The organism is Oligosphaera ethanolica (genome assembly GCF_030814695.1).
Lineage (GTDB): Bacteria > Verrucomicrobiota > Lentisphaeria > Oligosphaerales > Oligosphaeraceae > Oligosphaera > Oligosphaera ethanolica.
On the sequence record NZ_JAUSVL010000001.1, the window covers coordinates 5,590,650 to 5,648,320 of the forward strand.

General features: G+C 57.7%; 36 protein-coding genes, 1 tRNA gene and 1 pseudogene (2 of these 38 cut by a window edge). 14 read left to right on the plus strand and 24 right to left on the minus strand.

Annotated features, from left to right (window positions below):
* From J3R75_RS19325 to J3R75_RS19345, 5 genes are all read right to left on the minus strand, one after another.
* On the minus strand, positions 1-2,569 hold the 5' portion of the coding sequence (locus J3R75_RS19325; protein ID WP_307265253.1) for a hypothetical protein. 5 nt of this gene lie to the left of the window's left edge; the window shows 2,569 of its 2,574 coding nt (coding positions 1-2,569); it begins with the start codon at positions 2,567-2,569; its stop codon lies off the left edge, out of view.
* A gap of 95 nt (positions 2,570-2,664) precedes the next feature.
* The gene (locus tag J3R75_RS19330; RefSeq protein WP_307265256.1) at positions 2,665-3,930 is read right to left on the minus strand and encodes a Gfo/Idh/MocA family oxidoreductase; all 1,266 of its coding nucleotides are present in this window, start codon (positions 3,928-3,930) and stop codon (positions 2,665-2,667) included.
* Positions 3,931-3,983: 53 nt separating this feature from the next.
* Positions 3,984-4,484, minus strand: coding sequence for a MarR family winged helix-turn-helix transcriptional regulator (locus tag J3R75_RS19335; protein WP_307265259.1), 501 nt, complete (start codon positions 4,482-4,484; stop codon positions 3,984-3,986).
* A gap of 595 nt (positions 4,485-5,079) precedes the next feature.
* Entirely contained in the window at positions 5,080-8,727 is a 3,648-nt protein-coding gene (locus tag J3R75_RS19340; protein WP_307265264.1) for a glycosyl hydrolase, read from the minus strand.
* A gap of 75 nt (positions 8,728-8,802) precedes the next feature.
* The gene (locus J3R75_RS19345) at positions 8,803-9,828 is read right to left on the minus strand and encodes an AraC family transcriptional regulator (protein ID WP_307265267.1); all 1,026 of its coding nucleotides are present in this window, start codon (positions 9,826-9,828) and stop codon (positions 8,803-8,805) included.
* Between the two features lie 536 nt (positions 9,829-10,364).
* Between J3R75_RS19345 and tnpA (J3R75_RS19350) the strand changes: the two genes are divergently transcribed.
* Complete coding sequence (gene tnpA, locus J3R75_RS19350) at positions 10,365-10,817, plus strand: IS200/IS605 family transposase (RefSeq protein WP_307265270.1); 453 nt, start codon at positions 10,365-10,367, stop codon at positions 10,815-10,817.
* Between the two features lie 43 nt (positions 10,818-10,860).
* Here the strand turns inward: tnpA (J3R75_RS19350) and J3R75_RS19355 are convergent, their stop codons facing one another.
* Positions 10,861-13,476, minus strand: coding sequence for a cellulase family glycosylhydrolase (locus tag J3R75_RS19355; protein WP_307265271.1), 2,616 nt, complete (start codon positions 13,474-13,476; stop codon positions 10,861-10,863).
* Positions 13,477-14,069: 593 nt separating this feature from the next.
* Here J3R75_RS19355 and J3R75_RS19360 point away from each other — a divergent pair.
* The 4 genes from J3R75_RS19360 to J3R75_RS19375 all read left to right on the plus strand — a co-directional run bounded on the left by J3R75_RS19360 (position 14,070) and on the right by J3R75_RS19375 (position 21,250).
* Complete coding sequence (locus tag J3R75_RS19360; protein WP_307265273.1) at positions 14,070-18,899, plus strand: beta galactosidase jelly roll domain-containing protein; 4,830 nt, start codon at positions 14,070-14,072, stop codon at positions 18,897-18,899.
* 1,133 nt (positions 18,900-20,032) lie between these two features.
* Positions 20,033-20,109: transfer RNA gene (locus tag J3R75_RS19365), tRNA-Val, on the plus strand.
* Positions 20,110-20,700: 591 nt separating this feature from the next.
* Entirely contained in the window at positions 20,701-20,985 is a 285-nt protein-coding gene (locus J3R75_RS19370; protein ID WP_307265276.1) for a hypothetical protein, read from the plus strand.
* A gap of 4 nt (positions 20,986-20,989) precedes the next feature.
* Positions 20,990-21,250 (plus strand): hypothetical protein, encoded by a 261-nt coding sequence (locus J3R75_RS19375; RefSeq protein WP_307265279.1) that lies wholly within the window; start codon positions 20,990-20,992, stop codon positions 21,248-21,250.
* Between the two features lie 242 nt (positions 21,251-21,492).
* Here the strand turns inward: J3R75_RS19375 and J3R75_RS19380 are convergent, their stop codons facing one another.
* Both J3R75_RS19380 and J3R75_RS19385 read right to left on the minus strand, forming a co-directional pair.
* A complete protein-coding gene (locus J3R75_RS19380) occupies positions 21,493-22,563 on the minus strand; it encodes an HTH domain-containing protein (protein ID WP_307265282.1) in 1,071 nt (356 codons plus the stop codon).
* 512 nt (positions 22,564-23,075) lie between these two features.
* Positions 23,076-23,897, minus strand: a complete 822-nt coding sequence (locus tag J3R75_RS19385) for an ankyrin repeat domain-containing protein (RefSeq protein WP_307265284.1) — start codon at positions 23,895-23,897, stop codon at positions 23,076-23,078.
* A gap of 532 nt (positions 23,898-24,429) precedes the next feature.
* Between J3R75_RS19385 and J3R75_RS19390 the strand changes: the two genes are divergently transcribed.
* The gene (locus tag J3R75_RS19390) at positions 24,430-25,953 is read left to right on the plus strand and encodes a transposase (RefSeq protein WP_307265288.1); all 1,524 of its coding nucleotides are present in this window, start codon (positions 24,430-24,432) and stop codon (positions 25,951-25,953) included.
* Here J3R75_RS19390 and tnpA (J3R75_RS19395) read toward each other — a convergent pair.
* Together tnpA (J3R75_RS19395) and J3R75_RS19400 are read right to left on the minus strand one after the other, a co-directional pair.
* The gene (gene tnpA / locus J3R75_RS19395) at positions 25,877-26,215 is read right to left on the minus strand and encodes an IS66 family insertion sequence element accessory protein TnpA (protein WP_307265291.1); all 339 of its coding nucleotides are present in this window, start codon (positions 26,213-26,215) and stop codon (positions 25,877-25,879) included. The genes J3R75_RS19390 and tnpA (J3R75_RS19395) overlap by 77 nt on opposite strands.
* A 55-nt stretch (positions 26,216-26,270) precedes the next feature.
* Positions 26,271-26,843, minus strand: a pseudogene (locus J3R75_RS19400) (transposase); the annotation flags it as partial.
* 349 nt (positions 26,844-27,192) lie between these two features.
* On the opposite strand from J3R75_RS19400, the gene J3R75_RS19405 reads away from it, so the two are divergent.
* Both J3R75_RS19405 and J3R75_RS19410 read left to right on the plus strand, forming a co-directional pair.
* Positions 27,193-27,606, plus strand: coding sequence for an IS66 family transposase (locus J3R75_RS19405; RefSeq protein WP_370882379.1), 414 nt, complete (start codon positions 27,193-27,195; stop codon positions 27,604-27,606).
* Between the two features lie 209 nt (positions 27,607-27,815).
* On the plus strand, positions 27,816-28,229 hold the full coding sequence (locus J3R75_RS19410) for an IS66 family transposase (protein WP_370882379.1): 414 nt from the start codon (positions 27,816-27,818) through the stop codon (positions 28,227-28,229).
* 258 nt (positions 28,230-28,487) lie between these two features.
* Here J3R75_RS19410 and J3R75_RS19415 read toward each other — a convergent pair whose 3' ends face one another.
* Genes J3R75_RS19415 through J3R75_RS19425 form a run of 3 tightly spaced genes read right to left on the minus strand, consistent with a single transcriptional unit; the run spans position 28,488 to position 29,963 of the window.
* Positions 28,488-29,372 carry an aminoglycoside phosphotransferase family protein gene (locus tag J3R75_RS19415; protein ID WP_307265299.1) on the minus strand — a complete coding sequence of 295 codons (885 nt, stop codon included), beginning with the start codon at positions 29,370-29,372 and terminating at the stop codon, positions 28,488-28,490.
* A 5-nt stretch (positions 29,373-29,377) separates the two neighbouring features.
* Complete coding sequence (locus J3R75_RS19420) at positions 29,378-29,674, minus strand: HigA family addiction module antitoxin (RefSeq protein WP_307265302.1); 297 nt, start codon at positions 29,672-29,674, stop codon at positions 29,378-29,380.
* A gap of 10 nt (positions 29,675-29,684) precedes the next feature.
* Positions 29,685-29,963 (minus strand): type II toxin-antitoxin system RelE/ParE family toxin, encoded by a 279-nt coding sequence (locus tag J3R75_RS19425; RefSeq protein ID WP_307265305.1) that lies wholly within the window; start codon positions 29,961-29,963, stop codon positions 29,685-29,687.
* A 96-nt stretch (positions 29,964-30,059) separates the two neighbouring features.
* On the opposite strand from J3R75_RS19425, the gene J3R75_RS19430 reads away from it, so the two are divergent.
* Positions 30,060-31,478 (plus strand): phage tail tape measure protein, encoded by a 1,419-nt coding sequence (locus tag J3R75_RS19430; RefSeq protein WP_307265307.1) that lies wholly within the window; start codon positions 30,060-30,062, stop codon positions 31,476-31,478.
* A gap of 11 nt (positions 31,479-31,489) precedes the next feature.
* Positions 31,490-32,323 carry a hypothetical protein gene (locus J3R75_RS19435; RefSeq protein WP_307265309.1) on the plus strand — a complete coding sequence of 278 codons (834 nt, stop codon included), beginning with the start codon at positions 31,490-31,492 and terminating at the stop codon, positions 32,321-32,323.
* Between the two features lie 205 nt (positions 32,324-32,528).
* Here the strand turns inward: J3R75_RS19435 and istB are convergent, their stop codons facing one another.
* The 11 genes from istB to J3R75_RS19490 form a co-directional block, all read right to left on the minus strand.
* Entirely contained in the window at positions 32,529-33,347 is an 819-nt protein-coding gene (gene istB, locus J3R75_RS19440; RefSeq protein ID WP_307265312.1) for an IS21-like element helper ATPase IstB, read from the minus strand.
* Complete coding sequence (gene istA, locus J3R75_RS19445; protein WP_307265314.1) at positions 33,344-35,071, minus strand: IS21 family transposase; 1,728 nt, start codon at positions 35,069-35,071, stop codon at positions 33,344-33,346. The genes istB and istA overlap by 4 nt, the downstream gene beginning before the upstream one ends.
* A 293-nt stretch (positions 35,072-35,364) precedes the next feature.
* Positions 35,365-36,663 carry a hypothetical protein gene (locus J3R75_RS19450; protein WP_307265317.1) on the minus strand — a complete coding sequence of 433 codons (1,299 nt, stop codon included), beginning with the start codon at positions 36,661-36,663 and terminating at the stop codon, positions 35,365-35,367.
* A 75-nt stretch (positions 36,664-36,738) separates the two neighbouring features.
* Positions 36,739-37,518 (minus strand): DUF4145 domain-containing protein, encoded by a 780-nt coding sequence (locus J3R75_RS19455; protein ID WP_307265320.1) that lies wholly within the window; start codon positions 37,516-37,518, stop codon positions 36,739-36,741.
* Between the two features lie 477 nt (positions 37,519-37,995).
* On the minus strand, positions 37,996-41,094 hold the full coding sequence (locus J3R75_RS19460; RefSeq protein WP_307265323.1) for a type III restriction-modification system endonuclease: 3,099 nt from the start codon (positions 41,092-41,094) through the stop codon (positions 37,996-37,998).
* A gap of 46 nt (positions 41,095-41,140) precedes the next feature.
* Positions 41,141-41,482 (minus strand): hypothetical protein, encoded by a 342-nt coding sequence (locus J3R75_RS19465; RefSeq protein ID WP_307265326.1) that lies wholly within the window; start codon positions 41,480-41,482, stop codon positions 41,141-41,143.
* The gene (locus tag J3R75_RS19470; RefSeq protein WP_307265329.1) at positions 41,479-42,594 is read right to left on the minus strand and encodes a Fic family protein; all 1,116 of its coding nucleotides are present in this window, start codon (positions 42,592-42,594) and stop codon (positions 41,479-41,481) included. Before J3R75_RS19470 ends, J3R75_RS19465 begins: the two co-directional genes overlap by 4 nt.
* Entirely contained in the window at positions 42,594-44,531 is a 1,938-nt protein-coding gene (locus J3R75_RS19475; protein WP_307265333.1) for a site-specific DNA-methyltransferase, read from the minus strand. The genes J3R75_RS19470 and J3R75_RS19475 overlap by 1 nt, the downstream gene beginning before the upstream one ends.
* Positions 44,482-45,162, minus strand: a complete 681-nt coding sequence (locus tag J3R75_RS19480) for a DUF4391 domain-containing protein (RefSeq protein WP_307265335.1) — start codon at positions 45,160-45,162, stop codon at positions 44,482-44,484. The genes J3R75_RS19475 and J3R75_RS19480 overlap by 50 nt, the downstream gene beginning before the upstream one ends.
* Positions 45,159-48,425 (minus strand): helicase-related protein, encoded by a 3,267-nt coding sequence (locus J3R75_RS19485; RefSeq protein WP_307265337.1) that lies wholly within the window; start codon positions 48,423-48,425, stop codon positions 45,159-45,161. The genes J3R75_RS19480 and J3R75_RS19485 overlap by 4 nt, the downstream gene beginning before the upstream one ends.
* Positions 48,426-48,778: 353 nt before the next feature.
* The gene (locus J3R75_RS19490) at positions 48,779-49,144 is read right to left on the minus strand and encodes a gamma-glutamylcyclotransferase family protein (RefSeq protein WP_307265339.1); all 366 of its coding nucleotides are present in this window, start codon (positions 49,142-49,144) and stop codon (positions 48,779-48,781) included.
* 567 nt (positions 49,145-49,711) lie between these two features.
* Here J3R75_RS19490 and J3R75_RS19495 point away from each other — a divergent pair.
* From J3R75_RS19495 to J3R75_RS19510, 4 genes are all read left to right on the plus strand, one after another.
* On the plus strand, positions 49,712-50,455 hold the full coding sequence (locus J3R75_RS19495; protein WP_307265342.1) for a formylglycine-generating enzyme family protein: 744 nt from the start codon (positions 49,712-49,714) through the stop codon (positions 50,453-50,455).
* Between the two features lie 257 nt (positions 50,456-50,712).
* Positions 50,713-52,269: a formylglycine-generating enzyme family protein gene (locus J3R75_RS19500; protein WP_307265345.1), complete on the plus strand. Its 1,557-nt coding sequence runs from the start codon at positions 50,713-50,715 to the stop codon at positions 52,267-52,269.
* Positions 52,270-52,527: 258 nt separating this feature from the next.
* Positions 52,528-55,314 (plus strand): SUMF1/EgtB/PvdO family nonheme iron enzyme, encoded by a 2,787-nt coding sequence (locus J3R75_RS19505; RefSeq protein ID WP_307265348.1) that lies wholly within the window; start codon positions 52,528-52,530, stop codon positions 55,312-55,314.
* Between the two features lie 346 nt (positions 55,315-55,660).
* Positions 55,661-57,671 carry the 5' portion of a tetratricopeptide repeat protein gene (locus tag J3R75_RS19510; RefSeq protein ID WP_307265350.1) on the plus strand. Its footprint extends 1,985 nt past the window's final position, so 2,011 of the gene's 3,996 nt are visible here — the first part of the coding sequence; its start codon is at positions 55,661-55,663; its stop codon lies off the right edge, out of view.

Genomic DNA, 57,671 nt, shown 5'->3' on the forward strand with positions numbered 1-57,671 from the left:
GCAGAGCCAGCACGAGCTCGGCAATGGGCCCGCCATCGCCGGCGCGCACAGCGGCACCGACGCACCAGTCGCCACCGCCCTGCCCCACCTTGATCAAGAGGACATTGTCACCGGCCTGCAAAGTCACTGGCAGTTGATCCTCGTCAACCACATAGGCCCTGGGGACATTCTTTTCGCCAATGACTTTACCATTCAGCCAGGCCTTGGCACCGTCATCACTACCCAGCGAAACCACCGCCGCCTGGTCTTCAGGAACCCTGACGATGCAGCGCACATAGCAGGCGGCCTGGGCCGAACCGGCGCCAAAGACCTTACGCAAGTCCAGCCGGCCCTTGTCATCAGTGTCGGTCACCCGCCACTCGACGGCGCCAGCCTTGTCAACCAGCTCCGGATCAAAGGCCATATCATGCAACGCCGTGAAGCTCTTACCGGCTTCGCGATAGGGCCCAGCAACCTGCCAGCGCAGCACCCGGCCGGCATTTTTGCCTAACAAGTCCATGCAGGCCTTGGCGCGTTCCTGCTCCTTGCCCTCACGGAACAGTGGCAGTGCCGCACGCAGAGGCCGGATGCATTCGCCGCTGCGCAGTTTTTCGCTCAGCGTCAGTATGGCCATGGCCGCATCGCGCTTCAGCGCATCGTCGGTGAGGAAGCCCTGCAGTGGCGCGAAGGCCGCGCTGTCCTCAATGCCACCCATCGCGCCAATCACCAGGCGTTTTTCTTCAACCCGCCGCGCCACCGGAAGCAAAGCCGACAACTCGGCAAGCTGCTCACCACGACCGATGCTCTGCCGCGGGATCAGCCGCACACAACCGCGAAACGCCAATATCTGCCAAAGAGCATTGCCAGCTTCGGCCTGGACAATCGTCCGCAAAAACGGCAGTGCCGCAACCGTCGGCCAGTCCGCAGCCACGCGCAGGGCCGCTTCGCTAACGACAGTGTCGTCTTCCTGCCACGCCGAACGCAGCAACGCCATGGCGTCGTCATTGGCGGGCACAGCGGCAACCCGCAACAACGCGGCGCGGGCCTTGCTGCCGCTTTTCTCGTATGCGCGGCGCAACAAAGTCATGCACGCCACCGGATCGGCAAAACGCCGGCAGGCCTGCGCGCAACCTTTTTCAGCCGCGCCCAGCCAGTCGTCGTCACCTGCCGCGCCGGCAGCAACAATCTGCTCAAAGAGGAAACTCAGCTGCTCCGGCGCACAAAGCACACCATAGAGCTGGCAGAGTGCCTGGCGGGTGGCCGTGTCGCCCTGGTCAGCCAGTACGGCAAGACGAGCAATCTGAGTGCGCTCACGACGCTGCTGCAAAATGCTCAGCAGGGCCGGCCGCAGCGCCGGGGGCGCGGCGAGAGCCATGTCCACCAACGCGCCGCCAATGGGCAAAGGCAGCGCCACCACAGCGCGCGTCGCCGCGTCGGCCACGCCGGGCCGCTCATCCGCAAACAGGCTCTGCAAGCGCGCCAACGCCTTGTCGCCTAGCAGTGTCACGACCGTGGCGACGGCTTCCGCGCGCGCCGCCGCGTCCTCCCAGGCCATGGCCTTTTCCACTGTTGGCAACGCCGCGGCATTGCCCCAGAACGCCAGCAACGGCAAGACATGCATGGCGATCTCGGGCCGCGCCGGATCAAGCATGCCCGCGGCGGCCGGCGCGAGTGATGCGTACTGCGGCTGACCTAGAATCCTGGCCGCGCTCAAGCGCACAGCCAAAGTCGCCGCTTCCAAGCCGGTGAGGAGCTGCGCCCGGGCCTCATCGCTGTCAACGCGGTCATAGACGGCCAGGGCCATGCTCTGAATGACCGCCGGCCCGCGCTGGGCCCATTCTTGGCCTAGCCGCAGCGCGTCGGCACTGCGGCCCCAGGCGGCGAGATTGCCGAGGTATTCCGCGTAGGCGCCGTCAAACATGGCGCCATCGTAGCCGCCCAGTTCCCCACGCCGCGCCAGCAGTGCCGCGAAGGCCTGGTCGGCGGCGGGGTCATTCATGCGCGCCAACGCCGTGATGGCCAGCTGCCGGCGGTGGCGGTCCGTACCCAACGCATCAGGCACCAGCGCAGGTGCGGCAGCCGCAGCGCTGAGCTCGCCCAATGCCTGCACCACGCCGTCGCGACACACGCCCGTCAGGGCCGGAAACAAGCGCACAAGCTCAGCGGCAACGCGCTCACGGGCGCCGTCCATGCCCAGCAGCACGCGGAGAGCCGCATCGCTGTAATCAGCCTCGGCAACCAGCGGCAAAAGCACCGGCAATGACGCGTCACTAGCCACCAGAAAAAGCTGTTCGAGAACAAAATTGCGCAGTTCGGGGCCCTTGGCCGCCGTCAGCGTTTCCAGCAAAGCCATCTCGACGGGCTGGGCCGCAGCGCCCTTGCGTGCCTTGACGCACAGGCCATGCAGCGCCACGCGTGCAACCGTGTCGTCCTTCCCCGGCCGCTCCGCTGCGTCAACCAACTGCTGGCAGCAGGCGCGGATCGCCGGCAAACCACCGGCAAACATCTCATCCACCGTCTGGCAAAAAACAGCCGCGCTCCACCACACCGCGCAACCCACGATCACCCGGCAAAAATGTTTTGTAAGCATAGTCATCCCTACGATTGATCGGCCTATTCCGGCCGTATGTCACCCATGTGTTCACCCGCGTTGCGCGCAACGACGCGCGGCTGGGCCAGACATCCTCACAGCAGCCACGGTGCGCGGCGCGGCGGACTGGCCAGCCGCATGGCGTCGGCATCGTCCGGGAAGTTCTGCTTGACGGGGTCCCAGGTGATTTTCCGGCCAAGGCGCACGGCCAGCGAGGCGAGGTGTAGAATGTCCGCCGACCGCGTCGCCTGCCAGACATTGGGCTTGGCGCCGTGGACATTCTCGCGGGTGCGCACCGCGTGTTCCCAGCTTTGCAGCCTAGGCGGGTCGGGAAAATGCCGCAGCTCTTCCAGCAAATTGGCTGGCTCAAGGCGGTTGCCGCCCCAGTATTTGCCGTTGGGGCCTTCCAGCAGCGGCCGGCCCTCGGTGGTCTTTTCGCCCCACTCCCAGCTTTCAATGATCATGGTCGTGCCGTCGGCGTACTTAAGGTAGATCGTCCCCCACAGCCCACAGGCGTCGGGATGCTGCGGCCACGGCGCGACCGCTTCAACCTCGACGGGGCCAGTGTCGTCTTTGCCCAATGCGTACTGAATGGGATCGATATGATGCTGCCCCATGTCGCCAAAACCGCCTTCATCGTAGTCCCAGTAGCCGCGAAAACTGCCGTGCACGCGATGGGCATTGTAGGGCTTGTAGGGCGCCGGCCCCAGCCACATGTCATAATCAAGCACCTCCGGCACCGCCTGCGGCTGCAGATTTGGCCGGCCACTCCACTGGCGAATCTTGAAGCCCGTCGGGCAATAGCGCGGATTGAGACACACCGCTAGCGGCGTGCCAAGCAGCCCGCTGGCCACCAGCTTGCGCATGAAATGACCACTGCCGCGACCCCAGGTGTTTGCCTGATACACCACGCCGGCGCGCTCCACGGCCTCAACCAACGCCCGGCTCTCCGCCAGCGTGTGCGTTGCCGGCTTCTCCGAATAGATATCCTTGCCGGCCTTCGCCGCGGCAATGGCGATTTGCGCGTGCCAATGTGGCGGCGTCGGAATATGCACCGTGTCAATGTCGTCGCGATCAAGTATTTCGCGCCAGTCGCTGTAAGCGCTGACATCGCCGCCGGCCTTATCCACAGCCCGTTGCAGCCGCGCTTTGTCCACATCACAGACCGCCAGCGTCTGGGGATATTTGGTGACGTGGCCCATGCCCATGCCGCCCGTGCCAATGACCGCCCGGGTGATGACATTACTCGGCGCCGTCGGTCCACCAAACACATAGCTGCTCGGAACAATCTGCAACGCCGCGCCTACCGCGGCGGAACCGCCCAGAAAACGCCGTCGGGTAATCCCCGTGTTCTTGCTCATAATCACTAGCCCTTTGCTGGCTGCTACTTCAATCCGCTGAAATGTGCTTATGCTCACTGAGCGCTGCTGGCCACGTTCATGCAGAACCGGCACATGCTCGCATCCTTCGTCAGTCCGGTCTCCAAATGCCGGGTGAAACTCTCGCTGGCCCTGTCCATGCGATCCAATTCGTCCTGGGGACAACTCTTGAGCAATTCCATCAGACGAGCCTGCACATTACGCTCAATTTCAGCCAGAAAATCGTGTATTTCCGGCTTGGTCGTAATCAGCACACTACGACGATTGGCCGCGTTGATCTCGCGCTTGACCAAGCCGCCCCGCACCAGTTTGTCCACCGCCGTCGATGCCGCTGACGCCGACAGCCCCTGCAAACGCATGACGTCATTGAGCGAACAGGGCTCATGGCGAGTGATCGTCAACAACAGGTTGATCTGACGCCCCCGCAACTGCGACAAGGGATTCTCATCCCGCCGCTGAAGGTTGAAATCAACCATGCATTGACGAACCACTTCGTCAACCTGCCGCAACATCAAAAAATAGTGATCTAATGCCATGGCCGTTTCTCCCCTTCACCCAAAACCCAAACTATTCGATAAAATAACCGAAGCATCTTGTAGTATATACCCCAAAACCCCCTAAGCAACTACATGATAATTCATCTCAAAACCAGCGGTAATGCCTCACTCATTGATACTGGCGGTTCCAAGGAACGCCAGGGACCGTGCGGACTAATTGGCGCGGCGCACTGGGGCGAGGACTCACGGACTCATGAGGCATGATCCCATGGATTGGACCGTGGGGACGAATTGGACCGTGGGGATTGACTCCCGACGCCTTGGACTGATTGGGGACTGATTCGACTCCTGGGAGCGCCGCCGTCCCGGCGGCATTTAAGCGCTGAAAGCGCGAAACATACCAGCCCAGGGCAAGCGACGCCGAAGGCGGAGCGCCGCCCTGGGTAGCGCGCCCATTATGGCCGTGTTCCTCGGCCCATTCGGCCCCAGTCGGCGCAACTGACTGGGGCCGAATGGGCAATGGAACTCACTTGCTTGCTATGTCGCACCCATGCCGGGTGCTTTCACCCGTGTGGGAAGGTGACGCCTGCCTGGGGTTGCGACTGTGTCAGCGCCCCCCCCAACACACGCTGATTCACTCCAAGGTGGTGGTCACGGCTGGGCAGAGTACAACGGGTCCCAGCAAACCGGCATCGAGCAGCGGATCGTCCTTATACCAATGTTTGTAAGTCGTGAAGGCGATGCGACCACTGGGGCTGGGCTGGCCATCAAGGAACCACTGCGGCCAGGCATTGAGGGCCCGTCCGCCCATGGAGCCTTCGTTTTTCCACTCGGCGTCATCAGGCAGCTGTTCGTCGCCGATAAGCCGATTGACCCAGCGGTTGCTGACCTGTATCTCCAAACTGTTCTCACCGGCCTTAAGGGCATCGCCGATCTCCACCCTGTAGGGCGGTCGCCAAGCAATGCCCATGTCCCGCCCATTGACCAGCACCCGCGCGATCACCTGCACTGTGCCGAGTTCCAAGGTCACTACGCCGCCGGCATACCCGGCCGGCAAGGTCACCGTTTTGCGATAACTCGCCGTGCCGGAAAAATACTTCACTCCGGGATCGTCATGCCGCGTATAGGACATCAATTCCGGAAAAACGACGCTTGCCGGCGCGCCCAGTCCAGCCGGGAAATGGACCTCCCACGGCCCAGCAAGCTCCATCTTCGCCGGCACGGCGGGCACCACTGTCTTCTTCTCGCGACCGAGGCTGTCAACTTCCGTGTAGCTGCCTGCTTCCCATGCCAGCAGTTGCTTCCGGCCATCACGCGTCACAACTCGGTAGTCCAGGCGGCCCTTCGTGCCGCTGCTTTCCGGCAACTCGAAGTAACCGTGCTCGGGAATGACCTTGCTAAACGGCTTGCCATCCACGCGATAGTCAACGACAAGCTGTTTGACGCGCATGGGCGTGGGATCGCCACCAAGATTGCTGTTGCTTGCCTCCATGGCGATAAAGCCGTCCTTGATCTGAGCGCGCAAACGCTCGGTGACGTCACGGCCGCCGCCACCCTCAACAGCATTGTACTCGGCCTTGTCAATGATCAACTCGGGACGGTCAATCTTCTCCCCGGCAGCAGTCGTCCAGCTGCTGGCCGCAACATACTGCGCCGGACGCTTCTGCCGGAAGACGACGAAAACCGACTCGGCCGCTTCCAATCGCAGCTGCACCCGCGTCAAGCCTCCCTGCTCACTGAAGGCCGACGCTGGCTGCATCGTACCCGTCTCCGCATCCCACAGCTCCGGCAACAGCCCGGACACCCGGAACACGCCGGTAAACTCCACAAAACGATCCTGCTGATTGCTGACAAAATAAAGGTCCGCGCCGTCGTCCGTTCGCCGATGCAGTGACACCATCCGGCCCGACCGCCCCGCAAATTCAAAAGACACATCGGGCGGCAACGCCAGGTCATTGAGCACAAGCTGCGGCGGCACGCCATAGTAGACGCGGCCACGGCCCAACGCCCGGCTAGCGCGCTCCTTACCATCAAGGTCGCCCCAGAGTTCCGCAACCAGCCCCGCGACCTCCGCGTCAACCGCCGGATAGTTGCTCAGCCCCAGCGGGGACAACGGCCGTTCGCCCAAGAGGATGACCGCGCCGTCTTGCGCCAGCACCAACAGCTTCCGCAGCAACGCCGGCGACACCTCACTGGTCTGCGAGGCGATCAGCATCGCATAAGACATGCCATGTGGGAAGACCACGCGGCCGTCGCGCACCGTCACCTGCTCGATCAGCGACCGCGCATCGCAGCAGTCACCACGATAGCCAGCCGGAAGCCCCGGCGACCACGTCGCCGAGGACGGCGTGTTCTCCCGGGCGACATAGAGCGCGTCAGCCACAAAACGCCCCTGCTGCAACATGAACTGCGCACGCTTGACGTAGTCCAGCCAGGCGCTATAGCTGTTCCACAGGGTGTTGTGCCGGTTGAAATGGAAGCCCCACTGGCCCATGGTCATCCCCGGCGTCTTCACCGTCCACGGCTGATGCGCGTAACTGTGGAAAATGTAGCGGTTGACGCCCTGGGAAAAGACGTTGTCACCCTGGGCCTTGTGCAGCGCCGGATGGCTCTGCCAACGGCCGTTGCGCGGCGTCGCCGTGAAACTCTCCGCGCCGGCATACACCCGGCCATTGACGTGGGCGATATTGCCCGCCAGATTGGCGTTGCCAGTGTTGTTGCTCCCGCCCCAGAATTCGCCCATGGGCACATCCGCCGAACGCCCCTGCAAGAGGTTGTCAAAGGGCCCGCCGTAGGGCTCGGACGCAAACTGCATGCCGCTGCCATGCGCCAACTCCGCAAAATAATCGGCGTAACATTCAGCGAAGAGATCGGATATGGTCCGCCGGAAGTCCTGCAGAAAACGCTCGGAGTACTCGGCGCTCTCCACATAGCGGCCGGTGACAATGCACAGCAAGGGCAGCGGGTCATAGCCACGCAGTCTGATGAAGTCGTCCCGAAAACTGTCCGTCCAATTCTGTGGACCAACCTCATAGCTGTCAATTAAGGCGCCAATGAGCGACTTGCCAGCCAAGGGCCCGGCGCTGGCAACGATCTTGCCCATCATGCCATCCCAGGCGACCTTGACGGCAGTCTTGGACATCTTGTCGCATTCCAGACCGCGCCCTTCTGGAGTCGTGGGGTGATTTCGGCGACCAGTGAGGGTATAGCCAAAGCGCAGGATCGTCCACTGCCCTGCTGGGGCCTCCCAGTCAAGCGTGCCGTCAGCGGCCATCTTGTCGCTGATGTCAATGATGCCCTCGCGGGCAATGATCGACGCCGCGTCGGGCGCGGGGCCGGTCTCCATGTTGCTATCGAGGCTGGCAAAGCTCTTGCCAGCGATATTCGGAATGCGGAACCCGGGCGAAAAACTGATGTTGCTCACGCGGCAAATGTCCTCGCTGGTGGACAGGAACTGCACGCGCACAAAACGACTATGCAAAGTCGGGAAGGTCACTTGGCCCTGTGGCGGCCGCAGCGTCCCCGGCCGGACATGCTCACGGAAGGTCTCGCCATCATCGGATACCAACAAGGCCACGCGCAGACTATGCCATTGATTGCCACCAAAATGAATGCTCAGCAGTGACGCCGTCAGCGGCTCCGCAAAGGCAAAGGTGATGTACTGCGGCGCCTCTGTAGTCGGCCGCGGCACCCGCACGGCGTCCTTCCAGTCCAGGACTTTCGCAGCTTCCTCGGGAGGCGCAAAGGACGCCGTCACCGACGGCTTACTCGCCGCAAAACGGAAGTCGTCACCCGCGATGCTTGGATAGGCATGCACCGCGATGTCGCGGTAAAAACCCATCGTCGCGCTCGGCTGCGGCAACTTTTCGCTGACCCGACGACCGCCCGCCACCACCGAGCCCGTCCACACCAGCTTCTTCATGGCGTGCTCCGGCTCAATCCAGGGCCCGCCGCTGGACGACCAACCCGGGCAGTTGTGCAGGCTGATTTCCAAACCCAGCCGCGCCGCCTCTTCCAGCGCGTACTGAACCATCTCAAACCACTCTGGCGACAGGGTCTTCACCGGCCCCGGCGGTAGCCCCCCGGAAATGTCCAAAATGGTCGCGCCGCCGACACCGGCGGCCTTCATGGCCTCCAAATCGGCCTTGATGCCCTCGCGGCTGATGTTGCCGTCCATCCAATGCCACCACGCTTGCGGCCACGCGGGCACCGGGGGCTCCCGAAAGCCCGCTGCCAGATCGGCACCGAACGACACGGCGCTCAGCGCAACTACACACAACATTGCCAGCATGGTCCTTGTTTTCATCGCCTGTCCTTTGGGTTATGAACTCCATCCACCGGGCATCAATCGCCCGAATTACAAAAAATCCGCGTGGTCGTCTTGCCGTTTCCACTGTTTTTGCTGCTGGTCATATAGCGTATTGCCGCAACCGGAATGCAGCATGCTCTCATCCCCCGTCACCCGCGACTCCTTGTCCTCGCGGTATTTCTCCCAGTACTTCTTGCGGAAAATTCCCGGCGGCTCGCCCAACGCCTGCCGAAACGCCCGGCAAAAATAGTGCAGCGAGCGAAAGCCCGTTTTCTCCGCAATCGCCTCAAGCGTCAGCGAGGAATAAAGCAGCAGGTCCTGCGCCTTGCTTAAACGATAAAAATTGACATACTGCATGGGCGGCAGACCCATGATCTGGTTGAACAGGACCGAAAATCGCCCCGGCGACAACGCCGCAAGCCCGGCCAGCTGCTCCAGATGCAACGCGTCCGCGTAGTTCTTCTCAATGAATGCCACGGCCTTCATAACGCCTTCCGGAACGTCGCTGCGCGGCTGAAAAGGCACCGTCGCCTCAATCCGCTCGCAGAATGCCGTGATAATCAGCAGATTCAACGCCAGTTGCACGGCCTGCCGCACGGTTTCCGGTCGCGCCGCCGACGCCGTCAGCTGCGACACCAACGGCTCAATCTCCCCCAACGGCAGCGTCACCCGCCGAAACTGCCCGCGCACCCACGGCGCCAAAAAATCCGCCAGTCCGCCCAGCTGTTCGTGGTCGGCTACCCCGCAAAAAAAAATGTATAGCCGCGAATGCATCCCCGATGGATGGTACCACTGGTGGCTCAATTCCGGTGACAATACGCAAAGCTCACCCGCCTGCAGGCGCTCGCGCTCCTCACCAATCTCAAAGACAAACTCCCCTTCCAACACATACACAAACTGAAAGGTCGCATGCTGATGCACACTATGAGAAGTGGAGAAACCTGAGTAGCGACAGATCACCGCGCGACCCATATAACTCGGCAAGATGTACGAATGCTCTTCGACTATCATAACCAAACCCGACCCAACACCACCGGTGTTCAACCAACCGCCACCAACGATTGCCTTCGCCATTCACGGCGCACGACCACCCGCCCGCTACCAGGCCATAACGTAGCCCCATTGCCCCAAAAAGGCGTTGGTACCACACATAATCAGCAATACCGAACAACACAGTTCCTTGTATGTTCTGCAGCCCAACGCGGCGACCGCATTCGCGCCCCAACGCGGCGACCGCATTCGCGCCCCAACGCGGCGACCGCATTCAAGCCCCAACGCGGCGCGTGCATACCAGCCCAGGGCAAGCGCGCTGAAAGCGCGCGTCGCCCTGGGTAAGAGTATCGTTAAAAATGGCGTTCTGAAAGAACGCCGCATACCGTCATTCTGCCCCCAGAGGTCCATTCCATGCCGCGTTCCTTCAGAACGCTTCGATCCTGAGGCGGATACTTCCCAGGGCGTTGCCCTGGGCTGGTATGCCTTGCCCCGTTGGGGCAAGATCGCGACACATACTTTGCGCCTTTCCCTAACTGGCACACCTAACCCTACCGCAATCCGTTACCTCGTTCAAATACTACCGTTCCCCCAGGCATAACTTCTGAAAGGGCCGCATCATGCCGCAATCGTTATCCAACATCCTGTTGCACCTGATCTTCAGCACCAAAGATCGCCAACCATGGCTTGTAAACGACCTTCGCTGCAAGGCTCACGCATTACTTGCCGGCACCGTTCGTCAACGCGATTGCGAGGCCTATCGGGTAGGTGGCACGGAGGATCACGTACACATGGCCATACTGCTCGCCCGCACCATAGCAGTAGCGGATTTGGTCCAGGATATAAAAATCTCATCAAGCAGATGGTTAAAAAGACAGGACCCGTCGTTGAAAGTCTTTGCCTGGCAGAATGGCTATGGCATTTTTTCTATTGGCGTAAGTCAAAAAGAAGTCCTCCAGCACTACATCGATGGCCAGATGGAACACCACCGCACGCACACGTTTCAAGATGAATACCGGGCTTTTCTCCGAAAACACGGAATCAAATACGACGAAAAATATGTTTGGGACTGACTCCCGAATAACGGCAGGGCGTTACCCACCATAAATAAACCCTTTACGGCGTGGCCGTGGCGGGGCGTTCGAGGAGGAACCACAGGCTTCTTTCCTCATTGCCGATGCTGAAGCGGCCATCAGGAACGACACGGCTGGCCTGCGGCACGCCGTCGCCATCAAGCACGCGCAGGGTCAACGCACCGCCGGGAATGACGACGCTCATGGGCACAATCTCCGACAACTCCGGGCCCTCGCCCCAGGCTTTCGGGCCGCTCAGGCCCGTGCGGTCGTCATTCCACTTCATGCCTTGGTTCTCGGTACGGCCTGACGCCGCCAGGAGCATCTTCCGACTCTCGGCAATCGGCATGCCGTCCAGTGCCACCAGCGTCACGCAGCTGAAGGCCGGCAACGGTCGCGGCCACGGCCGCGCCGCCACGGTGATCGTCACGTCGCCCAGGCTGAACTCGCGACCGGCGACATGCCCCGTGAGCATGCGCGCCGATGGCAGATTGAGGCTTACGTACGCCCCCGCCGGATCGTCATGACGGAAGCGCAGCGCGCCGTCGTCGCTGACAATCGCGCCGTCGTCAGCCACACGCGGCAAGCCGTCGCCGCCACGCAGCACCGGGTCGCTGATGCCACCGTCGAGCATGACCGCCAGCTGCTGCGTAAACACCGCGCTTTCCTTGCCGCCGAGTTGTTCGAGGATCTGCCCGGGCCGCAGGCCCTGCCGGGCATACTCCGGCACCATCGCCGTCGGCAGCGCGATGGTCGTGCGCCGCGTGGCCGGCGCCAGGCGCCCTTGCCGGTACAGCAGCGTCGCAAAAGGCACGTGCACCAGCAGATTGGAGCGGCCGATCAAATGGAAATAACTCTGCAACGCCGTGTTGGCGTAGTCTTTGCCGAAATCGCGGTAGCTGTAGCTGAAGAAGGCGTCCCAGTCCTGCAGCGCCGCGACCACGCTGAACATGGGAAAGAGGTCCGCGCTGTGGTCGTTGGGCGCCGGAATGTTGTACTCCGACACACTAAAGGGCTTGCCCGCGACCCGCCAGCTGGCCAGCAGCGGCACCGACCCGCCATTGGCGTTGGCCAACGCCGCGCTGTTGCGAATGCGGAAGCCCGTCGAACGCCCCTTCTCGTCGCGTAGAAAATGCGGGTGTTCCCAGTAGCTGTGGATGTCGATGTAATCGCTCAGCTCGGACTCGCGCTGCAGGCCGCCCATGCGGCCATAGCTCACCTGGGTATCCGTCACCACCATGCGACAGCCAATCTCCTCTTTGAGGTATTTGACCAGGCGACGCGTGCCGGCCATCTCCGTATCAATCATAAACGCCCAGTAGTCCGTCAGGACCTCGCTGCAACTGCGGTCGCCTGGCAGTCTCACGCCCGCCTCAAGGCTCTCGCCGTCCGGCAGCCCCACGCCACCTCCACGCTGAATGCTGTAGCCGCGAATCTCCACATCGCCGGGCTTGTTGCCCAAACTCACATTGACCCGATATGGCGTGTCACTCACAGCCTCGACAATCGGCCCGAAGAACTCGAAGTCCTGCCACTCTGGCGTCAGCGCAATATTCCTTGACAGGCCCAGCGTCTGCCACGGCTCGCCATTGAGGATAATGCTGTGACTGATGCTGCTCACCGTGGCGCTGCGCGCCTGAAAGCGCACGGTGTACAGCCCCGGCGCCAGCTTGAAATTACGGATCAGCAGCTGCAGATTCCAGCCGCTCTTGCCGCTCTTGGTCGCCAACCAGCGCCAGCCGCCTTCCGGCCCGGGACTCAGAGTCGACTCGGCACCTTCGCCGTTTTCATTGTACCAGCCCATCTTTTCCGACACCAGCACCTCGCCCAACGGCTCCACGCCGCGCGACCAGGCCGCCCGCAGCGCGTCGCTGCTGCCATATTTTTTCATGAGCCACGCGGTCCACAGACGCCGGTATGCGGTCTGGAATGACTCCGGCAACAACGCGATCGATTTGCGCACATCGGCAATCATCGTGTTCTCATTATTGAGTTCCACACACATGATCGCCGGGTCTTCCGCGTAGCGCCGGCCATTGACGCTGTTCACCCGACCGAGCAGCCGCCGCGCGTAGTCTTCCTGATGGGCCAGATACTCGTCATACCAGCGATCAATATTCTTGCCGGCATGGAAAGTACGATCACCATCGGGAACCGGCTGCCCCGGATAACGCCGGTACACGTGCAAATTGATGTTCGCATACACGCCTTCGCGACCCAGCGCGTCAACGAAATGATCCAGCAGCGCCAACCGCTCGGCGGACAAAGTTCCCGCATTGGCGTCCTCCCAGATCACCTCCTTGTTGTACTCCGGGTCCATGAAATGCAAGCGCAGGCAGTTGAAGCCGTACTGCCGCAGCCGCTTCGCCAGTTTGCGCCCATCCTCAACGCTGGGAAAACATGACGTGCCCGTCACGTTCGTGCCGTAAAAACGCAACGGCACGCCGCGGTCATCCACAAAATTCTCGCCCGCCGCCCGCACAAAGCCGTTCTGCCCCGCCGGCGCCGCATTGAGAAAACCCATGTCCACCGCGCTTGCGGCCGGCAACTCCAGCCCCGGCACCGGAAAATGCACCCAGCCCGGCGTGTCGCTGCTCACCTGCGCAAACGCCATCGCCACCATAGCCAAAAAGGCCATCGTCATGTTCCGCATTGTCATCGCCATTCTCCGTGCTCGTTGTCATCACTACGCGACCTGCGCGCTAGCGCCGTCTTCCCCCGCCGTACCGTCAGGCGCTAATATTGCCGGCGCCACCACGCTTTACAACGGCCACCGCCCACCCTACAGGCCAATTTCCGTAATCAATCAGTCATTGATAACCAAAACTGTGGTGCCTCTACGAGGCACTGTCTGTTGGCAGGCTGCGTCCCCAGGCTAAAGCCTGGGGTTAAGCATGGTTAAGCGCCTACGGCGCAAAAACATGGATATTGAATGATGGCGGTTTTCGTCCCGAACCGGACAAAGCAAGTCGTCAGATGGGCCAAGTTCGGCCCGGAGGGCCGCACCATGCATAACCCCGGGTGAGGCGCCCGGAGGGCGCCGCAACCCGGGGTATGATAGCAAGTTAGAATTGCGCCCGGAGGGCGCCACATTGGCAAGACACGTCGCATCCCGCGCGCCAGCGCGAGGCATGTCGCGCATCCAATATCAATGGCTGGGGTATTACCAATCACCGCCCGGCGTGGTACGTTACCAACCTGCTGTGCCATCATTTTAAACCCTCAGCCCACCACCACCAGGAGAGTCACCCCATGCGCAAACTCATTACCGCCCTCGTCCTCTGCGCCGCCGGCGCCTTCGCCCGGCAGCTCGTCGTCAACAGCAACTTCAGCGATGACAATGGCAACCCGTCCCTCAAAGGCTGGCGAGCATCCACCAATGCCCTCGCCGCCCAGGACAGCGACGGCAAAAACAAACTCGTCATCCCAGGCCCTGATCTCAGCGCCAGCCAGACACTCAAACTCAAACCCGAAGACGCGAAAATCCAACTCAAAATGTGGATGAAAGTCACCGACGTGGTCCGCGGCAAGGAAGGCTGGCAGACCGGCCGCCTCGCCATGACGTTCCAGGACGAAAATCGCAAGATGGTCGGCCCCTGGCCCGATGTCTTTGGCATGGTCGGTACAACCGACTGGACCTACTGCGAACGAACCTACCTCATACCCAAAGGCGCCGCCTTCCTCGATTTCAGTGCCTCGAACTTCGGTAAGTCCGGCACCGTCGAATTCAAGGACATTTCCTTCACCGTCGTCGCTGAACGCATCACTGCCCCCGTTGACGCCGCCTGCCCGCCCGAAGCCGGCAACGCCATGGCCATCGCCGACGCCTGGCGCCAGCAAACTCCCACCCGCGAAAAAGTCTGCCTCAATGGCCTCTGGCAGTTCCGCCCCGTCTTGAACGCCGACAGCGAAGACAAAGTCCCCGCCGCCGGTGACAGCTGGGGCTGGTTCCGCATACCCGCCGTTTGGCCGACCACCCGCTGGACCGACGAAAGCACCCAAAACGCCATCCTCTCGCCCTACCTCGAAACCGAACTGGGCAAAGACGAGGCCCTCAGCACCCAGGCGTGGTTCCAACGCCGCTTCACCGTCCCCGCCGACTGGCAAAACCGCGATGTCGCCATCGACTTCACTCTCGTCAATACCTACGCCAAAGTCTTCGTCGACGGCGCCCCCGCCGGCGAAGTCTGGTTCCCCGGCGGCGAAGTCAATCTCAGCAAGTGGCTCATACCCGGCCAGGAACAGTCCATCGCCCTACTCGTCAAAGCCATGCCGCTGGATAACGAACGCCTCGACTTCATGGCCCCCGACCGCGTCATCGAAAGTAAGGCCTCTTTGAAACTAAAAGGCATTACCGGCGATGTCTTCCTCCACGCCCGCCCTGCCGCGCAGCGCCTCGACCACGTCGCCATCGTCCCCTCCGTGCGCAACAACAGCATCAGCTTCCAGGCCGATCTCAGCCAGAACGATGATCGCAACCTCGTCCTCAGTGCCGAGGTCTTCGCCGCCGACAACCAGCTCCTCAAGAGCTTCCGCTCCCAGCCCCTGCGCGCCTCAGACGCCAACACCAACACCATCGCCTTCACCGCGCCCTGGCGCGACGCCCCACGCTGGGATATCGACTCACCCACGCTCCTCACCGCCAAAGTCACTCTCGCCACCACCGACGGCCAGGTCGTCGATCAATTCACCCCAGTCACCTTCGGCTTCCGCGAATTCTGGGTCAATGGCCGCGACTTCATGCTCAATGGCAGCGTCATCCGCCTCCGCGCCCTCCACAACACCAATAGCAACAGCAATGCCAGCGCGGCAGCCAAGGAAGGCGCCCTCAATACTATCGAGCGCATGCGCCGCTACGGCTTCAACTTCCTCATCACCGGCAACTACAACTTCCGCGCCGGCGATATGTCCTACATCGACGGCTTGCTCGACGGCTGCCAGGAAAGCGGCATGCTCATGTCCTTCAGTCTCCCCCACGTCAGCCACTTCAACTGGAAACTACACGAGCCCGACGTCGCCAAACGCTACACCGACATGACCCGCTGGCTCATCCGCCGCGTCCAGAACAACCCAGCCGTCGTCATGTACGCCATGAACCACAATGCCACCGGCTATCACGGCGACCAAAATCCGCTCAAACTCGACGGCGTCTATCAGCCCGAGCCCAAAGACCTCGATTGGTCAAAACTCGTCCCCGATAAGGGCTTCGAACGCTGGAACCGCCGCGTCCAGGCCAAGCACTCCGAAAATATCGCCAAGTCCTTCGACTCCACCCGCCCCGTCTACCACCACGAGTCCGGCAATCTCGGCGATGTCTTCTGCATCAATATCTACCTTAACTGGTCGCCCCTCCAGGAACGCTCCGACTGGATGGAAACCTGGTCCCGCACCGGCACTAAGCCCGTCTTCTTCGTGGAATGGGGCCTGCCCCATGTCTCTACCTGGTCCAGCTACCGCGGACCAGCCTTCATCTGGCGCACTCCCGCCTTCCAAAGCCTCTGGGCCGCCGAATTCGCCGCCGCCGAACTCGGCAATGACGCCTACACCCAGGCCATGGCCGGCTCATCCGCCATCGACCGCGAAGAAAAACTCTGGGCCACCGGCGAGCCATTCCACTGGAGCAGTCTCTGCCACGCCGTCGGCAACTACCCGTTCTACGTGCCCATCATGGCCAAATACGCCCGGGACAACTGGCGCTCACACCGCACCCACGGCGTCTCCGCCATGCTCCCCTGGGATCAGGACACCCTCTGGCGCCGCAAACCCGGCACCACCACCAACTACCTGAATCCCAACGCCTACCAGGGCCTCAAGACCCCCGGCATCGTCCCCGAACGCATCACCGCAACCTGGAGCTACCTCAACGACCGCGGCGATGCCAACGATTTCTACCCCACCGAGCTGGGCAAGGAATTCCTCCGCTGGAATCAGCCACTCTGCGCCTACATCGGCGGCAAAGCCGATGAACCTACCGACAAAACCAGCGTCTACGCCCCGCGCGAAAAAGTCGCCAAGTCCATCGTCATCATCAATGATTCCCGCGCCGTACGCGTCTGCGACTATCAGTGGTCGTTCGACGGCCAATCCACCAAAGACAGCGTCAAACTCGCCGTCGGCGAAATCAAGATCATCCCCATCACCCTGCGCATGCCACGGGTCGATACGCCCCGCACCCTCGCCGTGGCCTTCGGCTGCAGTTTTGACAACGGCGTGATTTTCACCGACAGTCTCACCCTCCGCGCCCAGCCCGCCCAGCCCCGCCTCGAACTCAGCGCCACACCGCAACTCTTCGATCCCGCCGGCAAAACCCGCGACTGGCTCACACGCATCGGTCTGCGCCAAATCGATATGATCACTGCCGACAGCACGCCCGATCTTTCCCGCACGATCATCATCGGCCGCGAGGCCCTCAGCGCGGCGCCCGCCCTGCCGTGGCTCGGCGATGCCGTCCGCACCGGCCGGGTGCTGGTCTTCGAGCAAACCCAGGAGGTCCTCAGCGAACGCCTGGGCTTCCGCACCAACATCCACGGCCTGCGCGAACTCTTCGTCCGCACCCCCGACCACCCGGCCATCCGCGCCCTCGGCCGCAATCCCGACGCGCTCTTCAAATACTGGCGCGGCCACGCCACCATGACCACGCCGTTCCTCGAAGACCTGCCGCACTTCGAAACCAGCGACCCGCACTGGAACTGGCACGACTTCCGCAATACCCGCGTCTGGCGCGCCGGCAACCGCAACGCCGTCGCCTCCGTACTCATCGAAAAACCCAGCGCCGGCAACTGGACCGCACTCATCGACGGCGGCTTCGATCTCCAATACGCCCCGCTCCTGGAATGCGAACTCGAACACGGCCGCACTATCTTCTGCCAACTCGATGTCACCGCCCGCAGCGAGGACGACTTCAGCGCTACCCAACTCACCCAGGCGCTTATCAATTACCTGGACAAGGCGCCCGCCCCCAAGCCCGCCCGCAAAACCTTCTACGCCGGCAATGACCAGGGCCGCGAACTCCTCCAGCAACTCGGTGTCGCCTTCGCACCCTACGCTGACCAGTCCCTTGACGCCGACTCCCTCGTCGTCCTCGGCCCCGGCGCCTTCCAGGCCGCGCCTGCCTTGTCAGGACGTCTCGCCAGCGCCGTCGACAACGGCTGCAACACCCTTGCTCTCGGCCTCAATGCCGCGGAACTAGCTAGCATCGATCCCGAACTCGTCGCCGAAGACGGCGTCCAGGACTACGCCCAGCCACTTCCCGCCGTACTCGCGCCAGCCCTGCGCGGCGTCAGCGCCGCCGAAACCTACTGGCATACCAAACTGACCTTCACCGCCCTGCGCCTTGACGGTTTCGAATACGCCACCCACGCCGTCCTCGCCATGCCCCACGGCAATGGCCAAGGCGCCATCCAACAGGCCCCGCCGTGGCTCTTCGACTACGTGGCCAAGCCATACCTGCGCACCAGCTACCGCCGCTCGCTGTACCTCACGGCGCGACTCCTCGCTAATCTCGGCGCCGCCATGCATAACCCACTGCCAAATCTCATCGCCCAAGTACCGTCACCACGCAAAATCGACCTCAGCGATGGCTGGATCGGCATCGACGACCCCAAAAACACCGGCCGCGATCAAGGCTGGTTCAAAAGCGACTCCGACAGCGCCGCCTGGCCGCCCATTGAGGTCCCCGGGACGTTCGACACTCTCCGCCCCGAACTTTCCAACTACGACGGCCATTTCTGGTACCGCAAACGCTTCCAGACGCCCGCAAACCTCAAATTCGACGGCCTCGAACTCTACATCGGACCCGTCGATGACGAATCGTGGGTCTGGCTCAACGACACCTTCCTCGGCGAAGTCACCAAAACCACCAACCCCGACAACTACTGGAGCTTCCCCCGCCTCTACCAACTCAAACCCGGCATGCTCAAGACCGACGGCGAAAATGTCCTCACCATTCTGGTCAATGACACCTATCAACGTGGCGGCATCCTCGGCAAACCCGCCCTGCAAATCCGCGGACCCTGGCTCGATAGCTACTACCTGCAAACCCCGCAGGCCAGCGACGACCCATACCGCTACTACCGCTGGTAAACACAGCGCGCCGCCTTACTTACAAAGGGGCGAGCAGCCGGTCGCCCCTACAGATTCGCGCCTTCGCGCCTTCGCGTGAGAAAAATCTTCCTCGCCTTCCTCTTCGCGCCTTCGCGCCTTCGCGTGAGAAAAATCTTCCTTGCCTTCCTCCCGGCGGCGTGACTTGACGCGCAGCGGCAAGACATGCCGCCATCTTCCCTGTCTTCTTCGCGCCTTCGCGCCTTCGCGTGAGAAAAAAAGAGGGCGGACACGCAGGTCCGCCCCTACACCGCGCCCCCGCGCCTTCGCGTGAGATAAAAATCTTCCTCCCGGCGGCGTGGCTTGACGCGCAGCGGCAAGACATGCCGCCATCTTCCCTGTCTTCTTCGCGCCTTCGCGCCTTCGCGTGAGATAAAAAAGAGGGCGGACACGCAGGTCCGCCCCTACACCGCGCCCTCGCGCCCTCGCGTGAGATAAAAATCTTCCTCCCGGCGGCGTGGCTTGACGCGCAGCGGCAAGACATGCCGCCATCTTCCCTGTCTTCTTCGCGCCTTCGCGCCTTCGCGTGAGAAAAATCTTCCTTGCCTTCTTCTTCGCGCCTTCGCGCCTTCGCGTGAGAAAAATCTTCCTTGCCTTCCTCCCGGCGGCGTGACTTGACGCGCAGCGGCAAGACATGCCGCCATCTTCCCTGTCTTCTTCGCGCCTTCGCGCCTTCGCGTGAGAAAAAAAGAGGGCGGACACGCAGGTCCGCCCCTACACCGCGCCCTCGCGCCTTCGCGTGAGATAAAAATCTTCCTCCCGGCGGCGTGACTTGACGCGCAGCGGCAAGACATGCCGCCATCTTCCCTGTCTTCTTCGCGCCTTCGCGCCTTCGCGTGAGAAAAAAAGAGGGCGGACACGCAGGTCCGCCCCTACACCGCGCCCTCGCGCCTTCGCGTGAGATAAAAATCTTCCTCCCGGCGGCGTGGCTTGACGCGCAGCGGCAAGACATGCCGCCATCTTCCCTGTCTTCTTCGCGCCTTCGCGCCTTCGCGTGAGAAAAATCTGCGTCAATCTGCGGAATCTGCGGACAAAAAACACTCCCCATTGCGTGTTTGAGGTTGCAAACACCCGAAATGCGGATAGTTTAAAGCTTGTTCCATTACTGCTACCCTGCGCGCATAGTTCAGCTGGTTAGAACGCTATCTTCACACGGTAGAGGTCACAGGTTCGAATCCTGTTGCGCGCACCAGCCAATATCCAAGAAGCCTCCCGGACTCCACCGGGAGGCTTCTTGGTTCCACGCGCAAAGCCCCTTGTCCCACAGGCTTTTGCAACTCTCCGTCCTTCTCCGTTCGCCAACAGAGAAGGCCCTTTCCCGCCCCCCCCGGCCGCCTTTTCCGGCCCGCCCCGGCCAAATTCTCCGCCAAGTAGAATCCCGGGACTCCGCTATGCGTGGCACATCCATAACCATATGGAGAAAAGATACTTCCAGAAACACATTTTTGCCGTTTCTGGCCATTCTCCGTTTTGGCCATTCGCCGTGACCTCCGCGTTTTGTGCCCCGCGCCGCCAACGGCGAATCACCGCCCCCGCCATTCAGCCACAAAATCCCCCCGTCCCTCCCAATCCCGCCATCGCCATTCGCAATCATCTGCCCAGCGAAACGCCATCCAACCACGCCGCAAATGGCCGCCGCCCCTCGCCGCTCAGGCAAAGGCGGACTGCTGCAACAACGCCTTTCCGCCATCTCGCCCAAGCGCCTGGGTAAAGCCCCAGCCGCCGGCAATTAGGCGACGGCATATCGCTCCGGCAGCCACAGCATCAGCAGGTGGCCGGCCTCGTGACAAACGGTAATCGTGAGTTCAGCGATGGCGGTATGCCGTGGCGTTCCTTCATGGTAACTCGCAGGATTTATGTTATGGTCCACGTTAACGAGCGTGATTGGCCGGAAGATGATCGCAAACTGCTGCGAAAATTTGACATTACCATGCTGAGCAGGTTTGCGGAGCTGAGACCAGCTGAATTTATTACGGAGGCGTTTGTAGCGCAGCAGACAAAGCCGCGATTGTCGAAGGAGCTTATTGAGCTTCTTGCAAAACTCCCACAAGCACAAATGAAAGGATGACAAGATGATTTACGATGATCTCAAAGGAAACAAATGGCTTGACTGGCTTGAAGATGAAAGTGATGAACTGGGTTATCGTTATGTCCTTGCCGTTACCCCCGACGACATTCTTGAGGTGTTGGTTGACCAGGACATCGATGCTCGCCTCGGAAATTACTTTTTTTGCAACTTCAGCCGCGTCCCGGCTGAACGCTTTTGCCCCATTCGCGACCGCCTGATGAAGAAGCGCGGCCTGACTAAAAAACGCCTTAGATACGATGATTGAAATAAACAAACAAGTTTTACGCCAAAGGGGGGCCAACCGATGCCGAAAATGATGTGTCATCTGTTACTGCTGCTGTTTTTGCTGACGACGGCCTTGGTTGGGGTTGAGTCATAATTTTGTTCAACGATTCGTTCTCGCTCTTCTGCCTCAAAACCTCTCCGCCAGTTCAACCAGCCCCACCCGTGCTGGTGCCACAACGCCCGCTGGCAGCGGCTTGAAGTCCCAGCCGCTGGCTGCGCATGTCAATCGTCGCCGAGGGGCACAACCTCCGAAGGAGCGGTCTCGTCGTCAAGCTCGAAGAGGTCAGAAGCAATGCGACGGACGCCGATGTCGTGCTCCATAAGGAGTACCACGAGTTGTTCGCCGTTCATCAGGGCGATAGGCGTTTTGTCCGCTTGGGCGGCTTCCCTGGCAGCCCCGGGACTGAAATCGCTGGTGGTGATGATTAGGCCGTGTTCATGTGCGCCCAGGCTGCCCCGCACCTGCTGCACGACGGGGGCCTGGATGTTGTTTTTGAGTTTCCATTTCTTGACTTGGACGGCCATCTTGATGCGCACAACGTCTCCCACCACCAAGGTGCCCCGGACGTCAATGCCACCGTCTCCAGATAGTCTGGTTGCCTCAATCATGTCGAAGCCCATTTCAGCCAACAGCTCAGCAACAAGCTCTTCAAACTCGCCGGGCGTCATCGCCATCAAGCGTTCTCGTAGCTTTTTGCGAATCTGCTCGTTGTGCTGCTCGATCTGAAAGGCCAACCCCTGCCGCATCCATTGGCTCAAGCCTACATAGCCACGCCCGTGCTGGACAAAGCGAGGACGCTCACCGCGCTTTTGCTGACGCTTGATATCGGTGATCAGCTGGGCGTACATGGTGGCTTCAGGCGTTTTGCCGCTGGACTGCAGCCAACCTCCAGCAATGGCCTTTTCGGTGATCACCCGATAATGCATTGGCTTTTTATTACCAAATTGTTCCAGAACCTTCTGGGCGCAAGTGGTGAAGGATAAGCCTGTCTTCACGACTGGGGGCGAAGGCTTTTTGCCGACCTTCACTGGGACAGGCTCATCTTTGGTCGCTGCAGTCGCCACACAAACAGGCTCACGAAGCGCAAAGGTCTGATGAGCGACCTTGACAAAGGGTGACTTGTCGCCGTTCTTCTTGATGTCGGAATAGAGTTGCGCGCTCACCGTGGCTTCGGGGGTCTTGCCACTGGGCTGCCAAAGACCGGCAGCGACGATTTGTTCCGTGATGGCTTTCGCGTGCAAGGATGATTGTGCTTTTCTGAGCACTTCAATGGCAGCGGTCTTTACAGACATGTACCTATTCTCCCACTATTGCCTATCTGCCCCTTCACCGTTTCCGCCATCTCCTCCAGCCCCATCCTTGCTGGTGCCACAAAGCCCGCTGGAAGCGGTTTGAAGTCCCAGCCGATGAAACCGCCCGCGCGGCATGCGCCAGCGGAAAGTACGGGCCACAGCGCGGCACACAAGGTCTGATTTCGGTGGTCGCTTCAAGGGCAATGCCGTTTTTCGCGTTCAGAACAGATAAATCAACAATCGAATCAACAGAAAAACAAGAATTCCTTGGGCAAGAATGAACAGGATGAGTTTTGGTTTGGATTTTGTTCCGGCCGGCCTGCAATCTGCCATGACTGCCGCCAAGGCATGCAAGCCGATATACAGGAAAATGAGGACAAGGAATAACATCGCGGAAGCCTTATGCTCACATTATGTATACTTGCTCCTGCAGGGGAAGATACTCTCAAGCCTTAAGTAGCCTGGGAGACTGCGGCATGCTGTGGCAGGGCGTCTCGTTATACAATACTGGTTCATTCAGGATAATCGACCGCCCCCTGACCCCGAAGATAATAAAGAATTTCATGCGTTACCCCATCACCGATGTCGGCATCTAATTCGTCATAGCGGGAATACAGGGCACGCAGCATCGACACTCCCTGGTCATTTTTTACGTTAACATTTGCTCCATGCTCACACAAGTATTGCACTTTGTCATCTTGGCCACTGTTAGCAGCGTAAAACAATGCTGGGTACCCCCCCTTCTTTCGCGCATTGACATCGACATGGCAAACTTCAACGAGATATTCCATGATATCCATATCCGCAAGATGGGCATCGGACGCAGTGATGAGGGCGGTTGAATCACCATTTTCCATTGCTTCCGGATTGCATTGACACGTTTCAATGAAGTATCGGACAGTGGGGAGATCACCATCATATATCGCGCCATGAAGCGGAATATTCCCCCGGCAATCTTTGGCATTGGGGTCACAGTGACACTCTTCAACCAGGTAACGCACGCCTTCCAGCCAACCATTATCCGCAGCAATATGCAAGGTAGAACTGCCGTCAGCATTAAATAAGTTTGCGTTGAAGTGGCAGGATTCAATGCAAAAACGTAGAAAATCCATTTTGCATCGACAAAAGATGTGCCAAAAAATTGCCAGTTGTAAAGATTCTGAATAATCTGTATCCATCCATGAATACAGTTTCTTCGCCTGTTTCAGATCGCCATAATCAATGGCTTTCTTCCACAAAATCAGCTGCTGCAGTTCAGAAGGTGATAAATTCTTGGGTATGAAGAAGTCTTCCACGTCGCTTTCCGACTGAATCGTTATGTAACTTCTTGCCATCTGTTGCCCCCGTAGCGATGAAAGGCCAGCCCGTTTTTTAGTCCCAATAGCTAACGTCTATAGTCTTCGGGCCAGGACAACCGCATTTCTCGCATCTCCATGGCTTTTTTGCATGATTCCTGTATTGAACAGGCCGTAAAATATTATGGCATTTTGTGCAGAAATACCTTGGCGTATAAGCAAGATTTTTTGAGATGATCGAAAAATTCAGATAATTGTCCTACGCATGGCAGATATGGCCCGAATCGCGAACAAATCACATCATCTGATCGGCCAAGTTCGGCCCGGAGGGCCGTACCATGCATATCCCCGGGTGAGGTGCCCGAAGGGCGCCGCAACCCGGGGTAGGACAACAACATAGGATTGCGCCTGGAGGGCGCCACATTGACTTAGCACGAGGTCATCCGAAAAGCCCTCTCGCGTGCGCGCATTATGCGCGCACGCGAGAGACAAATCAAAAAAAAGTGCCACATTATGCTGAACGCGATCGAATTCCGCGAAGAAAGGTCGCACAAACATAATGGGGCACGCCATGGAATGTATTTTTCTCTTTCCAAATTACCAGTTGTTTTCGACCACTCCCGACAGCGACTTGGCTGATTTCGCTGCGGAGATGCTGGCTTTCATCGACCGCCATGGCGAGTTGCTGCCGCTGATTGACGCCGACCTGGATGCCTACGGTTTGCGGAAGAAGGCCCAGCGTGCGCGCCAGCGGCAAGCGGCACGGGCAGTCTTGCCAGCCTTGCCGGCCTTGCTGAGTAACATCCCCGAGGCGGAGCCCAGCGTCGCCCCCCGTACCCTTGAGACTGGTCGCCCCAGAATGCCGGCATTGGTCGTCTTTCTCTTTCTGCTCATGCGCGGCCGCTACGGTTCGGTCAGCGACCAGGACGCCTGCGAGCGCTTCTGCGAGTACAAGACGATCGAGGCCGTGCTGTCGCCTCGCGGTCTTCGCCTGCCATCGCGTCAGGCGCTGGTCGACAACCTCAACGCCGTGACCAACGCGACGCGGCAGGCCATACTGGATGCCCAGCTCCAGGACTGCCTGACCGAGGAGCTTGACGACTTCAAGGAAATCTGCGTTGACAGCACGGCGGTGTGCGCCAACTCGGCGTTTCCCAATGACGCCAGCTTGGCCGCTCGCAGCCTGCAGCGAGCCTTCATCGAGCTTTGGACCTTGCGGGAGCAGGGAGTGGTCACGTTCACCGATGGCTGGATGCCAAGCTGGAAAGACACGATTGTCTGCCTGGCGCGTGACATCAACATGGCCCGCGGCAAGAAGGCTCCGAGCAAAAGACGGAAGTTGTATCGCAAGATGCTTGACACGATGGACAAGGCCATGGCACCCATGAAAGAGCTCTACAAGACCTTGTTCGCAGAAGACGCGGCCCGGCTGGCTCCGCAGCTTCAGGCCAAGCGGGAGCGACACCTGCTCGATGGCGTACAGGCCCTCGTCAACGCCTGGAAGGCCGGCAATCAAATCCGGCGCCGGGTGTTCAATCACGAGGCCGTGCCCATGGACGAGAAGTTGCTCAGCCTGGCCGACGCCGACGCGGCCCTGATCATCAAAGGCGACCGCGAAACCGTACTTGGCTACCGTCCCGGTCTGGCCCGCAGCCGCGCGGGCTTCATCGTCGACCTGGCGCTGGACAAGGGCAATACCGCCGACAGCGGCGTGCTGGTCAAGACGATCGAAGCCGTCACCGGCCGCGTGGGCGACGTGCCGGAAAAGGTCACCACGGACGATGGCTACGCCTCGCAGAAAAACCGCGAGGCAGCGCTCAAACTGGGCGTCAAGCTGATCACCTTCTCCGGCGCCAAGGGCAAGAAGATCACCCCGGCCGGGGAATGGGACAGCGCCGAGGCCATTGAGCAACGCGCGCGACGCTCCGCCGTGGAGTCCCTCATGGCGGTCATGAAGGATGGCTACTTCTTCGCCAGAATGCGGGGATATGGGCTGGGCGAACGCTTACGGGACAACATCAGTCCGCCTCCAGACCCGACAGGACGGCCAGCGCCCGGGACAGCACCGACGGATCGAAGCCGGCTTTCAGACTGATCCGACAACGTCCGCACTCAATGGCCACGCCGCTGTCCGCGACCTGCCGCGGCGGCTCGGATAGCTCCACGAGCGAAAAAGTCGGGGCAGGCGCATCCGGGACGGACAAGCTGGCGGCGCCGTCAATCGTGGCCAGGCGGCGACGCCAGTACACCGCCTGATGATAGTTGAGCCCCTTGTCACGACAATAGCGACTCAAAGGCATTCCGGACGACGAATGGGCGGACAAGGCGTCACGCCAAGCAGTTTCACGGTCGGTCATTGGGCAGTCTCCTCTGTTGGTTTCAGGACTGCCAATTAACCTAAACGCATCAGAATTTCCTGCTTAATGGGCTGGGCGAGCGCTTACTCAGCAGGGCCGTATCCAGCACATTGCCATCCCGGCGCACCTTTTCGTAGCGGGCGTCAACCAGAAGGACTTCTACCGGTTCGGACAACGGGCATTCCCGCCAGGCGGTCAGGGTCGCATCCAACGTCGCCGTGGCTTTGCTGACCTGGGATGCACTGACCTCCAGACCACACATTTTCTCCAATATCGCGGTGACGTTCCTGGTTGCGACGCCCTGCACGTACATCTCAGCCATGGCCACCGTCAGGGCTCGCTCACTGCGGAGTCCGCGTTCCAGGCAGGAGGGATAAAAATCAGAATCCCGCGTCTGAGGGACATCCAGAGCGATGCTGCCAACTCTGGTATGAACCGTCTTGTTTTTGTAGCCATTGGCGTAGCCGACACGTTCGGCTGAACGCTGATAGCTGGAGGCGTGAAGGTGGTTCTCGCGTTCGAGTCTCATGGCCTCGTTGAGCATGACGCGAAGCGATTCGGCAATGCCGTCGAGTCCGTGCTCCAAAATGGATTGCAGAATGGAATTTTCAGTGGTACATTCAGACATTGTGGTAAGTCCTTTCCGAGACGTGTTTGTTGGTAGCTTAGACGACTCGGGAAACTTACCACTTTTTTTTGCCCAGGCAAGCCGGTCAGGCACTGGTGGCGACCCGACTCCGACGAGATGGTGTCCCATTCTCGTCGGGTCGCCACAGGCGCACCATGGCCTGCATGAGCGTCAAAAGGCGTTACGCGCGACCAGTCGCCTGAAGAGCGACCGTTCCGCGTATTTACAGAAAATCACGCACACTCCCCCCCGCCCAGTCCCGCCATCGCCATTCGCAATCCCCTGCCCAGCGAAACGCAATCCAACCACGCCGCAAATGGCCACAGCCCCTCGCCGCCAGAGGCGGACTATGAAAGCAGCGGGGAATTGGGTAGAGCTGGTCGAGCAGTTCTTCGCGCTGTGTGACGACATCGTCCGCCGGCGTCTGCCACCGACCTCCATGCTCGTCCGGGCCGCCGTCTACGCGCTCAAGCAACGCCAGGAGCTCTCCGTGTTCCTGATTGACCCACGCGTGAACATCGACAACAATCCGGCCGAGAACGCCATTCGTCCCTGGGCACTGGGACGCAAAAATTGGCTCTTTGTTGGCAACGAACGCGGCGGCGAAAAATCCGCCATCATCGCCAGCCTCGTGGCCACCTGCAAAGATAACAAAGTCGACTTCAAGGCTTGGCTCGAAGACGTCCTCACTCGCCTCGGCACCACCCGGCATGACGACATTGACTCCTTGCTGCCACACAACTGGACTCCCGCACGCAACTAATACCACCCGCACACTATCGCGCCACCGCCCCGATCCGCTTCACGCGGACCGGGGCTTTTCGCGTTCAGGTGCTAATGTAATCACGCGAAGCTTGCCCGGGAATATGGGCTGGGCGAACGCTTACATCGCCATTCGCAATCCCCTGCCCAGCGAAACGCAATCCAACCACGCCGCAAATGGCCACAGCCCCTCGCCGCCAGAGGCGGACTATGAAAGCAGCGGGGAATTGGGTAGAGCTGGTCGAGCAGTTCTTCGCGCTGTGTGACGACATCGTCCGCCGGCGTCTGCCACCGACCTCCATGCTCGTCCGGGCCGCCGTCTACGCGCTCAAGCAACGCCAGGAGCTCTCCGTGTTCCTGATTGACCCACGCGTGAACATCGACAACAATCCGGCCGAGAACGCCATTCGTCCCTGGGCACTGGGACGAAAAAATTGGCTCTTTGTTGGCAACGAACGCGGCGGCGAAAAATCCGCCATCATCGCCAGTCTCGTGGCCACCTGCAAAGACAACAAGGTCGACTTCAAGGCTTGGCTCGAAGACGTCCTCACTCGCCTCGGCACTACCCGGCATGACGACATTGACTCCTTGCTGCCACACAACTGGACTCCCGCACGCAACTGACACCACCCGCACACTATCGCGCCGACGCCCCGATCCGCTTCACGCGGACCGGGGCTTGTCGCGTTCAGGTGCTAATGTAATCACGCGAAACACATGCGGGGATATGGGCTGGGCGAACGCTTACGCCGGAGCCGCGTATGTCGAAGTCACCGCCGAGACATCGAAGCTCCAGCGGAATCTCACCGACGGCATTGGATGGAAGTTTCTGCTGTACTAAGCGGCAATAACTCGGGTTGAATTATAAACAACATGAAAGAATCAATGTTTCTTACAGTTCATATACCAAGTTGGAATTGTATTCTTCATGCCATCGTACCACCCTAAAATTTCCGCTGCCTGATTCTTCATAATGTCAATTTCTTTCATTCCGAATGGAATAGCCCAAGGAATTGATGAAAGCGTATTACTCGCGATATACAGAGCAAGCAAGTCCCAAAAAACATGTGGTGCTGATGCTGAGAAATAACCGTCGATCATGCCGCATGCAAAAAAATGGCTTTGCTGTGCAGACCATACTATACGGTTAAATTCTTCCCATGGATCACCAAAGTCGTCGCGGTCAAAATCAATGATAATCAACTGCCCTGTTCGATTAAGCATCATATTACCAACATGATAATCACCATGCTGATAACATTGCGGTCGTCCCTCAAGTAGATGCCGATGAGCATTGATATATTGAATCATCAATTCAGAACCATCAAATTTTATAGGGCAGTCATGATACCCTCTTATTTTTTTATCGATTTTTCTGCTGAAACGGTTTTCCCATTTCTCAAAATCGTTAGGAGCCGGGATAGAGTGAATTTTCTTTAAAAGGCTTCCGGCCTCCATTCCATAGGCATATTGATCTGGGTTCGATAAAGCTATGATTTCAGATTCTAGATCAACACCATCGATCCAAGATTGGAGTGAATAACAACCATCTTGACAGATGCCGAATTCAATAGGTTCGCACATTGGCACGCCAAGTGCAGAGGTTTGCCTCATTAACTCAAAATTGGCTTTTTTGGAGTCATATTTGTTGATTGACGAAATACGGAGAAAATACTTATTGCCAATGTGATCCTCAACTAAAAATTTTTTATCAGCCGACCAGCCTTGCAAAATCGGTTCCATCTTTGAAAAATTAAAATCTTTCATAGGTATCATGCCAAAGCTAGTTGCGGAATTGCGGCAATCTCTTTTTCAGATTGCGAGGCAGCAACACACAAATCATAATTGGATTGTAGGTTGCTCCAGAATTCCGGACCAGTTCCAAAGTATTTTCCGAGCCGCAATGCGGTGTCCGCCGTGATTGCTCTTGTTCCCTTCACGATGGCATTGATTCTCGGAGTCGGCACGTGAATATCCATCGCCAGCTTGTTCTGGCTGATATTCATCGGTTTCAAAAACTCCTCGGAGAGAATCTCGCCCGGATGGATCAAATTTTTTGTTCTAATCATGATTCACCTCCTAATGGTAGTCAACGATTTCAACATTATAGACGTTTCCTTCATACCATGTGAAGCAGATGCGCCATTGATCGTTGATGCGGATGCTGTACTGCCCTTCGCGTTTGCCGTGCAAAGCCTCTAAGCGGTTGCCTGGCGGAATCCGCAACGATTCCACATTGACCGCCGCTTCGAGCATGTCCAGTTTTCGCAGGGCGATACGTTCAAAAGCCCTGAACCTCCGGCTCTCGCCAGTCTCTTTCAGATGCTGCGTCTCTCGGCATTTATAGCTTTTGATCATCCGTTCATCATTCTCCTGTAAAAACAATATACCACCATTTGGCGTTAAACGCAAGACGTAAAACGTGAAAGATTCAAAAAAACTTCCGGAGGGCATATGTCATTGTCATCGAACATCCGCGCCGGAGCGGCCTACGTCGAGGTTACCGCCGAAACGAGCAAGCTCCAGCGCAACCAGAGCGTCGCGCAGGAGCAGCTCAAGAACTTCGGGCGTTCCAGCGACTCCATCGGCAAGGATCTGCTGATGCTCTCCGGAGCGATGGCGCTGCCGTTCGTCCTGGCGGTGAAAGGCTTCACCGGGTTCGACGACCAGATGCGCCTGGCGAAAGCGGTGACCAAAGCGACCGCCTCCGAGTTCGAATCGATGACGAAGGTCGCCGAGAAGCTCGGACGGGAAACCTCCTTCACCGCGAAGGAAGTGGCAGACGGCATGGTTTCGCTGGGCCGCATGGGCTTCTCCCCGAAGGAAATCGAGGAGGCCATCCAGCCGACGCTCGACCTGGCCCGCGCCACCGGAACGGAACTTGGCGAGGCCGCCGATATCGCGGCGAACTCCATGCGCATCTTCGGCATCGAGGCGGGCAGAATGTCCGAAGTCGCCGACGTGCTGACGGCCACGGCGAACGGTTCGGCGCAGACGCTGACCGATCTCTTCGAAGCCTTGAAGATGGCCGGACCGCAGGCGAAAGCCGCCGGGGAGAACATCCGGGACACCAGCGCGGCTCTCGGCATTCTCGCAAACATGGGCATCAAAGGCTCGCTGGCCGGAACGGCGCTCCGCAAGAGCTATTCGCAGTTCGCGAGCGTCAAGGTTCAGGATCAGCTCAAAGCGGTCGGCGTGGAAACCGTCGACGCCAACGGCGATCTCCGCAAGATGGCCGACATCATGGCCGACATCGGCAAAGTCATGGCGGCGATGCCGAGCGCGGACAAGATCGCGTTCGCCGAGGAGATTTTCGACATTCGCGGTTCGCTGGCCGGACTGTCCCTTGGCGGCAACGTCAAGGAACTGGAAGCCTTTATCGCGAAACTTCAGGACATCGGCGGCACGGCGCGGGCGACCGCAAAGGAAATGGACGATGGGTTGGGCGGTTCGTTCCGTCAATTGATGAGCGCGGTCGAAGGCGCGATGAACGCCATCGCCAAGGCCATGGAGGGGACGCTCAAGCCGCTGGTGGACAAACTGACCGCCGCAACGCTCGCCGTGGTCGAATGGATCGAGGCGAACGCCGGGACGGTCACCGCCCTGGCCGCGGCGGTCGCGGGAACGGCGGCGCTGGGCGTGGCGCTGATCGTTGTCGGCACGGCGGCGAAAGCCATGGCGGCCGGTCTTGCCGTGGCGCAGACGACGCTGAAGGCTTTCACCTTCCTACAGGGATTGTGTGTTGCTCGAGGTCATCCGAAAAGCCCTCGCGCGTGCGCGCATTATGCGCGCACGCGCGAGACAAATCAAAAAAAAGTGCCACATTATGCTGAACGCGATCGAATTCCGCGAAGAAAGGTCGCACAAACATAATGGGGCACGCCATGGAATGTATTTTTCTCTTTCCAAATTACCAGTTGTTTTCGACCACTCCCGACAGCGACTTGGCTGATTTCGCTGCGGAGATGCTGGCTTTCATCGACCGCCATGGCGAGTTGCTGCCGCTGATTGACGCCGACCTGGATGCCTACGGTTTGCGGAAGAAGGCCCAGCGTGCGCGCCAGCGGCAAGCGGCACGGGCAGTCTTGCCAGCCTTGCCGGCCTTGCTGAGTAACATCCCCGAGGCGGAGCCCAGCGTCGCCCCCCGTACCCTTGAGACTGGTCGCCCCAGAATGCCGGCATTGGTCGTCTTTCTCTTTCTGCTCATGCGCGGCCGCTACGGTTCGGTCAGCGACCAGGACGCCTGCGAGCGCTTCTGCGAGTACAAGACGATCGAGGCCGTGCTGTCGCCTCGCGGTCTTCGCCTGCCATCGCGTCAGGCGCTGGTCGACAACCTCAACGCCGTGACCAACGCGACGCGGCAGGCCATACTGGATGCCCAGCTCCAGGACTGCCTGACCGAGGAGCTTGACGACTTCAAGGAAATCTGCGTTGACAGCACGGCGGTGTGCGCCAACTCGGCGTTTCCCAATGACGCCAGTCTGGCCGCTCGCAGCCTGCAGCGAGCCTTCATCGAGCTTTGGACCTTGCGGGAGCAGGGAGTGGTCACGTTCACCGATGGCTGGATGCCAAGCTGGAAAGACACGATTGTCTGCCTGGCGCGTGACATCAACATGGCCCGCGGCAAGAAGGCTCCGAGCAAAAGACGGAAGTTGTATCGTGCCACGGGTCGCTTCATACTGAGCCACTCATGGCTCGCATCTTCCCTTGCCACCTGACAACCGTACAACCCGCGTTTGGGATTGCAACGACGATGTTCCTTTTTTGTTGATATTGTGGATGTTGTGTTCGTTCATTTCTGCCTTTTTCTCTGTTTGGCGGCCTCCTTTCCATTTTGAAACTGAGCCACCCGGTTTGGCATCCCCCCGTGGGTCGCATTGGCTCAGTTTGCCCCGTGGGTCGCATGATTCAAACTGAGCCACTTCAAAGTGAGCCACCCTCGGCATGATCCAGTCGGGCTGCGGCCGCCGCGTCGAGGAGGGCGTCGTTTGCTGTCGGCCCCGCCTGCCCTTGGCGTCCGAAGTGGGGGCGTCCGGTTTTCCCCTTGAAGGGTATGAGCCGTGCCTGTTGCAGGAAGCGATCCAGAATAGCTCCGGCCGTTGGCACATCCCCAATCAGCTTGCCCCAGTCGTCCAGCGGTCGATTGCTGGTCATGATGGTTGACTTGAGCTCATGGCGGCGGAAGATGATCTCGAACAGCAGTTCGCCAGCTTTTTCCGGAAGCTGCTTGAGCCCCATGTCGTCAATGATGAGCAGGTCGGCCTTCAGGTAGCGTTCGAACTCGGGATTGCGGTCGCTGAGGGCGTTGAAGCGTTGCAGATGGCTGACGATGTCAAAGATGGACCGATAGATGACGGTGAAGCCGAGCTTGATGGCCTCAAAACCGATGGCCTGAGCCAGACAGGTCTTTCCCGTGCCTGAAGGCCCGACCATCAAGATGTTTTGAGCTTGGCGGATGAACTCGCCGCCTGCCAGTTCGTAGAAGAGTTTGCGTTCCAGATTCGGGTTGAACTGCCAGTCGAAGTCAGCCAGCGGCTTGAGGTTGCGGAAGCCGGCCGCCTTCAGGGCGGATCTGATTTTGTTGCCGGCGCGGTGGAGAAGCTCGTCCTGCAGGAGCAGTTCGAGAAAATCGCCGTGTTCGAGGCTGTTGCAGCGCGCTTCGCTCAGCCGCAGGTCAAGCTTGACGCCGGCCCCGGGCATGCGCAGATTTTTGAGTTGTTCACGAAGGCGGTTTATGCTCATGGGAAGATGTCCTTGTAGTCAATGAGGTGATTGTATTCTTTCAGCGGCCGGATGAGCTCGTGCTCGCTTTGGAAGGGCAAGGCGGGCTGCCTTTTGTCGCCTCGTTCTTCAAGCAGGGCCTTAAGCGCCTGATAGCAGGTTTCGCCGCGGGTGATGGCCAGATTGCAGACGAACTCGATGGTGGCGGCCGCGTGTGCCTTTCGCAGGTGAAGCAGTCCATGAAGCACCTTGGGGGCCGCCGCCTGCCGGCTGAGGACCACGGTTTCGCCCCATGCCCGGGCGCCGGGACCGATGCTTTTTTCGATCTGTTCGAGCAGCCAGTGCGAACCGCGTTCGGGAAGATAGACTTTCACTGGCGGAACATGGCCGGCGGCGGTCGAGGTCCGTCCCCGTTCCTGTCGCGCGTGCAGGGCGAGTTCTTTCAGGTCCTTTGACATGATGCGCACGTGGCGGCCGTCATGGCAGGCCCAGACTTCCTGAGACGTGTATTCTGGCGGAACCGAGTAGTAGGCGCCCTGGACCTCGACGTGGCCATCGCTGTGGACCTTGCGCAACTCCTCGCTGAAGGCGGCGAAGATGGACGCCGGAAGCGGCTGAAGCGACGCCTTCTCCTCATGGAACATGTCGATCACATGGCGCTTTTCCGTGCCGTGGAAACGATGGTCCGACACCTTGTCCAGCCAGGTCCACAGAAAGGTATTCTGTGCGTTCACAGACGGGAAGGTGCGTCCTGCGAGCGCGTTGTTCTGCACGTAGCCCACGACGTTCTCAACGCGTCCCTTGTGCCAAGGAATGCGGGGGCGGCAAGGAAGGATGCACGTGCCGTAATGCATGGCGAAATCATGACATTTGGGGTTGAGAACGGGATCGAAATTGCAGGGCCGGATGACACCTGCCTTGAGGTTGTCGATGACGACGGTCGCGGTCACTCCGCAAAAATGCCTGAACGCATTCTCCATGCCGCGGATGAAACTCTCGCTGTCCTGACGGTAGCTGACTTCGCAATAGATGCGGCGGCTAAAGGACAGGACGCAGCACAGAAGATGGGTCTTGCGACGGCGGCCACGCTCATCGCGAACCCAGGCTCCCTGGCCGTAGTCAACCTGCATTTCCTGCCCCGCCAGCTTGATCAGCCGGCGAAATGGCACTGGCGGCGACGTCTCGCGGTTGCGCTGCAGAAAGCGCTTTACGCTGGCATAGCTGCCCGTAAAACCCGCGTCACCCAGATCCTGGTAGATACGCCGTCCCGAGAGGCCCTGGGCATGCGCGGCGAGTATCTCGGAGGCATACTGAGCACAGCCTGAACGCTTGTCCACAACCGGCGGGCGGCTGGCCGGCGCAACTGCAGACCCGTGGGTCGCTTCAGGCTCGGCGGAGACCGATTCAAACTGAGCCACCCCGTGGGCCGCTTCAGGTTCGGCGGAGTCCGTTTCAAACTGAGCCACCCCGTGGGTCGCTTCAGGTTCGGCGGAGACCGTTTCAAACTGAGCCACCCCGTGGGTCGCTTCGTCTGACAAAACCGGACAGGTTGTTCCTTTTTCCTTGGTTGCAGCTTGCGTGGAGTGGCACCCTGTCTGACCCGGGGGCTCCGGGTTTGAAGCCAGATATCGCGCCACGGTATTGCGACTGACACCCAGTTCTGCCGCGATGGCACGCTGGCTTCTCCCTTGTCGGTAAAGTTGTTGTATTCTGTCTATCACGTTCACCTGCTTGTAGTTGGCCATGTTCTATCTCCTTGTTTTCCGATGGGAAAAAAGGAGATAACATAGGGCTGCTTTGTCTCGCAGGTGGCTCAGTTTGGATGCGACCCATCACTGGCTCAGTTTATGCGACCCGTGACACAGGTCCTCCTTCAAGACTTTTAGGTTGTTCTGAGATTGTGGCCATGCATTCGTCAAATGCTTTTTTGTATAATTCATACATGTGTAACAATACATCCTTTTTTGTTATCTAACGTCGCGGTTCAGGTGCGCCGCGGCAGCGGCGTCACCTGCAACCGCTGGTTGGGCCTCCCTTTCTAGTCCAGAGGGCTCGGCAATTCCTCAGCGATCTGCTTGAGATCGGCGTGTTTGAGAAAGAAGTAGAACGTCGAGTCAACAGCTTGCAGTAATTTCATATTCTTATCGTAGTCGATTATGGGAGGAGAGATGTTCTTCTTACTCTGGAGGCTACCAAGGGTGTGTAGGAGGTTGCTCATATCAGAGGCCCGTACATCCTGAGCGCGGTGATGGATCTTCTGGATCTGCTCTTGAATGGCGGCGCGCCGCATGCCCGATTCGATGCCGTCGTAGCCAGCGCTGAGAACGACCCGCACGAGATAGTACGGCAGGAAGAGCGGTGTCACCCCGTCCTTTGTCGTGGCGCTCAGGTTTCCGGCCGCAATCGACTCAAGTGCACGTTGATGGCGGGCCGCGTATTCCTGAGCCTTTGTCTCAACTGCCTGTGTTAACATGCGGTCATCGCCAATATCACGCCAAGCGAACTGCGTGTCCCGTACACCGGCAAAGACACAGATTGACTTAAGAAGTTCTTGAAACACCCCGATACTGCTAAATGATGCTTGAATACACTTCGCGATCACGCCGTCGTTGAAATGAACCTTGAGTTCTGACGAGCCCGCGTCAGCGACTTTCTGAAACTCTGACTCCGTCCACGGTTCCACAGGAATTTCGACGACTCGGTCTAGCAAGTCCCCATTGTATTGGGCAAGCCGATTCTTTTCTCGCCAGACGCCGAGGATGACGAAACGGACTCCAAGTTCCTGAAATGTTCGAAGATCGAACGCTAGTTGCTTTTGCTTATCCTCGTCGAGATAGTGAAAGTTCTCGATGATAATGATCTTCTGAGAGCCGATCTTCTTGAGCAGTTCAGATACGTCCTGAGGAAGAGCCAGATTGAATGGAACCTCCTCAAATTGCGATGTTTTCGTGACTTCCGACTTGGCTCCAGCGGTAGCGCTACCCTCTCCGCCGCCAAACAGGGGTATGAGCGCCTTCACTTTGAGCCCGACCGACGCCTGGGTCTCCCTCCCTGACGAGTCCGTCTGCGATGAGACCAGTTTGACATTGAGTTGTCGCAACACACTCGAGTAAATGTCCACTATTTCGGTCTTTGGCGTCACGCTAACGGGGAGATGCTGATCGTATGGCAAGTACTTCGACACAAGGGCCGTCTTCCCCTGTTTTGATGCGCCGTAGACAACGATCTGCTTGTCGCCGACAAGCGCAGCAGTGAACTTGTCGTCTACTTCTGGCCTGGTAATGTACGAGAGTACTTGGTGTGTGCTTACGCCAAAAACGTCTTCGAGCTTTGCCATGATGTCTTCCTATTCTTGCCCAACGTTAGAGTCACACTTTCCATACCGCTGTCGCGGTATGGAATAGTTGTGCACTCATTTGTTCTGCTTCTTCAGTCTCTTCGCCTTGATTCGCCTCAACTCATCCGCTCTGTCAGGCATTTCATAAAGAGCGTCCAAAATGTGCTCCATGATCTCGATGGCGAGAATCAATTCATCCTGTGAAGGTTGATTCAGTTCATGCACGGCCTCATTACCCAGAAAGCGATGCTCATTTAGAAGCGTAGCGTTCTTCTGTGTCAGAATGCCCTTTTCGCTTAGACCTGCGATCTTTCCTTCAAGCGTCTTGCGACGCTTGGTCTGAACTGTGCCGTCTGCCTTTTTTGATTCAACTGGACCGCCCGTTACCTTCTGATCGGCACATACTCCCTCAATTATGGACCGCAGCCCTGCCGCACACAGCGTCAGGGCTTCATTGTTGAAGCAATCAAGTGTTTCACGATAGATACGACGAAGGGTATTGGGAACATTATAGTAGTCCTTGATTGCACGTGTCTTATCCGACCGCTTCGGGTAGAGCCACGTTGATGTGCCGTCATCCCACTCGTCATATCCGATCTGTTGTTGTGCTTCTGAGAACCAACTGACATGGCGGAAGCTAATTGCTTCACAGCCTTGGCATTGGATGATCTGATAGATGTTTGCCCAGTCGATCGTCTCGGGATGTCCGCCGTCGTGCCCAATGACCTCGGATGCATCGCAGTCAACTGATTGCATTACAATGTGGTTTGTTTCTCGCTGGCACTGGGTGCAATGGATCTTGAGCTTCTGATTCTGGGTTTTGTTCGGAATGGTGTTCTCGGTGACCTTGCCCATGTTGTTATCCTTTCTTGCAGAACTTGTTTTTCTACAGAAAATCTGCTTTTGCCAGGCCAGAGAGCGGCGGGCACACAGTAAGTTTAGCCGCTCGTGCGGGCGTTACCAAGCGGTTCGAGGTGAAAGTTCTCCGATTGGGAGGCGAGAAGAGGGCTTGACGAGCGCTGTATAACCACGGATATTGTGGTGTTATACAGATCAGCATAATCATAGAATCCGGATATGGACGGCTTCGGCTAGCTGCTTGTTAAGCAATTTATACTAGGAACTCTGCCACTTCACCCTCTCCACCTGGTCCGCCAACTTCATCAATCCCATCCTTGCCGGCGCCACAAAGCCCGCTGGCAGTGGTTTGAAGTCCCAGCCGATGAGACACCCGCGCGGCATACGCCAGTGGAACGTACGAGCCACAGCGCGGCACACAAGGTCCGATTTTGGCCGAGCAACCAGGTCACTGGTCATTTTACCTCGTCTGGCTCAGAGTTTGTTCATGATATCCAGCAGAGTCTGATAGCTGTCCACGTCGTGGTATTTGACCTTACTGGTGGATAGTTCATTGAAGAGCCTGCGAGCGCAGGAGATTTTGGCCTTCTCAATGGGCCTCAGCTGCAGCGTTTCCATGGTACCTTTGGTTTCAGCGACAAAGAAAATGTGCTTGACCGTACCGGCGTTGAAGGCGATTGCCCAGTCGGGGGAGTAGTTGCCGACTGGCGTCGGTATGGCAAAGCCTTTCGGCAGCTTGGCATATACACAGACCTCACTGGCTGTTTCGAGGTCCTGGACAAATTTGCGCTCCACGCTCTGTTCCGCGCTACCGTCGGTAAAAACGAACTCCTGGATGCTTTTATTCGCTCGAAATGCCTGGTCGAATTTCCGGTCACTGGTTCCGGCCGTAAAGATATCGCTGTCGTAGCTGCCTTCGATTTGGTTATACGAAATGCAATCGACGATCTGGGTCGCCTTCTGCTCTTTGATGAGTTTGCTGACCTTGCTGATGAATTCCTCAGGGTTTGCCTGGAAAAGCACGAATTTGTCTGCGGCCATGCCGTGCAGAATTTCTGCGATGGTGCGTCGGGTCATCACCGTTGCTTCGGCGATCTTGCCGATGAGATCGTATTTGACATGGCTGCTCTCCGCATGGCTGAGTTCTTTGTCATTCGACTTGGCGGCGCTGAACGATTCGCCGCTTTTAACGGCGTTCGCGTCCATGATGGCATGCTGTTCGCCAACGACGACGGTGTACTTCAGTTGGCTGACAAAGAGCTCCTTGTTAATGTGTGCGACAGCTTTGTCAATGAGTTCTCGGGAGTCAAAAGAAACCGTGTAGGCGTATTTGTGGTTGATGTAACTCCAGAGCTTTTGGAATTCCTCCCGGTAGAAGTTGTCGTTCAGGCCGTTGTCCTCTACTTGTGTTTCCTTGCCATTGCTGACCATATTGGCGAGGACACTTTCATCATACACACTCTGAATCAGGGTATGGACGCCGCTGGCCAGGTTCTGAATTTCCTCCGGCAGCGGCTCAAGCGTGTTGTTGGCCAGGTCGGCGCGATACTTTTCCGACACCTTGTCATGCCGGTCCACGTAGTCGTTCTTCACCAAATAACGGTAGATGTCATGTGCCTGCTCAGCAGTGATCATGACACGCTGGCCATCAACAATGACCGGCTTGTTGACGAAGTAGTCCTCGGAGGCCTTTGTCGGACGATCGTAGAGAACCTCCTTGATTGTCTTCTGCAGGTCAGTGACAAACTGCGCGTAGCTTTCGCTGGCGATCACCGTGAGCTTGTTCAGTTCCTGGACCTGGTCGATGCCGCAGACATCGGCGTCCATGCGAGTACCGTCAGAATTGACGCAAAGACGCAAGCCACGCCCGACTTCCTGCCGTTTCTGGGTCGAGCTGTCGCTGTGCTTGAGCGTACATATTTGGAAAACATTGGGGTTGTCCCAGCCTTCACGCAAAGCGGAATGGGAGAAAATAAAGCGGGTGGGTTCTTTCAGGTCGAGAAGCACTTCCTTGCGTTTGAGAATGAGGTCGTAAGCAGTGATATCGTCACTAAAATCCGTTCCGCGCTTGGCCTCGCTGTTGATAGCCCGGCCGGTTTTGTCAATGCTGAAATAGCCATTGTGGGTAATGCTGGTGCTGATATTGCGCAGGTAGTCCTGATAGGCCGATGGAAAGATCGACGCGCGGTCATTGAGAATGGATTGGTATTCCTGCTCGAACATCTGGCCGTATTCACCGAGCAGTTCATTACCGTCGGCGTCGTATTGGCGGTATTTGGCGACCTCGTCAATGAAGAATAGCGAAAGCGTCTTGATGCCCTGATTGAAGAGCTTTTCTTCTTTGTCGAAATGCGAGATGATGGTTTCGCGTATCTGAATACGGCGCAGGTCCCTTTCGGATATATCTCCGATAACCTGTCCCGGCGTCAGTTCCTCGCCATTCTGGAACGTGATTTTACCGCCGAAAAGAGGATTGATCTCGGTAACGGTATAGCCGTTCTTGTACTGCTCCATGCGGTTGGAGAGGTGGTAGAGATTGTCGCCAACGCCCAGCTTGCGGATTTCACGATTGATGGACTTGTCATAAGCGATCTCAAACTCAAGCCGTGCTTTCGGCGGTTGCTGCGGACTGACAACGATGTTCTCAAGGTACAGATAGCCGTCCGTACCACGAAAATTCTTGACCTCAAAACCCTTGACCTCAATCTTTTTCACCAGGCGTTTGTTGAAGGCGTCCAAGGCATCCAGCACATAGATGGGATTGTGCATGTCCTTGTGCGTGGCCGAGTAGTTCAGGCAGAAAAGCGGGTTGAAATACTTCAGGGATGTCTGGGTGGCGTCGCCGCCCATCTTCTGCGGTTCGTCCAAAATGACAATGGGGCGGTTGGCCTTGATGACGTCAATGGGCCGGCGGCTGCCAAAGGCGTCCTGCGGCATGTAGATGCGCTTCGACTCTTTGTTCCTTTGACCTTCTTTCAGCGTCCGGTTGAACGCCTGAATGTTGATGATCATCACATTGATGCCAGAGCTGCTGGAAAAGTCGTCCAGCTGATTGAGGTTGTCGCTGTCATAGATGAAGAAACGGGCTTTTTTGCCATAATGCTCCATGAAATGTTCCTGGGTCATTTCAAAGGATTTTTTCACGCCTTCGCGGATGGCGACGCTCGGAACCACCACGATGAATTTGCTCCAACCGTAGTGCTTGTTCATCTCGAACATCGTCTTGATATACACATAGGTCTTGCCCGTGCCTGTCTCCATCTCAATATCCAGCGAGCAACGGCCGATGTGCTCAACCAGGCACGGCGACAGCATGATGTTGTTCCGGGTCTGCACGTCGTGAATGTTCCGCAGTAAATCGCTGTCACTCAGTTCAATGTCGTGATTGCGATAGCCGAGGCTGAGGTCGTCGTCGCTATCTGAATCTTGCGTTTTAAGGAGAACGGGTGACACATTTCGCCCTTGATCACGCAGAAAGGCAAGCCGTTCGCGCTTCTTCTGCCCGGCAAAAACAGCAATCGTACTGTCAACCGCATCACTCTGAAATTGCTGGACCTTGAACTTGAACTTCATCGTTATACCTCAGACCAGTGTTTGCCAGGCCGGTGATCATGCATTGTTATTTGAACCAGGCTTCGTTCGTCAGCTGGTTGGCTTCAACGCCTACGGGGAGCGGAGCCGGTTTTCCGCACTGTCGGATTGTGCCCATCGCGGTAGGGGCCGGCGCCTGCAGATCGTCACTGGCGCGGTCCCAGGTAAGCTGTTTCGGGTACACGTGGCCGACCACATGAACCCATTTTTCCCTTTTCGGGTACATGTCAGCCGTCAGATGTACCCATTTGCTCTGTTTTGGGTACATATCAGCCGCCATGTAGTCCCGCCAGGCCCTTGTTGGGTTCATGTCATCGTCCGCTTGTTCCTTTGCGAAATCCGTGCGATTTGAAAGCAGGCGTCTCATCACTGCGGGCGCTCTTTTGTCGCTGTTGAATGACTATCCATCAGCAAATCAACCAGTTGCGTATGAATGTAGTAGTTACTCCGCCCGACTTTCACTTTGGTCAGTATGCCGCTGGCTACGATCAGGTCAAGATATTTGGCTGCCGTCTTGCGGCGGACCTGCATCGCCTGTTCCATGAATTCGACTTTGGTGTAGGGGAAGTTGAAGAGATGGTTCAATAAGTCATGGCGGTAATTCTTGCCAAAGAGCTTTTTGAGCTGCTGCTTGTCGTCATGCATCAGCAGCAGTATGCGCTTGACCAGCAGGAGCGTAGCATCCGCGATCTCTTCAATGCCACGCAGCATGAAGAGCACCCATTCCTGCCACGACGCAGTGTTGTCAGCGCCTTCTCTGATTGCCTGCAACAGGTGGTAGTAATCGCGTTTGTGCTGGATGATATAACGGCTTAAATACAGAATCGGCAAATCCAGCAACTCGTTGAGCACCAGGTACAATATGGAGAGGATGCGGCCGGTACGACCGTTGCCATCGTAAAAAGGGTGAATGCTCTCGAACTGATGGTGGATCACCGCGAGCTTGATCAGGGGATCAAGATCACTCGTTTCTGGCGTGTTGATAAATTTTTCCAGCTCGCTCATCAGCTCAATGACGACCTGTCCGTCTTGCGGGGGGGTATAGACGACGTGTCCCTGCGCGTCTTTCAGGACGGTCCCGGGAACCTTGCGGAAGCCTGCCAAATTGCCGATAAGCACCCGCTGGATGTCCAGAATGACGGCGTTGGTGAGCAGTTTGTCCCGCCGCACGCGCTCATAGCCCACTTTCAGCGCTTGGCGATAGGACATGACTTCCTTTGCGGCTGCGGACGCAATAAAGCCCGTGACATCCAAGTCGCTTTTGAAGAGATCGTCGTGGGTAGTGACGATATTCTCGACTGCGGAACTGTCTTTGGCCTCCTGGAGGGCCAGGGTGTCGATGAGAATTGCCCCATTGGGGATTGTCTGCACCAGTCCCTTCAATTCGGCCAGTTTGCGGTTGGCCCGGTTCAGCTGCTTGAGTATGGCGATGCTTTCCAAGTCAACGCGTGGAGGCAGGGGGGGAATCTGATAGTCCGCCATTACAGAATCCTCCGTACAGTATCAGGGCTGAAGGTGGCGAATATCTGCTCGAAGTTGGCGGCCACGCTGTCACTTTTTAGCGAGCTGTCACGCAAGACCGCATAGCAGGGCTTTTGCTGCGCAATCGCGGTGACGACGTCGTCGCTTATCTCCTCATCAAAACAAGCGATGAGGAAATTGTCCGCCACGTTGAATATCTTTTTGCCAGCTATGACCGTCTCTGTAATATTGCTGGAGAGAAGTACGCCAAGTTCCAGCATGACCTGAAAAAGCAGGTCCTCCGGCCCGCGGCCGTCCTTGATGTTGCTGGCTCGGTCAAACAACACATCTTGCGACGTCGCTGCCGGACTGTAGTACACGTCTTTCATGTTCGTGCTGTCCAGCTTCAACACCCGGAAGCCGATGTCCAGCCCCGCTGCTGTCGTTGCATTTTCCGACGCAATCTTCGCACCCGCACGGCGTATGCGTTCCTTGCCGATCTCGCAAATGGTTTTGTAACCCGCCTTATAGGCCTCGCCGTCTTCGGGACAGGCCTCCGGTAACTGCACCATGATGAACTTGCGGTTGCCACCATCCTCGGCATTCTGCTGCATCACTGCATGGGCCGTTGTACCAGAACCAGAAAAAAAGTCGAGGATGAGGGCGTCTTGACTTTGACTCATTTGAATGCACTGCCTAATCATATGAACAGATTTTGGAGCCTGAAAAATTTTCTCCTTTGAGTCAAAAAGTGAACTAAAAAAGATTTGTCCTTTTTCGGTGAAAAATAACTTGTCTGTCCATATGGACTTAACTTGTTTCAATGGGGCTTGAATATCACAATAGGCATATGCCTTACGATATATTTTCCATTTTCCATTAACTTTTTTCCCTACAAGAAGATGTGCATCACTAGATGCTTTTTCTTTTCCCCACGTCCAACAACCTTCATAGCCATCGTCCCAAATAGGAAATACTTCATAGTACTCAGATTGGTAATTAAGTGTAACTTCACCACTAGGCTTAATGTATATAGGATACCATAGATTTTGACGATTAAATTTTCCAAAATCACGATGTGTATTACGCAGTTCTAATTCTCTATAACAACATCCATTAGAATCAATAAGTGAATAGTCATTTTTAATATCATCATCAGACTTTGGAATTGAAAAACTACCATTTTTGAGTGCTTTTTTGGAATATATTAGTATATATTCGTGACAATTTGCAACATATTTGTCTTGTGATCTTCCCTTTGGATTACACAGCAAGGTTATCTGTGCAACGAATTGATTGTAACCAAACAATTCATCTAAACACTTACGAAGATTATGTATTTCATTATCATCAATTGAAATGAATATCACCCCATCATCTGTAAGCAAGTCTTTAGCGAGCTTGAGTCGCGGATAGATCATATTAAGCCAGTCGGTATGGAATCGTCCATTTGAGTCGGTATTTTGGACCAAGCGGTTTCCCTGGGCATCGTATTGACCGTCGCGTTCGAGGAATTCGCCGGCGCTCTGGGCAAAATCATCTTCGTAGACGAAGTCGTTGCCGGTGTTATATGGCGGGTCGATGTAGATCATTTTGATTTTGCCGAGGTAGGTCTCTTGAAGGAGCTTAAGCACATCGAGATTATCGCCTTCGATGTAGAGATTTTCGGTACTATCGAAGTTGACGGAGTCCTCGCGGCAGGGCCGCAAAGTAGCGGCGATGGGGCTATTGGCGAGAAGCACGGACTTTCGTTTGTCCGGCCAAGTGAACTGATAGCGTTCATCGGGGCCCTCGACGATACTCTTGGATAGCTCCTGCCGCAGTGCGTCGAAGTCGATGGCGCGCTCGGGTTTGCCGTCCTCGCCCAGGCGTTCCGTGAGCACGTTGGGGAAGAGCTTACCGATCAGCTCAATATTCCTGTCCACGCCGTTGGGCGTATGCATGTTCAGCTTGTCCATGAATGTCTCCAGTGGAATTCTGTATGGTCGTGATCTGCTGCTTGAGTTCAAATTTGCGTTTTGGCTGCTTCTCAGCGCGGAGGAGTTTTTCGAGCTTGGCGATTTCGTTGTCCTGGCGCTTTTGCCAGGCAAGAGCCTGAATGGCATCATCTAAGGGTACCCCATCGTAATCATTGAGGCCCTGGTGAATTTGGCGTAGAAAGTTGTCTACAACGTCATCCATGGTCGGCCCGATGATCTGCAGAGGCAATTCAGCATAGGCCATCCAAGCGGTTGCAAAGTACTCCCGGACGGTTTGCTCCGGGCTTCCCTTGTAGCCCATACTGGCCATATAGCGCTCCCCATGCTGCAACAAAAAAAGCACATGGTAGTGCAGGCTCTTGTCGATACTGTGTAAAAGCTGGTTGTTGACTGAGGCGCTTTTCAAGGCGACCTCAAAGACTTCCACTTCCACCACCCGACGCCCGGGCTGCACGGGCAAGGTCGTTGCCGACAGTTTATTGCGCCAAATTATCTTCTCGACGCCACTGGCAAATGCCTTCTTCATCGCCGGCGTCATCGGGCTCTTCTCGACGAAGGTTTTCTTGTGTATCGGGGTGTTGACGGCCGTGGAAATCGGAAAGTCCATCATGACGCCGGTCCTTTCACCACCAGGAAGCAGATCAGCTCAAAGTCGTTCAGGCCCGCGATGGGATTTTCCAGCGCGGTGGTGCCGCCGGGCGCAAAGAGACTCTCGACGTCGCTTTCCTGTTTCTTGTGAATGATGGAGGCGATGGCCTCACCCAGGAGCTTCGAGTAGTGGTTCATCTTGAGCCCGTCATGGGTCTCCTGGTTGAAGGCACGACAAAGCCCGGGAACCGGCTCCTGTTGCCCTTTGCAGAGCAGCCGCATGGTATCCAGGAGCTTCTTGGGGGCCAGGTGGTGGCAGACGACCCGACCGTCGTCGGCGAGATAGACCATGTAAAAGGGATGTAGGCGATTTTGCTTGTCGATATTCACGCCCTGGTTGACATTGCGGAGTATGTAGAGTACCCCGGGAGGGCAGTCAGGCGAGGACGGCACAACGGCATGGAGCCCGCGCGGCGCCTTGTCGCAATCGCGATTTTGCTTGACGTAGTCCAGCAAGTCAAGGCGAAATTCATTCAGACCCAGGTCCATGATGCTGATCCCGGTGTTCATCTCTTCAATGTCAACGACTTCCTGCTGCAGGCGTTCCAGCTGTTTTCGGCGGTACTCCAGATCGCCCTGGTTATCCTCTTCGTTGATGGGGTCGTCATCGCCAGTGGCCGTCATGATGGAAATTTTCATGCGGGTTTCTACGCGGTCTTTCAGCTGGATGTAGTCGTCTAGAGTCATATCGGGCCAGTAGTTAACCAGCTGTATGCAGTGGTTATGGCTGCCTATACGATCAATGCGACCAAAACGCTGAATGATGCGCACTGGATTCCAATGGATGTCGTAGTTGATCAGGTAGTCGCAGTCCTGCAGGTTCTGGCCTTCGGAGATACAGTCCGTAGCAATCAAGACGTCTATCTCCACGGGGTTGTTCGGCAACAGCAGATGTTTTTCCTTGGATATCGGCGAAAAGAGCGTCAGGACGGTGTTCATGTCGATCTTTAACCTGGGAACGGTAGACAGACCATCCGTCGTGCCTGTTACCATGGCGCTATGTAGCCCGAAGATCGCCCGCATATACTCACTGACATGCGTGTAAAGATACTCGGCCGTGTCGGCAAACGCCGTGAAAATTATGACCTTCTTATTCCCGGGGTTGATGGGATGGTTGACTTTGTCGGCAATCTGCCCGAGCAGCGTCTGGAGTTTGTTGTCGTGTTCGGGTGTGATGTCACGGATCATGGAGATCAGCAGTTCTAGCGTCTCGACGTCACTGGCCAGTTTCGCTCGCCAGGACACGTAGTCCATGTCCCGCAAATCAATCTTGACCTTCTTGCCGACCAGATAAAAATCGCCATCCTCATCGTCGGCGTCTTGCGCGGAGTCCGTCATCATCTCTGAAAATTCGAATAAATCGAGACCGCCAGACTGGTCGAAGCGGTCGATGCTGCGGATGGTCTTTTCATTGAGCGCCTTGATACGCGTCAAGGTCAGCAGGAAGGCATGAACGGAACTCTCCAGACGTTTGAGCAGTGCAATGCCCATTAGGCGATGGACGCCTTTCTCGCGCCCGATCTGGGAGAGATTGGACCCTTTGTCATCGTCATCGGCGCTGGACGGCAGGTCATATTTGCTTCGGGCGCTCTCAAAAATGAAGAGCGACGGCAGGTATATCATCAAGGTCAGCTGCTGGAGTTGCTCAAATATCTCGTTGTAGTTGATGGCACCCGAGAGCGTCGTCAGCGCCGGCCGCGGACTCAGGGGTTTCAGGCGCTCCGGAAATTTGCCTATAGCGGTAATGTCGTAATACCGCTCAATGTGCTTGCGAGAACGGGCAATCGTGACGGCGTCAAGCAATTCGAAGAAATCAAAATCGAGGCGATCCAGCAGGGCCTCGGCGGTACGCTCGTCCGGCGGCAACTTGTTCCAGATGTTGAACTCCTTCTGCGCCTGACGGAAAATCTCATCAATGCTGTGTTTGGTGTTCAGCTTGTCTTCCAAGAAAGCCGAATGGCCCTCGTAAGCGAGTTCCAGCTGGTTTTTCAAGTCGAGGAAGCGGTTGTTGACCGGCGTTGCCGAAAGCATCAACACCTTGGTGCGCACGCCGGAACGGATGACTTTGTTAAGCAGGCGCAGATAGCGGTTTTCCCGTTTTTCGTCATTACCATAGACATCAGCGCCATTACGGAAGTTATGCGATTCGTCAATGACCACGAGGTCGTAGGTATCCCAGCGTAGACGAGACAAATCAACGCCGTTCGACTCGCCCTGATGCCGGGATAGATCGGTGTGATAGAGGACGTCATACCGCAGCCGATCTCCAGCAATGGGATTGTTGACGTAATTGCCCTTGAAGGTATTCCAGTTGTTTGATAACTTCTTGGGGCACAACACCAGCACATTCTTGTTGCGGTCTTCGTAGTATTTCATTACCGCCAAAGCGGAAAAGGTCTTGCCAAGACCGACGCTGTCAGCCAAAATGCAGCCATTGTACTTTTCCAGCTTGTTGATGATCGCCAGTACTGCATCGCGCTGAAAATCAAAAAGTCGTTTCCATATCTGGCTGTTGCGGAAGCCCACGCCCTCATTGGGCAGCTCGTCTTCAGAAATGTCCTCAAGAAATTCGCTGAAGATGTTGTAGAGCGTCAGAAAGTAAATAAACCATGGAGCATTTTCGCGGTAGGCGGCGGTGATGTTGTCGATAACGACGTCAGTCACATCCTGCATTTTGGCGGCGTCATGCCACAGGCTGTTGAAGGTCTGGATGAAACGACTGCTTGCCTGGGGCGGATGCTTCATCACAAAGTTAAAGGAGTTGTTGCCCCGCTCGCAACCGATGTCGATAGTCGTAAAACCGTTGAGCGGATAGTAGGTGCAGCCCTCGGGGCCTTCCACATTCAAGAAACCGGTGATGTTGTCACCGGAGGTGTTCGATTTGAATTTGACCTTGCGCCGTATCCATTCCGCACACTCTTTAGCGATGGCCTTCTGGGTCAATTCGTTGCGTAGTCTGATCTCGAACTCGGAACCATAGAGGCTGCTTTCACGGGATAGCCGCGGAATGTAAAATTCACGTTTTTCCTTTGGCGCCTGCTCGGTGGTGAAAGTCGGCGAGGTAAAGAGAAAACGCAGCTCGGCAATGTCCGACAGCTCCTTTTTCAGCTCCTGATAGGCATACATCGAAAAGCACGCCGCTGCAATAGACACCTTGCTCGATGGTTTGATTTCCTTCTTGAGATCGTCTTTAACGAACTCGTTGATGTTGTCAATCATCTGCATGGCGCTCTTTCCATTGTCAGTAAAAATCGTGGTTGATCTTACGACATCCACACCCAGGTCACTCTAGCGCAGCCCTAGCCACGCACGTCAAGTCCAAGCAAGCAGCAGACAGCCTCCCACAGTGAGAGGAACCGCCTCACCCCATGGCGCCGCCACACATGAACGCCACCGAGATGGAAGCCCCCTCATCAAGATGATAACCTTTACATTCCCCACTAGTGGTGCCTGCGCCTGGCAATGGCGTAATGCAGGACACGGAACTCGAAATGTAGTATCCGAATATGCAAATAACAACGCCCTCCTTCAAACATCCCTCCAGCCCAAGGAGACTGTTTTCGCTTGACGATTATCACTTACTCCCGCGCCCTCCACTCCCCGCCCGCCATCACCCTGGCCCCAGCTGGCTGCGTGTTCATGACGTAGACCCACCCGACCTCAATGCTGCCATCGGGGAGCCTGGCCTCGATCTGCCGCCGCGTATACAGGTGGGGATGGTTTTCCAGCCGGTCAATGGCCGGCCTGTCGGCAACGGGCAGGACCACGAATTCCGCCTTGACGACGCCCTGGCCGTCGGGCACGAAGGCCGGGAAGCCCCAGCCGGTGTCGGAGAGCGTGCCCGCGATGTCGCAGGGGCTGATGAAGGTGGCGTTCCGGCAGAAGTGGCTGTTGGGTTCGCCGCGCATGAGCGTCCCATTGACGATCAGATTCACCGACTCCATGCTGCCTCTTGTCCTTTGTAATGAGTCGTTGCCACCTTGAAGCCCTTGTTTCCCTAGGTATGGTAGATGTCACTGGCCTGCATTCTGAAAGCATCTTTGTTACCTGTTTTACTGAACAAATAACGCAGGACCGATGCAGACCGGTTTCGACTGCTTTCGCCGGTAACGTCATGGATCGTACCATGAAAGCAAAGGTGTCATTTGCTTTCACAAGCACGACCATGACCGGCTTGCACTGAAGGAATGGCCGGAGGCAAGGAACGTCGCGTAGAAATGGGAAGACCAGCAACAGCGGGGAGAATCCGTTTATGCCGAGACGGCATCTTGCCGGAGGCATTCACACAGTACGGCAACACGCCAGAGCAACCCTTTCGATACCCACACCGCACGTGCCATGACTGAAACACTCCGTTTTTCCTAAAACCGGGAAAAACCTGACATATTCCGTTTCTCCTATAACCGGGAAGAACCCGAAACAAACTAAAACCACATTTCACGAGTAACCCGCACAATGGGATTGTCAGTCAGGTAACTGGCAGGTGAAAGCTCAAAGCAGGAGCCGAGGCGATGAAGAAATTAGCTGCGGTGCTGATGGTCGTGACAAGCCTGCTATACTGCTCCTGTGGCAAATCGAAGGTCAGTATGGCCCCAGGTGGCGGGGTTATGCTTGACCTCGTTCTCATACGCCCGGGAAAGTTCCTGATGGGGTCTGAATACAGCTACGACGAAGAGGGGCCGGTTCACGAGGTGAGGATCTCGCAGCCGTTCTATCTTGGCAAGTATGAAGTGACCCAAGCGCAATGGCAGGCTGTCATGGGCTGGAACCCGAGTGAATGCAAGGGGGCGACGTTGCCGGTGGAATGCGTCTCATGGGACGATTGTCAGGAATTCATTGAGAAGCTCAACAGCAAGGGAATTGGCACCTTCCGGCTGCCGACGGAAGCCGAGTGGGAGTACGCCTGCCGAGCGGGCACAACCGATGATTTCGCAAAGAATCTTGACGAAATAGCCTGGTACAATGAGAACAGCGGTGACACTACGCATCCGGTGGGCACAAAGAAGGCAAATCCCTGGGGGCTGTATGACATGCACGGGAACGTGTCTGAATTTTGTCTGGACTGGTGGTATGCCCCATACAACCAAGGCAAGCAGACTGATCCCATAGGGCTTTCCTGGAGTTTTTGGTTCGTCTGCCGGGGCGGCAGTTATCTTTCCTCATCCAAACGCTGCCTTTCGGCGAGCCGCTCCACGCTCGCGCCTTGGTGTCGGAGAGGCTATCAAGGCTTCCGCCTCGTCATGATGGTTCAGTAGTCCTTGTTGTCATTATCGCCGTGTCGCGCGGCGTTGCCGAGTTCCGGCCGGGGCGGCAAAGCCGCCGCAGTGGCAATCCGCGGCAAGCGGCGGCAGGGGGCATGGCGACAGCTCCAGGACGAGGATCGGCAGGCTCGCAGTCGATATAGCCCCAGGCACGCAATAGTGTTTACCCAGTACGACGTTGTGGATGTCGAATTCAAGGGACTGCCAGTTAATCAACTGTTATCATTATGAAGGTAAAAAGGGGGGGATGAATGAAGAGAAAGTTCGCTGAACTCTTGATGGTCTTGAAAAGCCTGTTATCCCGCTCCAACGTCAAGTCGGAGCTTGCAGATAGGACCGCAGCCTGCAGACTGGACTTTGGTGGTGGGATTATGCTTGACTTCGTCTTCGTACTTCCTGGCAAGTTTCTGATGGGGTCTAAAAACAATGTCTATGGTGGCAAACCGGTTCACGAGGTGGAGATCACCCAGCCCTTCTACCTGGGGGTAACGGAGGTGACACAGGCGCAATGGGAGGCGGTGATGGGGGCGAACCCGAGTTACTTCAAGGGGGCGACGTTGCCGGTGGAAAATGTCTCATGGGAAGATTGCCAGGTGTTCATTGAGAAGCTCAATGGCAAGGGCCTCGGCACCTTCAGACTTCCGACCGAAGCCGAGTGGGAGTATTCCTGCCGGGCCGGCACGACCGGGGATTACACCGTAAAAATGGACGAAATGGCTTGGGTCCGTAGGAACATCGGTGATACTACCAGTCCGGTGGGCACGAAGGAACCCAATATTTTGGGTCTTCACGATATGCTCGGGAATGTGTATGAATGGTGCCAGGATTGGTATGCCCCTTACAACCAAGACAAGCAAACCGATCCCAAGGGTGCTGCCGTTGGGTCTCTCCGCGTCGTCCGGGGCGGCTGGGGCGGCTGGGGCGACACTTATCTGTCCAGCCGTATGACGTACCGCTGCGGGAACTCTCCGGCGGGGCGGGATAACCTTTTAGGCTTCCGCCTCGTTAGGGAGCGTGCAGAGGGCACCGGGGTCGTTGTCAATTCGGAGCGTGCAGAGGGCACCGGGGCCGTTGTCAATTCGGAGCGTGCAGAGGGCACCAGGCCCGTTGTCAGGTTGGAGTTTGAACAGGGCACCGGGGCCGTCAGCCTGGACCTTGGTGGCGGGGTTATTCTTGTTCTTGTTCTCATACGCCCGGGGAAATTTATGATGGGGTCTTGGAGAGCGATTCATGGGAGTCCGGAACACGAGGTAACAATCTCGCAGCCGTTCTATCTTGGCAAGTATGAAGTGACCCAGGCGCAATGGCAGGCGGTTAGGGGCTCAAACCCGAGTAAGTTCAAAGGGGCGACGTTGCCGGTGGAATGCGTCTCATGGGACGATTGTCAGGAATTCATTGAGAAGCTCAATGGCAAGGGGCTCGGCACCTTCCGGCTGCCGACGGAAGCCGAGTGGGAGTACGCCTGCCGAGCGGGCATAACAGATAATTACACAAGGGATCTTGACGAAATGGCTTGGCACTATAACAACAGCGGCAAGATGACGCATCCGGTGGGTATGAAGAAGGCGAATCCATGGGGCCTCTATGATATGCTCGGAAATGTCATGGAATGGTGCCAGGACTCGTACGTCGACTATAGACAGGAAATGCAGATTGATCCCATAGGCACTTGGGGGTTCGACTGTGTCCTTCGGGGCGGCTGTTGGTTCTTCTCTCCCATATACTGCAGTGCGGCATTCCGCGCCGCAGCTCAGCCTTGCTCCAGGAGCGACTTTCTTGGCTTTCGCCTCGTCATGATGGTTCAGTAGTCCTTGCCGTCCTTCGCCGTGTCGCGCGGCGTTGCCGCGTCCCGGCAGGGGCGGCAAAGCCGCCGCAGTGGCAATCCGCGGCAAGCGGCGGCAGGGGCCAGGAACGACACCCCAAGACGAGGAGCGGCAGGCTCGCAATCGATTTAGCCCCAGGCACGCAATAGTGTTTACCCAGTACGACGTTGCTGATGTCGAATTCAAGGGACAGTCAGTTAATCAACTGTTATCACAATGAACGCAACAAAAGGGGGCTGGACGATGAATAAGAAGTTAGCTGTATTGTTGATGATCTTGGCAAGCCTGTTTTGCTGCTCCTGTAGAAAATCGACGATCAGTGTGGACCTTGGTGGCGGGGTTGATGGCATCTGGGCACGCAGCCTGGACCTCGGTGGCGGGGTTATGCTTGATCTCGTTCTTATACCGCCAGGCAAGTTTCTGATGGGCTCCGAATATAGTGAAGATGATGAGCAACCGGTTCACGAGGTGACGATCTCACAACCCTTTTATCTTGGCAAATATGAAGTGACCCAGGCGCAATGGGAAGCGGTCATGGGCTGGAAACTGAGTGAGTCCAAGGGGCCGACGTTGCCGGTAGATGAAGTCGCATGGGGGGATTGCCAGCTGTTCATTGAGAAGCTCAATGGCAGGGGCCTCGGCACCTTCAGACTTCCGACCGAAGCCGAGTGGGAATATGCATGCCGAGCTGGTACGACTGGCGATTATGCCCGCGAATTTGACGAGATGGCGTGGCACGCCGATAACAGCGATAGTGGTCCGAATCCGGTGGGCACGAAGAAGCCAAATCCCTGGTGGTTATATGACATGCACGGCAATGTGTTGGAGTGGTGTCAGGATTGGTATGCCCCTTACAGCGAAAACCAAGAAACCGATCCAAAAGGTGCTGCCGTCGGCTCTCTCCGCGTCGCCCGTGGTGGCGACTGGAGCGACTCTTACGCTGCCTCTCGCTCGGCGAGCCGCAGCGGGCGCGAACCGTGGAGCAGGAGATATCTTGGCTTCCGCCTCGTGAGGATGTGCATTGTCGAGGGCGACACTGAAGAGGCAAAGCAGATGAAACGCATCGCCAAAGAGGCGTGGCAAGAGGCGAGGCAGAAGAAGCGCCTCGCCGAAGAAGCAGAGCAGGCGGAGCGCCTTGCCGAAGAAGCAGAGCAGGCGAAGCGCCTCGCCGAAGAGGCGGAGAAGAAGAGGCAGCTCATCGCCAAATGGATGCCGTTCCGCGCGCAGGCGGCGGAGCATAATGCGGTAGTGGCGGGTGAGGAAGTCGTGAACACGATTGGGATGCGTTTCCGCCTGATTCCCGCCGGGACGTTCCGCATGGGCTCGGAGAAGGGATACGACTATGAAATGCCCGTTCACGAGGTAGAGATCACCCAGCCCTTCTACCTGGGGGTAACGGAGGTAACGCAGGCGCAATGGGAGGCGGTTATGGGCTCAAACCCGAGATATAGCAAGGGGGCGGCGCTGCCGGTGGCATGCGTCAAATGGGCGGACGCAGTGGCCTTCTGCGAGAGGCTGTCGGCGAAGGAAGCGTGGGTGAAGTACCGCTTGCCGACTGAGGCGGAATGGGAATACGCCTGCCGGGCCGGCAGCCAGCAGGAATACTCCTGGCACTGGTCGGGTGAGTTCGAAGACGAGATTGGGATCGACGACTATGCGTGGTATGGCGGGAACGCCAGCGACGCAACGCACGAGGTCGGGACGCTGAAGCCCAATCGCTGGGGACTCTATGACATGCACGGCAACGTTTCAGAATGGTGTCAGGACTGGGCTGGGCCATGCAGCCAGGACAGGCAAATCGATCCCAAAGGAGCTGTCAGTGGGGATCAACGCGTCTTTCGGGGCGGTAGCTACTTATGCCCTTCCGGAGACTGCCGTTCGGTGGCCCGACTAAGGATGGAGCCGCATTACTGGGGCGTCAATCTGGGCTACCGGATCGTAGCGATGGGCCTTGTACAGGGCGATACCGAAGAGGCAAGGCAGAAGATGCGCCTCGCCGAAGAGGCGTGGCAGAAGATGCTCCTCGCCGAAGAGGCAAAGCGGCAAGAAGAGCGCCTCGCTGATGAGGCGTTGCAGCAGAAGCGCAGGGCCGAAGAGGCGTTGGAGCAGAAGCGCAAAGCCGAACAGGCGTTGGAGCAGGAACGCAGGGCCGTAGAGGCGTTGCAGCTGGAACGCAGGACCGAAGAGGCGTTGCAGCTGGAGCGCATCGCCAAATGGGAGGCGTACCGCGCGCAGGCGGCGGAGCATAATGCGGTAGTGGCGGGTGAGGAAGTCGTGAACACGATTGGGATGCGTTTCCGCCTGATTCCCGCCGGGACATTCCGCATGGGCTCGGAGAAGGGAGACGACAACGAAGGGCCTGTCGACGAGGAAGCAATGTCCCATTTCTTCAGCGAAAGACCTGAGCACGAGGTAGAGATCACCCAGCCATTCTACCTGGGGGTAACGGAGGTAACGCAGGCGCAATGGGAGGCGGTCAGGGGCACAAATCCGAGTTTTTACCGGGGAGCGGCGCTGCCGGTGGATTGCGTCAGTTGGGCGGACGCAGTGGCCTTCTGCGAGAGGCTGTCGGCAACAGAGACGGGGGTGACGTACCGCTTGCCGACTGAGGCGGAATGGGAATACGCCTGCCGGGCCGGCAGCCAGCAGGAATTCTCCTGGCACTGGTCGGACGAGCTCGAAGGCGAAATTGGGATCGAAGACTATGCGTGGTATGGCGGGAACGCCAGCGACGCAACGCACGAGGTCGGAAAGCTGAAGCCCAATCGCTGGGGGCTCTATGACATGCACGGCAACGTCTGGGAATGGTGTCAGGACTGGGCTGGGCCATACAGCCAGGACAAGCAGACCGATCCCAAAGGCGCTGCCGGTGGCCCTTTCCGCCTCCTCCGGGGCGGCGGCAACAACTATCTCCGGGGCGGCGGCAACAACTATTTGTCCTGGTGCTACCGCTCGGCGGCCCGACTTGGGCGCAGGCCGTTGTTGGGGGACATCAGTATTGGCTTCCGGATCGTGAGGGAGGTTCCATAGTCCTTGCCGTCCTTCGCCGTGTTGCGCAGTCTTGCCGCGTCCCGGCAGGGACGGCGCAGCAGCAGCGGCAGGGGCGGCGCAGCAGCCGCGGCAAGGCCGCGGCAAGCGGCGTCAGGGGCCGGGGGCGCCAGCTCCAAGACGAGAATCAGCAACACACTGTCTATGCTGCCCCAAGCAGGACATGACACAGAAGTACTTTATCAACAATCATTTTTCATCACCGGAATTCGCACATAACGATTTTTGAGATCAACACAAGTATAATTATTACGGATTTTTCGTGACCCCGAAACAGAGTCTAGGTGATATCCGCTGATCCTGGTAATCAAACAGAAAGGTCAATACGATGGGCCTCTGGGAAATAATCTTCGGCAAAAAGGGCGATCCGGCTTCTTCGTCGGCACAATCAAAGCCTTCACAGGCGTCGTCCGCTGGCGGCCGTCCTTCATCGCCGGCTCCGGCTCACCCTGCGCCAAGCCTCTCATCTGCTGCTCAGGCGGACGCCCAGACCGACCGCCGCATCCGCGTCTTCATCTCCTCGACTTTCCGCGACATGATGCGGGAGCGCGACGAAATGATGGCCCATACCTGGCCGCAACTCCGCCGACTCTGCCAAGAGCGCCAGGTGGAGTTCGTTGAGGTGGATCTGCGCTGGGGCGTCACCGAAGCGCAGAGCACCCGCAAAGAGACGCTCAAGCTCTGCCTGGATGAGATCCGCGCCTGCCGGCCATATTTCATCGGCATCCTGGGCGAGCGCTATGGGTGGACGCCGCCCGCCGCCGCCTTCACGCCCGACTTGCAGGAAGAGCAGCCCTGGGTCGGAAAACTCAAGGGCCGGAGCGTCACCGAAATGGAGATTCTCCACGGCGTGCTGAACAATCCCAAGATGGCCGGCCGGGCCTTTTTCTACTTCCGCGATCCCGCCTATGCCCATAGCCGGGGAGCCGACTTCCTCTCCGAGACTCCCGCCGATGCCCAGAAACAGACTGACCTAAAGGCGGTCATCCGCACCGCCTGCACGGCGAAGAACATCCCCCTGCTGGAACCCTACGCCACGCCCAAGGAATTGGCGTCCCAGGTTCTGACCCAACTCTCCGCCGCCATCAATGCCCAATTCCCGGCCGACCAGCTTCCCGACTCGCTCGCCCGCGAAGCCAACAGCCACGAGGCCTACGCCCAAAGTCGCCGCCGCACCTACATCGGACGCCCGGAGTATTACCAGCGTCTGGACCGGCATGCCGCAGGCGATGGCGGCCCGCTCATTCTGCTGGGCGAGTCCGGCAGCGGCAAGTCCGCGCTCCTTGCTAACTGGCTCAAGCATTGGCGCGATGCCCACAAAAACGACTTCGTTTTCCAGCACTACATCGGCAGCACCGCCGACAGTGCCGACCACATTTCCTTGGTCCGCCGTCTGGCGCAGGAAATCAAACGCTGGACGGGCGACCCGGATGAAATCCCTGCCAAACCCGAGGAACTGCTGCGTGACTTTCCTCTCTGGCTCGCCAAGGCCAGGGCCAAGGCCCAGAAGGATGGCGTGCGTTGCATCCTCGTGCTGGATGCCCTCAACCAGCTCCAAGACAAAGACCAGGCCCATTCGCTTCATTGTCTCCCGGAACATTCCTTCAACGGCCCACTGCGGCTGTTCACCTCCACCCTGTCCGGCGCGGCTCAGGCGGCCGCCGAAGCCCGCCGGTGGGAGAAACTGACCGTCGAGCCCCTGAACCCCACCGAGCGCGATGGCATGATCAACCATTACCTCGCCCGCTACGGCAAGAAACTGGATGACCGTCACCGCCGGATCCTGATCGCCGCTCCCCAGACCGCCAATCCGCTCTATCTGAAGATCGTGCTGGATGAACTGCGCATCACCGGCACCTTCGAAGGGCTGGAGGCCCGCATCCGGGAATATCTGGCCGCCGCCGACATCCCCGCGCTGTTGGGCAAAGTCCTGGCCCGCTGGCAACGGGATTACAACCGCGACTGCCCCAATCTGGTCGGGCAGACCCTGGGCCTGATCTTTGCCGCCCGCCGGGGATTGGCGGAATCGGAACTGCTGGAGCTGCTCAAACCCGCCGGCCAGCCCCAACTCCCCCAGGCGCTCTGGTCGCCCTTCCGCGCCGCGGTGGATGAGTTTCTCATCAGCCGCGATGAGGTTCTGACCTTCGCCCATGACTACCTCCGCCTGGCCGTGGAGCAGGCCTTCGCCAACGACCTGGACACCCTCGACGCCCTACGCCTGCGGCTAGCCGACTACTTCGAGCCGCTGCCGCCCACCCGCCGCACCTGCGACGAACTGCCGTGGCTGCTGGACCAGACCGAATCATTTGTCCGCCTGCGCGCCTGTCTGCTGAATATTG

Excerpts from the sequence above, each read along its gene's own strand:
- J3R75_RS19330 (WP_307265256.1), bottom strand. The coding sequence starts at position 3,930 with ATGAGCAAGAACACGGGGATTACCCGACGGCGTTTTCTGGGCGGTTCC.
- J3R75_RS19335 (WP_307265259.1), bottom strand. The coding sequence starts at position 4,484 with ATGGCATTAGATCACTATTTTTTGATGTTGCGGCAGGTTGACGAAGTG.
- J3R75_RS19340 (WP_307265264.1), bottom strand. The coding sequence starts at position 8,727 with ATGTTGTGTGTAGTTGCGCTGAGCGCCGTGTCGTTCGGTGCCGATCTG.
- J3R75_RS19345 (WP_307265267.1), bottom strand. The coding sequence starts at position 9,828 with ATGGCGAAGGCAATCGTTGGTGGCGGTTGGTTGAACACCGGTGGTGTT.
- tnpA (WP_307265270.1), top strand. The coding sequence starts at position 10,365 with ATGCCGCAATCGTTATCCAACATCCTGTTGCACCTGATCTTCAGCACC.
- J3R75_RS19355 (WP_307265271.1), bottom strand. The coding sequence starts at position 13,476 with ATGACAATGCGGAACATGACGATGGCCTTTTTGGCTATGGTGGCGATG.
- J3R75_RS19360 (WP_307265273.1), top strand. The coding sequence starts at position 14,070 with ATGCGCAAACTCATTACCGCCCTCGTCCTCTGCGCCGCCGGCGCCTTC.
- J3R75_RS19375 (WP_307265279.1), top strand. The coding sequence starts at position 20,990 with ATGATTTACGATGATCTCAAAGGAAACAAATGGCTTGACTGGCTTGAA.
- J3R75_RS19380 (WP_307265282.1), bottom strand. The coding sequence starts at position 22,563 with ATGTCTGTAAAGACCGCTGCCATTGAAGTGCTCAGAAAAGCACAATCA.
- J3R75_RS19385 (WP_307265284.1), bottom strand. The coding sequence starts at position 23,897 with ATGGCAAGAAGTTACATAACGATTCAGTCGGAAAGCGACGTGGAAGAC.
- J3R75_RS19390 (WP_307265288.1), top strand. The coding sequence starts at position 24,430 with ATGGAATGTATTTTTCTCTTTCCAAATTACCAGTTGTTTTCGACCACT.
- tnpA (WP_307265291.1), bottom strand. The coding sequence starts at position 26,215 with ATGACCGACCGTGAAACTGCTTGGCGTGACGCCTTGTCCGCCCATTCG.
- J3R75_RS19405 (WP_370882379.1), top strand. The coding sequence starts at position 27,193 with ATGAAAGCAGCGGGGAATTGGGTAGAGCTGGTCGAGCAGTTCTTCGCG.
- J3R75_RS19410 (WP_370882379.1), top strand. The coding sequence starts at position 27,816 with ATGAAAGCAGCGGGGAATTGGGTAGAGCTGGTCGAGCAGTTCTTCGCG.
- J3R75_RS19415 (WP_307265299.1), bottom strand. The coding sequence starts at position 29,372 with ATGAAAGATTTTAATTTTTCAAAGATGGAACCGATTTTGCAAGGCTGG.
- J3R75_RS19420 (WP_307265302.1), bottom strand. The coding sequence starts at position 29,674 with ATGATTAGAACAAAAAATTTGATCCATCCGGGCGAGATTCTCTCCGAG.
- J3R75_RS19425 (WP_307265305.1), bottom strand. The coding sequence starts at position 29,963 with ATGATCAAAAGCTATAAATGCCGAGAGACGCAGCATCTGAAAGAGACT.
- J3R75_RS19430 (WP_307265307.1), top strand. The coding sequence starts at position 30,060 with ATGTCATTGTCATCGAACATCCGCGCCGGAGCGGCCTACGTCGAGGTT.
- J3R75_RS19435 (WP_307265309.1), top strand. The coding sequence starts at position 31,490 with ATGGAATGTATTTTTCTCTTTCCAAATTACCAGTTGTTTTCGACCACT.
- istB (WP_307265312.1), bottom strand. The coding sequence starts at position 33,347 with ATGAGCATAAACCGCCTTCGTGAACAACTCAAAAATCTGCGCATGCCC.
- istA (WP_307265314.1), bottom strand. The coding sequence starts at position 35,071 with ATGGCCAACTACAAGCAGGTGAACGTGATAGACAGAATACAACAACTT.
- J3R75_RS19450 (WP_307265317.1), bottom strand. The coding sequence starts at position 36,663 with ATGGCAAAGCTCGAAGACGTTTTTGGCGTAAGCACACACCAAGTACTC.
- J3R75_RS19455 (WP_307265320.1), bottom strand. The coding sequence starts at position 37,518 with ATGGGCAAGGTCACCGAGAACACCATTCCGAACAAAACCCAGAATCAG.
- J3R75_RS19460 (WP_307265323.1), bottom strand. The coding sequence starts at position 41,094 with ATGAAGTTCAAGTTCAAGGTCCAGCAATTTCAGAGTGATGCGGTTGAC.
- J3R75_RS19470 (WP_307265329.1), bottom strand. The coding sequence starts at position 42,594 with ATGGCGGACTATCAGATTCCCCCCCTGCCTCCACGCGTTGACTTGGAA.
- J3R75_RS19475 (WP_307265333.1), bottom strand. The coding sequence starts at position 44,531 with ATGGACAAGCTGAACATGCATACGCCCAACGGCGTGGACAGGAATATT.
- J3R75_RS19480 (WP_307265335.1), bottom strand. The coding sequence starts at position 45,162 with ATGATGGACTTTCCGATTTCCACGGCCGTCAACACCCCGATACACAAG.
- J3R75_RS19485 (WP_307265337.1), bottom strand. The coding sequence starts at position 48,425 with ATGCAGATGATTGACAACATCAACGAGTTCGTTAAAGACGATCTCAAG.
- J3R75_RS19490 (WP_307265339.1), bottom strand. The coding sequence starts at position 49,144 with ATGGAGTCGGTGAATCTGATCGTCAATGGGACGCTCATGCGCGGCGAA.
- J3R75_RS19495 (WP_307265342.1), top strand. The coding sequence starts at position 49,712 with ATGAAGAAATTAGCTGCGGTGCTGATGGTCGTGACAAGCCTGCTATAC.
- J3R75_RS19500 (WP_307265345.1), top strand. The coding sequence starts at position 50,713 with ATGAAGAGAAAGTTCGCTGAACTCTTGATGGTCTTGAAAAGCCTGTTA.
- J3R75_RS19505 (WP_307265348.1), top strand. The coding sequence starts at position 52,528 with ATGAATAAGAAGTTAGCTGTATTGTTGATGATCTTGGCAAGCCTGTTT.